A 56,637-nucleotide genomic window follows, 5' to 3' on the forward strand; every position below is an offset into this window, starting at 1 on the left:
ACGATGTCGGCGATCTCCTGCGCCGAGGAGACCCGGCCCAACGGCATCCGGGCCCGCAGTCCCGCCTTCTGTTCGGCGGTGAGCCGGTCGTGCATCGGGGTGGCCACCGGGCCGGGCGCGACGGCGTTGACCCGTACCCGCTGCGGTCCGAAGTCGACAGCCAGGTGCCGCATCAGGCCGAGCACCCCGGCCTTCGCCGCCGCGTACGCCGTACCCGACAGCCGGGTGCCGCCGTCGCGGGCGTTGAGGCTGCTCATCAGCACCAGCGACCCGCCGCCGGCCGCCGCCATCCGGGGCACCACGGCCTGGCTGACGACGAACGCGGCGGTGAGGTTGTTGCGCAGCGTGCGGTCCCACTCGGCGAGGCTGGTCTGCGCGATGCCACCGGCGCTGACCACCCCGGCCAGGTGGGCCACCCGGCGCGGGGTGCCGATCGCGTCGACGAACTCGCCCACCGCGACCGGGTCGGCGGCGTCCACGCCGGTGGAGACGTCCAGCACGTGCACCGTCTCGCCCCGGGCCCGGGCGGCGGCGACCACCGCCGCGCCGATGCCACTGGCCCCGCCGGTCACCAACAGGCTCACGGCGTACCGCCGAGGATCTCCTCGCGGGCCCGGCGGTAGGCGTCGGAGAGCAGCATCTCCGGCTGGGAGTAGACGACGAAGCGCACCCCCCGGTCGATCCACCGACGGGCCTCCTCGGCGGAGTAGGCCAGCATGCCGGCGACCCGTCCGGCCGCGACGACCTGCTCGACGAACGCGACGGCGTGCTTCTCCACCTCGGGGTGGGTGGGCTGGTAGCCCAGGCCCAGCTTGACCGACAGGTCGGCCCGGCCGAGCATCAGCACGTCGAGGTCGGCGGCGAGGATGTCGTCCAGATTGGCCAGTCCGGTGGGGGTCTCGACCAGGGCGACGACTGTGGTGTTCTGCCCGGCCCAGGTCAGGTAGCGGTCGAAGTCGCCCCGGGCGGTGCCGTGCCCGGCGGCCCGCGCCGCCGAGCACAGCGTCCGGTCGCCGACCGGCGGGTAGTGGGTCAGCCGGGCCGCCTCGGCGGCCTGTGCGCCGGTCTCCACCAGCGGCAGCACGACTCCGCCGGCGCCGCTGTCCAGGGACCAGAGCAGGTCCTTCTCCTCGATGCGGCGCAGCCGGACCAGCGGGGTGGTCCCCGCCGCGCCGGCCGCCCGGACCATCGCCAGCACGCTCTGCTCGTCGGCTGCGGCGTGCTCGGTGTCCACGACCACGAAGTCGTAGCCGAGGGCGCCGAGGATCTCGCCGATCGCCGGTTCCTGGAGCAGGGTCAGGCTGCCCAGGGCGACGCCACCGTCGCGCAGCACCTCGGCCAGCCGGCTCGGACGGGGATACATCAGGACTCCAGCTTCTGCACGCCGCCGCAGTCGCGGTTCACCGGCACCTCGCCGACGATCTTGAGCGCGGCGTCGACGACCGAACCGTCGTGCCAGTCACCGACCTCCGGCAGCTTTTCGATGATCTTGTTGTCGAGCAGCCACTTGCCGTCCTCGGCGGCCACCGTGGCGGTGTCCACCCGACCGTTCGGGTCCATGTACGGCCACTGGTCGGTGCCGTACAGCTTGCTGATCGTCGCCGCCGGGACCTTGGTCCGCTCCGCCACGATCTTGATCACGTCGTCCTTGTTGGCCGGGTCCTGGTAGTAGCGCACGCCCTCCAGCCAGCCGGCCATCCACCGGGCCGCCACGTCGGACCGCTTGCTGATGAAGTCCTGCGACATGGTGATCAGGCCCTGCTCCTGGTTGGGCGCGACCTCGTTCATCGCCAGCACCCGCTTGGCCTGCCCGTCCGTGATGAGCTGGTACGCCAGCGGCTGCACCACGAAGCCGGCGTCCACCGCACCGCTCTTGAGCGCGTTGGCGGTGTCCGGGTAGCTCAGGGTGACGATCTGCGCCAGGTCGGACTGCTTCAGCCCGACCTCACCCAGCGCCCGGTCCAGCCAGTACTCGGTGGTCGAACCCTTGGCCAGGATCGCGACCTTCTTGCCCTTGAGGTCGGCCACGCTCTTCAGCCCGCCGTCGAAGGACTGGGTCCGGGCCAGCAGGAGGTTGTCCGACGCGCACCGGTACTGCTGCCGGTCGGCGACCGCCCGCACCCGCAGGCCCTGGTTGACCGCGTTGAACAGCGCCCCACCGGTGCCCGGGATGTTCACGTCCAGCTTGCCCTGGCCCTGCACCGCCAGCCGGGAGTAGATGTCGGCGTTGCTGAACTCCACCTCGACCTGGTGCTTGCCGAAGAAGCCCTTCGCGTCGGCCACCATCATCGGGGCCAGCGAGAGGATCTCCAGCGAGTTGACAGTCACCTTGTCGGTGCCGCCGGCACCCTTCGACTCCGCGTCGTCACCGCACGCCGCGGTGCCGAGCAGCAGGCTCGCCCCCAACAACGCGGCGATGACGCCCTTTTTCTTGATTGTCATGATTGGCCCTCCGTCCAGCTGAAGAAGCGCCGCTGCACCCGCAGCGTCACCGTGGTGAGGAAAAAGCCCATCGCCGCGATCACCGCGAGCGTGGCGTACATGTTGTCGATCTGATAGATCTGCCAGTACCGCCAGGTCATCGACCCGACGCCGTCACTGGCGGCGAGGAACTCACCGGCGATGGTGCCCAGCAGGGCCAGTCCGGCGGCCAGCCGGATACCGGCGAAGATGGACGGCAGCGCGCCCGGCAGCACGATCTTCCACAGGATCTGCTGCCGACCGGCGCCCAGGTTGCGGGCCATCTGGATCAGCCGCTCGTCGACCTGGAGCACCCCGGACATCGCGTTCACCACGGCCGGGAAGAACGAGATGATGCCGGCGAGCACCACGATCGGCCGTCCGCCGGTGCCGAAGATGACCAGCAACAGCGGCAGGATCGCCACCACCGGGATCGGGTACGTGATGGCGATCAACGGGTCGATCAGCACCCGGACCCAGCGGGACCGCCCCATCGCGATGCCCAGCAGCGTCGCCGGGATCACGCCGAGCAGGAAGCCGAGCAGAATCCGCTGCGCGGTGATCCCGACGTTCGGCAGCAGTTCCCCGGAGGAGAAGAGGTCGACCAGGGCCTGCACGCACTCCGACGGGGCCGGGAAGAAGGTCTTGTCGATCAGTCCGGCCATGCTGCCGGCCTGCCACAGCGCCAGCACCACGACCACCGGGACCATGCTGCCCAGCCCGCTGCTGAGCAGCTTGAAGCCGCGGCCGGGCGGGCGTTCCGCGCGGGGGTCCACCGCGTAGCGGACCACGGGTTCGTCGGCCGCCCGCTCCTGGGTCGGCACGCTCTGCTCGCTCATCGGTCCCCCTTCGCTTCCGCCCACTCGGCCGCCAGGGTGGCGTCCCGCAACTGCCCCCACAGGTGGCGCTTCAGCTCGGTGAAGCGCGGGTCCAACTCGACGTCGCGGGTACGCGGCCGGGGGAACGGCACCCGGATCTCCTCGACCACCCGGGTCGGCCGGGGGCCGAGCACGATGATCCGGTCGGCCAGCAGCAGCGCCTCCTCGATGCTGTGCGTGATGAACAGGACCGTCTTGCGGTGCCGGGACCAGACCTGGAGCAGCTCGTCCTGCAACAGGGTCCGGGTCTGGGCGTCCACCGCCGCGAACGGCTCGTCCATCAGCAGGACCTCGGGGTCGCTGGCCAGCGCGCGGGCGATCCCGGCCCGCTGGCGCATCCCGCCGGACAGCTCGTGCGGCTTGTTGTCGGCGAACGCCTCGATGCCCATCATCGCCAGGTGTTCCCGGGCGACCTCCCGCCGCCGGCCGGCGGGCACCCCGCGCAGCTCCAGCCCGAAGCCGACGTTGTCCACGATGGACCGCCACGGGATCAGCGCGTAGTCCTGCCAGACGATCGAGGTGAGCGGCCCGGCGGCGCTGCGCTCGCCGACGAACCGGATCTCCCCGTCGTCCGGCCGGCGCAGCCCGCCGAGCAGGCCGAGCAGCGTCGACTTGCCGCATCCGCTCGGCCCGATCACGCAGACGAACTCCTGCGCCTCGATCGTGGTGCTGAGGCTGCCGACCACCGACAGTCGGCTCCCGTCGGCCCGGGGATAGCCCTTGGCCACGTTGTCGATCTCGATGCGCATGGTCACTGCCCTCCGTGGGCCGGCAGGTCGGAGTAGTGGTGGTGCCACCAGTCGGCGATGTCGCGCCGCCGGGCGAACCAGACGCCGGGCAGGTCCTGCGCCCAGGCGATCAGGTCGCGCAGCGCGGAGGCCCGACCGGCCTGACCGATCAGTCGGGCGTGCAGCCCGATCGAGATCATCTTGGGTGAGGTCTCGCCCTCCTCCCACAGGTACTCGATGCCCCGCCGGCAGTTCTCGAAGAAGTCGGTCGGGTTGCCGTAGCCGGGGCTGAAGGCGAACCGGCCGTCGTTGTAGGTGTGCGTGTACGGCAGCACCAGGTGCCGCTGCCCCGCCACCTGCACCCAGTACGGCAGGTCGTCGTTGTAGGCGTTCGAGTCGTAGCGGAAGCCGCCCTCCTCGACCAGCAGCCGACGCGTGCGGTCCGACGGGGCGTACCGGGAGTACCAGCCGACCGGGCGTTCCCCGCACAGCTCGGTGATCGTCGCCACCGCCTGACGGATCTCCGCGCGCTCCTCGTCCTCGGTCATCCCGGAGGGCTCCCGCCAGCGCAGGCCGTGCGAGCAGATCTCGTGCCCCGCCTCGACGAACGCCTTGGTCAGCGGCCGGTTGCGGGCCAGCGCCTCGGCGCAGCCGTACACGGTCACCGGGGTCTGCGTGCGGTCGAACAGCCGTAGCAGCCGCCACGCCCCGGCCCGGCTGCCGTACTCGTAGACCGACTCCTGGGACAGGTCCCGGTGTTCCGCGCTGGTCGGCGTGTAGGAGATCTCGCCGACCCACTCGTTGACGCTGTCGCCGTCGAGGAGGCTGTGCTCGGCCCCCTCCTCGTAGTTGAGGCACAGGCTCACCGCCACCCGGGCGCCACCGGGCCACTCGACGCGGGGCAGGTCCGCGCCGTAGCCGATGAAGTCCCGCGCGGTGCCGGGTTCGACTCTGATCACCATGACGTCATGTCCTTTCTGCCGGATGGGCCGGGCCCAGCGGGAACCGGCGGCGGGCCGCCGTTCGGATTCGGTGCCCCACCCCGGACCAGCGCGGTGAGGTCTCGCAGTCGGGTCGCCCCGGGTGCCCGGGTCAGCCCGTACAGCAGCTCTGCCGCCCCGGCCGGTGTCCCCGGGGTGCGCAGCAGCGCGGCGTCCACGGCCGCCAACTCGTCGGCCGTCATCGGGTCCTCCCGGTCGCCGTGGTGGAAGCGGGCCCGCCCGGCCAGCCGTGCCCCGCTGCGCGTGGTCACCTCCACCACCGCCGGTCGGCCCGCCGGATACCCCTGGTCCAGACCAGGGTCGTGGCGTACGGTCACCCGCTCGGCGAGCCGGGCGGCGCGGGCCCGCCGGTCGTCCGCCGGCGCGTCCGGGGCACCCGGGTCCGTGCCGAGCAGCCCGCAGGCCACCACCCACGGGATGCTGAACTGGCGGGCCAGCCGGCTGACCGGACGACGCTGCGCCAGCAGGGACGCGCCCGCGTAGGTGTCCACGGTCACCGTCGCCACCTCGTCGGCCGGCAGGTCCCGGGCCATCGCGCGGGCCACCGTCCACCCGGTCAGGGCGTGCGCGCAGACCCCCACCGGCTTGAAGTAGGCGTCCGGCAGCAGCGGTCGGGCCTGCAACGCGCCATCCGCCCCCGCCCCGTCAGGCGTGGTCTGGTGGGCGGTCCGGCCGAGGTGGGGCAGCGCCGGATCGGTGGCCGGGAACCCGGCGGCGGCGAGTCGGGCGACGGTCACGCCGTGGGCGGTGCCGAGGGCGGGCAGCAGGTAGTGGGCGGCCCGGCCCCGGCGGGTGTCGGCCTCCGGCCCGGCCAGCGCCACGGTCAGCGCCAGGTTCACCGTGTCTGTCACCCCGGCGGCGTCCTGACCGGCGACGATCCCGGCGGCGGCGGCCGCCGCGCCGGTGCCCCACCCACCGTGCGGGTGCACCCCGGGGCGGGGCGCTCCCAGCAGCAGACCGAGCCGGGCACCCACCTCCCAGCCGACCGCCAGCGCCCGCAGGAACACCCGCAGGCTCCGGTCGTCGGCCTCGGCGGTGGCCAGCGCGGCGGCGTACGCGTGCAGCCCCGGGTGGCCCCGGGACTCGCGCAGGCCCTCGTCGCACTGGCTGACGGTGATCGCCGCCGCCGTCGCCGCCGCCGCCCGCGCCGGCTGGTCGGTCCCGCCCGGGGCGGCCAGCAGGGTGCAACGGCCGTCCGGGTCACCGGCGGTGTCCAGCCCGGCGGGCAGGTGCCCGCGTGCCGCGACGGCGTTGGCGGTCAGCCGGGTCGCCACCTGCCGGACCAGCACCTGACCGGGGCCGGTGGCCAGCAGCGCGTCGGCGGCCTGCACCGCGCCGGCGACGAGCGCGGGCAGCACGTCGTCCCGGGCGTCGCTGCGCCGGTGACCGGTCACGGCGTGATCACCTGCTTGCCGAGGACCCGCCGGTCGGCGAGCGCCTGGTGGGCCCGTCCGGCGTCGGCCAGCGCGAGGACCGCGTCGACCCGGGGGGTGAGCTGTCCCGCCGCGACCAGGCCCAGCACCCGGGCGATCTCGTCGGGGCGCTGGCTGCGCGACCCGCGCAGCTCGTACTCGTTGCGGAAGGTCTCGATGAGGTCGAGGTGCGGGTGCTCCCCGGCGTGGCCGCCGCCGACGATCAGCCGACCGGTGGGGGCGAGGGTGCCCAGGGCGGCCTCGAAGACGTCGCCGCCGACGTGTTCGACGATCACGTCGAAGCCGGCGCCCCCGGTGATCTCCCGGGCCTCGGCGGCCCAGTCGGGATCGCGGGTGCTCAGCACCGCGTCCGCGCCGAGGGAGGCGACGAAGTCGGCCTTCGTGGGGTCGCCGATCAGGCCGACCACCCGGGCGCCGCCGAGCTTGGCGAGCTGGACCACCGCGTGCCCGAGTCCACCGGCGGCGCCCGGGGCGAGGACCCATTCGCCGGGCGCGAGCCGGCCGATGGAGTACAGGGTGCGCCAGGCGGTGCCGAAGGAGATCGGGGTGGAGGCGGCGACCACCGGGTCGAGGTCGCCGATGTCCAGCAGGCCGCGCGCCGGGGCCACCGCGTGCCGGGCGTAGCCGCCCCACCGGGTGATGCCGGGCATGTCGGCGTTCGGGCAGAGGTTGGCGCGCCCGCCCAGGCAGCGGGGACAGGCCCCGCAGGGCGTGTTGGGCAGCACCAGGACGCGGTCGCCCGCGGCCCGGTCGGTGACCCGGGAACCGAGCCGCTCCACCACCCCGACGACCTCACGGCCGAGCACGTGCGGCAGCCGCAGCGGCATCCGGGACACCCCGCTGCGCAGGTCGGCGTCGAGGTGGTTGACGGCGACGGCGAGCACCCGCAGCACTACCTCGTCCGGGCCGGGCTCGGGCAGGTCGACCTCGGTGAGGGTGAGCGTCTCGGGGCCGCCGTACCCGTTCATGGTCACTGCTTCGGTCTTCACGCGCGACGTCCTTCCACCATGGCGTGTAGGGCTTCCGGCACGGCGCCGGGTTCTTCGACGGCCAGGGCGAGGGCCAACGCCACCCGGGCCTGGGTGCCGGTGAGGTCACCGGCGAAGAGCGCGCCCGCGCGGGCGAGGGTGGCGCCGCCGCCGGCGTACACCGGGCGGACCCGGCCCGCCCCGGTCCGGCTGGTGATGACCACCGGTACGCCGCGCCGGCAGGCCTCCCCGACGGCCTCGGCGACCGAGGGCGGCGCGTTGCCGGCCCCGAACGCCTCGACCACGATCCCGGCGGCCCCGGCGTGCAGCGACGCGCGCAGGTGGGTGTCGTCCACCCCGGCGACGAGCTTGACCAGGTCCACCCGGGGAAGCGCGGTGGGGACCGGCCGGTCGGCGTAGTGGCCGCCCCGGGCGGCGGTGGAGACCCGCAGCACGCCGTCCGGGTCGACCAGGGCCAGCACCCCGGCGGTGCCGCCGGAGAACGCCGACACCGCCGAGGTGTGCACCTTGCGGCTCTCCACCGCGGCGTAGGCCACGCCGCCCATGACCGTCGCCGCGCCGACCGGCTGTGGCGCGGTGACCACCCTGATCGCGTCGGTGAGGTTGCGCCCGGCGTCGGAGTCGGGTTCGTCGGCGCTGCGTTGCGCGCCGGTCAGCACGACGCGGGCGTCGGGGCCGGTGAGCTGCCCGGTCAGGTAGGCGGCCTCCTCCAGCGTGTCGGTCCCGTGGGTGACGACCACGCCGGTGAACCCGTCGGCGAGCTTGGCTCGGACGGCCCGGACGGTGGCGAGCATGTCGTCTAGGGAGAGCGCGAAGCTCGGACGGCAGGACAGGTCGAAGCCGTGGAGTTCCACGTCGGCCGTGACGGTGACGTTCTTCAGCAGGTCCGTGACGGAGTCGGTCACGGCCAGGCCCTCGTCGGGGTCCCACCGCGACGCGATCGTCCCACCGGTTGCCAGAACCGCGATCCGCACCAGCCACACCCCCTTGCGCAAACGATTGCTCAATTGGGTGATGACAGTTGCACAAACGTTCGCCCTACACAAGAGCTGCGGGAACGCAAAACCGAGGAAGTTATGCGATGGCGACCCGCCAGATGACATCCCGGTATCCGGCCTGTGTCGGTGTCCTTCGTCGTCCGGTTCGGACCGGTGGCCGGTGTCGCGGCGCGGCCCCCGGCCGGCGACGTGACAGGCTGGGTCCGTGTACCGGGAACGGCCTGCCGAGGGGATCGCCGGCGCGGTGCTCTGGGCGAGCGAGAGCCGGCCGGACGCCCCGCCGACGCGGGTGCTGCCCGACGGTTGCCTGGATCTGCTCTGGTCGAGCCGGTCGGGGCTGCTGGTCGCCGGCCCGGACCGCACGGCGCAGCTCAGCGAGTCCGGTCCGGGGGAGCGCTGGCGCGGTGTCCGGCTACCGCCCGGGCTGGGCCCGGCCGTCTTCGGCGTCCCCGCCGACGAGTTACGCGACCGCCGGGTGCCCCTCGACGCCCTCTGGGGGCGGACCGCCCTCCGGCTCGCCGACCAACTCGGCGCGTCGCCCACCGCCACCGACCTGGCCACGGTGGCGGCTGACCGGCTCGCCCGGGTGGGCGGCGCGGACCCGCTGGGCCCCCGGGTGGCCGCCCTGCTCGCCGCCGGTGCCACGGTCACCGCGACCGCCGCCGAGGTCGGCCTCGGCCCGCGCGCCCTGCACCGACGCAGCCAGGCCCTCTTCGGGTACGGCCCGAAGACCCTCGCCCGCATCCTGCGGCTGCGCCGCGCCCTCGCCCTGGCCGGTCGCGGGGTCGGCCTGGCCGAGGTGGCTGCCCGTGCCGGCTACGCCGACCAGGCCCACTTCACCCGCGACGCCCGGGACCTGGCCGGAGTCCCGCCGACCACCCTGCTCGCCCGGTGACCCCCGTGCCTCCTGCGGCGCTGCCTGGCAGCGCCGGTGCCTGGCTTCCGGCATCTGGCGGTGCCGGGCATCTGGCGGTGCCCGCCCGGTGCCCGTCGCGGCTGTGGGTGGCTACGTCGACGTCGGCGGGACCGGGTGGTGGCCTGGAAGTGCGCTGGGGAAGAAGCCACCATCGGACGCATCGGACGCACATCGGGGCGCGGTGGGCATCGCTGGTCTGATCGAGACGATCCTGGTGCTCCAGCCCGCGCGCCGAGCGCCGGACCACCTCCCGGGACAGCGGGCAGCCGGGGCTGACCATGTGTTGTCCGGGTCCTTTCGAGCTGATGACCCAAACGACTCACCAGTTCGTTCTCCGTCCTGGTGGTCTGGAGCTCTTGCCGGTGGCCAGTTCGTTCTCCGTCCTGGTGGTCTGGAGCTCTTGCCGGTGGCCAGTTCGCTTTCCGTCGTGATGGTCCGGAGCCCTTACCCGTGGCCGGTCCGTAGTCCGTCGCGGTGGTCCGGAGCCCTTGCCGGTTTCACCAGGACCTTCCCCGTGTCGGTCGGTTGGCTCGGCGCGGGACGGGCGGGCTGACGACGTCACCGACCGGTGAGGTCGGCTCGGGGTGAGTGAGCGGGTGGCGCGCCAGCTGTCCTCCCCGTCCGTCACGAACCGCCCGGCGGCGAAGCCGGTGGGCCTGTCGGTCGAGTGAATCGTTGACGTCATCAGCTCGAAAGGACCCGAACAGCACCCATCTGGCCCTGCTCCCGGCGGGTTCCCGCACCCGGGTGGTAGCCAGGCCAGGGCAGTGAGGAGCGGGCAGTGGAGGAACGGGCCGTGAGGAACGGGCGGTGAGGAGTGGGGCCGTGAGGAACGGGCGGTGAGGAGTGGGGCGGTGAGGAGTGGGGCGGTGAGGAGTGGGGCGGTGAGGTGAGGGGGAAGTGAGGAGTGGGGCAGCGGCGAGCGGGTGAGCCGGGAGCTAGCCGGGTTGGTGCGGCTCAGGTGCCCCGCAGGCACTTCCGCCGGCAGCAGGTGGGACCCCGGCCGACCCGTGGCCGGGTCAGGTCGGGTCGAGCGGGGCGAAGAGGTCGATGCCGTTGCCGTCCGGGTCGTGCAGGATGGCGTACCGCTGGCCCCAGAAGGCGTCCCAGGGGGCGATCTCGCCGTGGAAGCCCGCCTCGGTCAGCGCGGCCCAGTACCGGTCGACCTCGGCGGGGTCGGCGCAGCGGAAGGCGAGGCTGGCGCGCGGGCTGCCGCTGGGTGGCGTCCAGTCGGGGTGGAAGCCACGCAGCATCGTCACGGTGTCCCAGGCCAGCCGCAGCCCACCCGGCAGGGCGACCTCGACGTGGTCCTCGTGGTCGGCGTCGGCGGGGATGTCCAGCCCGAGCCGGCGGTAGAAGTCCAGGGTGCGGGCCATGTCGCTGACCGCGCTGCCGATGAGGTCGAACTGAGGCGTCATGCGGTCAGCGTAGGGCGGCACCGACGCCGGGGTCTTGAACGGAACGGACCGGGCGGAGGGAACCATGTGCCCCTCGCGGGAGGACCGGACGACGTACGGTGTCCAGGGAGTAATCCGTCTTTCAGGTGCAAATGCCTCATCGTGGCGTACCTGTCGGCGGTCCATGACGGCGAGGGAAGGGAGCGGCCGATGATGCACCTGGCCTACCTGGACGCGGGGTCCGGCAGTCTGATCGTGCAGGCGGTGGTCGGCGGAACGGCGGGCGCAGCGGTCGCCGCCAAGCTCTATTGGCGGCGGGTGGCCGCCCGGTTCCGCCGCCAGCCCTCGGCACCCGGCGAGGTCTCCCCGTCCGGCCGACCCATCGCGCAGGCCGAGGCCACCGCGACCGGGCGGCAGGCCACCGCGACCGAGCGGCAGTCTGCCGTACCGGCCGAGGCGACCCGGACCGAGCGGCAGCCGCGCCAGCCCGCCGGCAGCTGACGGGTGGGCGTACCGATGACCGCCGCCGACCTCCGCATCCGGCCGGAACCCGGTTCCTTCCGCGATCCCGCCAACCGGGTCTTCCACCTGGGCGAACAGGTGCTGCGCGGGCTCGGCCCACAGGGCACCGCCGACTGGCAGGCCCTCGCGGCCAGCGGGTTCTTCGCCGCGCTGCTCGCCGAGGGCAAGGTCTGCGCCACCTCGGCGGTGGACCCGGCGACGCTGCCGGACACCGGGTGGACCACGGTGCTGCGGCACGAGCGCATCCCGTTCGTCTCGCACCCGTACGAGTGGTCGTTCGGCATGCTGCGGGACGCCGCCCTGCTGCACCTGGAGATCCTGGGCCGGGCCCTGGAGGCGGGGTTCACCGTCAAGGACGGCTCGGCCTACAACCTCCAGTGGCGGGGGGCGATGCCGGTCTTCATCGACATCGGCTCGTTCACGCCGTTGACCGAGGGCGAGCCGTGGGCCGGCTACCGGCAGTTCTGCCAGACCCTGCTCTATCCGTTGCTGCTCCAGGCCCACCTCGGGGTGGACTTCCAACCCTGGCTGCGGGCCCGGGTCGACGGCATCACCCCGGATCAGCTACGACCGCTGTTCCGGGGCGTCCGCCGGCTGCTGCCCGGTGTGCCGACGCACGTGCACCTGCACGGCGCGATGCAGGCCCGGCACGCCGAGGCCAGCAGCAGCGCGGTCGCCGCCCAGCTGCGCGACGCGGGCTACTCCCGCCAGCTGGCCCTGGCCACCGTACGACGGCTGGCGCGGTTGGTCCGGCGGCTGGACCGGCGGGGCGGCGGCAGTCACTGGGTCGACTATCCGCGCACCTGCGGCTACACCACGGCGGACCGGGCCGCCAAGGAGAGCTTCGTCGAGGCGGCGGTGGCGGCGGGCGGCAGCACCCGGCTCGCGCTGGACCTGGGCGCCAACGACGGCCGGTACGCCCGGATCGCCGCCCGGCACGCCGCCCAGGTGGTCGCCGTCGAGCAGGACCCGGCGGTGGTCGACGCCCTCTACCGGGCGCTGCGTGCCGAGGGCGACCGGCGGATCCTGCCGCTGGTGATGGACCTGGCCGACCCGTCGCCCGGCGGCGGCTGGCGGGGCGTGGAGCGGGCCGGGTTCGCCGCCCGGGCCCACGCCGACGTGGTCCTCGCCCTCGCCGTGGTGCACCACCTAGCGATCGGCCACAACGTGCCGCTGCCCGAGGTGGTCGACCAGTTGGTCGGGTACGCCCGCCCCGGTGGCCGGCTGGTGGTGGAGTTCGTCGACCCGCAGGACCCGATGGCGCGGCGGCTGCTGGCGAACAAGCCGGCCGGGATCTTCCCCGACTACCGGCGCGACGAGTTCACCCGGCTGCTGAGCGCCCACTGCCGGATCGAACGCCAGCAGGACCTGCCCTCCGGCACCCGGACGCTCTACCAGGCGGTGGTGGGTGGCTGAGCCGGCCCTCATCAGTGCGCCGGTCCGGCGTCCGGCCTCCGTCGCGCCCACCGCGCCGGACGGGGCGCCCACCGCGGCCGGCTGGCGGGTCGAGCTGCGCCGGGCGGCAGAGGTGGTCGCCCTGGTCGGCCTGGCGGTCACCCAACCGTTGCTCGACGTGCTCGGGCGCAGCCCCGACTTCTTCCTGTTCCACCGGGCCACCAGCGGGGACGTCCTCACCCTGGTGGCGATGGTCGCGGTGCTGCCCGGTGCCGCCGTGGTGCTGCTCGGGGCGGCGACCCGGCTGGCCGGCGTCCGGGTCCGGGCCGTTGCCCACACCGTCGTCGTCGGGCTGCTGCTGGCCGGGCTGGCCGTGCAGGTGGGGAGGCAGGTGACGCCGCTGCGGGGCGTACCGCTGGTGGTGGTGGCGGTGCTGGTCGGGGCGGGTGGGGCGGTGGCGCACCGGCGTTGGTCGCTGCCCGGCCGGGTGTTGCGGGTGGCGGCTCTCGGACCGCTCGTCTTCGTCGGGTTGTTCCTGTTCGCCTCGCCGGCCTCGGCGGTGGTGCTGCCCCGTGCGCACGAGGGGGCCGCCGGGGTGGCCGGTCCGGGCTCGCACCCGCCGGTCGTCATGATCGTCCTGGACGAGTTGCCGCTGGTCTCGCTGCTCGGCCCGGACGGGCGGATCGACGCGACCCGCTACCCGAACTTCGCCGCGCTGGCCGGCGGCTCGACCTGGTACCGCAACGCCACCGGCGTCAGTGGCTGGACGCCGTACGCGCTGCCGGCCGTGCTGACCGGCCGCTACCCGTCGACGCCGGCCGCCCCGCACTACTCGCAGTACCCGGACAACCTCTTCACCGCCCTCGGCGGCCTGTACGACATCCGGGCGCAGGAGAGCATCACCCGGCTCTGCCCGCCCAGCCGCTGTGAGCAGCCGGTCGCCCCCGAGCAGGGGCTCGGCGTGCTGGTGCGGGAGAGCGGCGCGCTACTGGGCCGGATCGCCGCCCCGGTGGACAGCCGGGTCGATCCGCAGGAGTCGTTCCGGGAGCAGACCGCCGCCGAGGTGGGCCTGGACGCCGCCGAACCGGTCCCGGCCGACCCGAAGTTCCGCTGGGACAGCCTCAACGACAACCAGCCGGCCCGGTTCACCAACTTCCTGGCCGGCCTGCGTCAGTCCGACCGGCCGACCCTGCACTTCCTGCACCTGCTGATGCCGCACCCGCCGTGGGCGTACCTGCCGTCCGGGGCGCGCTACGAGGCGCCGGACGACCTGCCCAACGACGGCGCGGGGTGGGTGGACCTGGCGCGGGCCCGGCACCTGGCCCAGCTGCGCTACACCGACCGGTTGCTCGGCGAGACCCTGCGGACACTGCATGCCACCGGCCTGTACGACAGGTCGCTGGTCGTGCTCACCGCCGACCACGGGGTGAGTTTCCACCGGGACTGGCAGGGCCGGGGGATGGGCGCGATCACGCATGCGCCCGGCGAGGTGGCCTGGGTGCCGATGTTCGTCAAGGAGCCCGGTCAGCGGGCCGGCCGGGTCGACGACCGCAACTGGGAGCACGTCGACCTGCTGCCCACCATCGCCGACGAGGTGCACGTCCGGGTCCCGTGGCGGCTCGACGGCCGGTCGGCGAAGCAGCCGCCCCGCGACCGTGCCGAGAAGTACTTCTACGACCGGCCCGGTGAGCGGGTGGTCCTCTCCGGCGGGGTGCCGGCCCGGCCCGCCCCGTCCACTGCGCATCCGCTGGTCGGCACGACGGTGGGCGCGAAGCCGTCCGGCGGCACCGCCACGGTGGCGCACCTGGGCGCGTTCGACCACGTCGATCCGGCGGCGGGGGAGCTGCCGGCCCTGGTGTGGGGCACCGTGCCGCGGCAGGTGCCCGACGGCACGCTGCTCGCGGTCGCCGTCAACGGCCGGATCGGTGCGGTGGTCCCGGTGGTGCCGAAGGATCAGGGCGGCCGCCGGTTCGCCGCGTTCCTCCCCGACGACCACCTGTTCCGGGCCGGAGCGAACCGGTTGGACCTCTACCGGGTGGGCCCCGGTGGCGCACTGCGCCAATTGACCCTCTCCTAGGCTATCGCCGGCTTTCACCGCTTTTCCGCGTGCCGTCCCCGGCGTCCGGCTCCGGCCGTACCCCCGGTTCGGATCGGGTTTCCGCGCCGCAGGGTCGGGAATCGGGTGACGCATACCTCACCGCAGAACCACGGCGGGCGGTATCCCCGCGACCGCGATTACGGTAAAAGCGAAGGCAATTCAACGAAGATTCGCCGGCGAAGCGAGGAACCACATGACGGAAGTCAAGCTCGACCACCCCGGTGGGCAGCTTTCGATGCCGGTGCAGGGCGCGGTCGAGGGCCCTGCGGGCATCGGGGTCAGTAAGTTGCTCAAGGAAACCGGGATGACAACATACGACCCCGGTTTCGTGAACACCGCGTCCTGTTCTTCCGCGATCACCTACATCGACGGTGACGCGGGCATCCTGCGGTACCGCGGCTACCCGATCGATCAGCTGGCGGAGAAGTCCTCCTTCCTGGAGGTCTCCTACCTGCTCATCTACGGAGAGCTGCCGACCCAGCAGCAACTGTCCGAGTTCAGCGAGCGGATCCGGCGGCACTCCCTGCTGCACGAGGAGATGCGCCGGTTCTTCGACGGCTTCCCCCGGGACGCCCACCCGATGGCCGTGCTGTCCTCGGCGGTCAGCGCCATCTCCACGTTCTACCAGGACAGCCTGGACCCGTTCGACTCCGAGCACGTGGAGATGTCCACGGTCCGGCTGATGGCGAAGGTCCCCACCATCGCCTCGTACGCCTACAAGAAGTCCATCGGTCAGCCGCTGCTGTACCCGGACAACTCGCTGGGCTACGTGGACAACTTCCTGCGGATGACCTTCGGCGTACCCGCCGAGCCGTACGAGGTCGACCCGGTGGTGGCCCGGGTGCTGGACATGCTGTTCGTCCTGCACGCCGACCACGAGCAGAACTGCTCGACCTCCACCGTCCGGCTGGTCGGCTCCAGCAACGCCAACCTGTTCGCCTCGGTCTCGGCCGGGGTGAACGCCCTGTTCGGTCCGCTGCACGGCGGGGCGAACCAGGCCGTGCTGGAGATGCTGGAGAAGATCGAGGCCGACGGCGGTGACGTCGCGTCCTTCGTCCGCAAGGTGAAGGACAAGCAGGACGGCGTGAAGCTGATGGGCTTCGGGCACCGGGTCTACAAGAACTACGACCCCCGGGCCGCCATCGTCAAGAAGGCCGCCCAGGACGTGCTCGGCCGGATGGCCAAGCCGGACCCGCTGCTGGACATCGCGATGCAGTTGGAGGAGATCGCGCTCGCCGACGACTTCTTCGTGTCCCGCCGGCTCTACCCGAACGTGGACTTCTACACCGGGTTGATCTACAAGGCGATGGGCTTCCCGACGAAGATGTTCACGGTGCTGTTCGCGCTGGGCCGGCTGCCCGGCTGGATCGCCCAGTGGCGCGAGATGATCAGCGACCCGGAGACGAAGATCGGCCGGCCCCGGCAGATCTACACCGGTGCGCCCGAGCGGGAGTTCACCGCGATCTCGCAGCGCTGACCCCGGTCCCGACGAAGGCCGCCGACCCCGCTGGGGGTCGGCGGCCTTCTCGCGTACGGGGGACCGGGCGTCGGGGTCCGGCGGTCAGCGCAGGCCGGCGGCGACGAGCAGGTTGCCGGCCGGGATCGGGGCGGTGACCCGGCCGGTCGCCATCCGCTGCTCGGCCCGCTGCGCGGTGAACGCGGCGTCCCCGACGATCGCCGAGGCGTACGCCGCCGCGGTGCGCTGGGCGATCGCCGACCAGCCGTACTGCTCGTGCACCATGGCGCGGGCCCGGCGGGCGAGCACCCGGGCGCGGTCCCGGTCCGACAGCAGCGCGTGGACGGCCTCGGTGAGGTCGGCTGGGTCCTCCGGGGCGAAGGTCATCCCGGTCACCCCCGGCTCGACGATCTCGGCCAGCCCACCGGTCTCGGACACCGCGAGCGGCGCGCCGGCCGCCGCCCCCTCCAGGGCGACCATCCCGAACGGCTCGTAGATGCTGGGCACCGCGAAGCAGTCCGAGGCGGCCATCACGGCCGGCAGGTCGGTGCCGCCGAGGAAACCGGGCATGGCGACCGTGTCGCCCAACCCGAGCCGGTGCACCTCGGCCTCCAACTCCGCCTTGTACGGCCCGTCGCCGACGATCACCGCGCGCAGGCCGGGATGCCGGTCGCGCAGCCGGGGCAGGCCGGCGAGCAGGTGCTGGACGCCCTTCTCATAGACGAGCCGGCCGGCGAAGGTGACCAGCGGCCCGTCCCCGGCGAACCGGGCGCGGGCCGCGGTGACCGCCGAGGTCGGCACCTTCCAACGGTGCGGCTCGACCCCGTTGGGGACCACGTCGACCCGGCCGGTCGGCACGTCGAACAGCGCGCCGACCTCGTCGCGCATGTACCGGGAGCAGACGATGACCCGGCCGGACTCGGCGGCCAGCCACTGCTCGACGCCGTGGATGGTGCGGTTCATCTCGCCCGGCAGCCAGCCCTGGTGCCGGCCGGCCTCGGTCGCGTGGATGGTGCTGACCAGCGGCACGTCCAGGTGGGCGCGCAGCGTCATGGCGGTGTGCGCGACCAGCCAGTCGTGGGCGTGGATCACGTCGTACGCGCCGGACTCGGCGGCCCGCAGGGCGGCCCGGGTCAGCGTGTGGTTGAACGCCATCGTCCAGGCCAGCAGGGAGTCCGTGGCCAGCGGGAAGGTGACCGGGTCCTCGGCGGCCCGGACGATCCGCACGCCGTCGGCGTACTCCTCCAGCGGCGCGCCCTCGGTGTGCCGGGTGACGACGGTGACCTCGTGCCCGGCGGCGGCCAGCGCCACCGACAGGGCGTGCACGTGCCGGCCGAGCCCGCCCACCAGCACCGGCGGGTACTCCCAGGAGAGCATCAGGATGCGTCGGGTGCGCGGGGGCACGCCGGAGCCGCCGCCCTGCTGGGGGACCTGGGGCCGGAAGGTGGGGGTGGGCCGGCAGGTCCGGTCCACAGCGGTCGCGAGCTGGTCGCTGACCCGCAGGGTGGTCACATCAATCTCCGTCCATGCGCACGCGATCACGCCGGCAGCGGTGACGGCGGGAGGGGGCGGTGGTGGGGGTGGCCGAGGGCCGAGGGGCGACGTGCCCGCGCGGGCGCGTCGCGTCTAGCAAAGGGCATCGGGCGGCCCGGCGCATCTCGAAAGGGCCTATCGTGACGGACGACACCTGAAGGTGCGTGACCCCTCGGACGGGTGGAAGTCGGGGGCCGTCCGAACGGGTGGATTGACCGGCCCGGCCGCAGGGCATTAGCGGCGTGCGCCCGGCGGTCCCCGACTCGGCCGGTGTGCTCATGATCATGGGCCTAAGGAGCGACATGCAGGTCTGGCCGGGTGAGCGTTACCCCCTGGGCGCCACCTATGACGGGATGGGCACCAACTTCGCGATCTTCTCGGAAGTCGCCGAGAAGATCGAGTTGTGCCTGTTCGACGAGTGGGACACTGGCGCCGAGCGGCGGGTCGAGCTGCGCGAGGTCGACGCGTACGTCTGGCACGCGTACATCCCGGGGATCGAGCCGGGCCAGCGGTACGGCTACCGGGTCTACGGCCCGTACGACCCGGCCAACGGGGTCCGGTGCAACCCGCACAAGCTGCTGCTCGACCCGTACGCCAAGGCGGTCGACGGGGAGGTGAGCTGGGACCCGGCGGTCTACGACTACGAGCTGGGCGGTGACCCGGACCGAATGTCGGAGACCGACTCGGCCCCGTTCATGCCCAAGTCGGTGGTGGTGAACCCCTACTTCGACTGGGGCAACGACCGGCCGCCGCGCACCCCGTACCACCACTCGGTGATCTACGAGGCGCACGTACGCGGGCTGACCATGCGCCACCCCGACATCCCGGAGGAGCTGCGCGGCACGTACGCGGCGATCGCCTCCCCGGTGATGATCGACTACTTCCGGCGGCTCGGGGTGACCGCGATCGAGCTGATGCCGGTGCACGAGTTCGTGCACGATCACCGGCTGGCCGACCTCGGCCTGCGCAACTACTGGGGTTACAACAGCATCGGCTTCTTCGCCCCGCACCACGGCTACTCCGCGCTGGGCCGCCTCGGCCAGCAGGTGCAGGAGTTCCGGGGCATGGTCAAGGCGCTGCACGCCGCCGGCATCGAGGTCATCCTCGACGTGGTCTACAACCACACCGCCGAGGGCAACCACCTGGGCCCGACGTTGAGCTTCAAGGGCGTCGACGCCCCCAGCTACTACCGGTTGTCCGAAGAGGACAAGCGCTACTTCGTCGACTACACCGGCACCGGCAACAGCCTCAACGTGCGCAGCCCGCACTCACTCCAGCTGATCATGGATTCGCTGCGTTACTGGGTGACCGAGATGCACGTCGACGGGTTCCGGTTCGACCTCGCCGCCACCCTGGCCCGCGAGTTCTACGAGGTGGACCGGCTCTCCACCTTCTTCGAGGTGGTGCAGCAGGACCCGGTGGTCAGCCAGGTGAAGCTGATCGCCGAGCCGTGGGACGTCGGCCCCGGCGGCTACCAGGTCGGCAACTTCCCGCCCCTGTGGACGGAGTGGAACGGCAAGTACCGCGACACGGTCCGCGACTTCTGGCGCGGTGAGCCGGCCACCCTGGCCGAGTTCGCCTCCCGCATCTCCGGCTCGGCCGACCTCTACCAGGACGACGGCCGCCGCCCCTTCCACAGCATCAACTTCGTCACCTGCCACGACGGGTTCACCCTCAACGACCTGGTGTCGTACAACGACAAGCACAACGAGGCCAACGGCGAGGAGAACCGCGACGGCGAGGGCCACAACCGGTCCTGGAACTGCGGCGTCGAGGGGGAGACCGACGACCCGGGCATCACCGCCCTGCGGGCCCGGCAGCGACGCAACTTCCTGGCCACCCTGATGCTCTCCCAGGGCGTGCCGATGCTCGGCCACGGCGACGAACTGGGCCGCACCCAGCACGGCAACAACAACGCCTACTGCCAGGACAGCGAGCTGGCCTGGGTGGACTGGGGACAGGCCGACGACGAACTGCTGGCCTTCGTCCAGCGGCTCACCGACTTCCGCAACCGGCACCAGGTGTTCCGTCGCCGCCGGTTCTTCACCGGCCTGCCCGTCGGTGGCCGTACCGCCGAGGCGGGGCTGCCGGACCTGGCCTGGTACACCCCCGACGGCCGGGAGATGACCGGCGAGGACTGGGGCAACGACTTCGGCCGTTCGGTGGCCCTGTTCGTCAACGGCGACGGCATCCCCGAACGCGGCCAGTACGGCCAGCGGCACCGGGACACCTCGTTCCTGCTCTGCTTCAACGCCCACGACGCGCCGCTGGACTTCACCCTGCCCGGTGCGGAGTTCGGCCAGCGGTGGGAGTTGGTGATCAGCACGGCGGAACCGGACCCGGAGAAGCCGACGGTGGTCGAGGCGGGCGGCGCGGTCTGCGTGCCGGACCGTTCCCTGGTGGTCCTGGAGAGGACGGTCTGACATGCCCGCACAGCCCCCACCCGACTCGACGGCGACGGTCGGGTCGACGTACCGCATCCAGGTCCGACCCGGCTTCGACCTGGACACCACCGCCGAACTGGCCGACTGGCTCGCCGACCTGGGCGTCAGCCACCTCTACAGCGCGCCGCTGCTCACCGCGACCCCCGGCTCCGCGCACGGCTACGACGTGGTCGACCACCGCGCGGTCAACCCGGAGCTGGGCGGGGAGGCCGGCCGGCAGCGGCTGGTCCGGGCGTTGCGGGCGGCCGGGCTGGGCCTGGTCGTCGACATCGTGCCCAACCACGCCGGGGTCGCCCAGCCGGCCGCCAACCCGGCCTGGTGGGACGTGCTGCGCCGGGGGCGGGCCTCGACGTACGCCGACTGGTTCGACGTCGACTGGGACCGGGGCCGGTTGCTGCTGCCGGTGCTCGCCGACAGCCCCGACGCGACCGACGATCTCAAGGTCGTCGACGGGGAGCTGCGCTACCACGAGCACCGGTTCCCGATCGCCGACGGCACCGCCGACGGCAGCCCGCGCGAGGTGCACGACCGGCAGCACTACGAGCTGGTCTCCTGGCGGCGCGGCGACGCCGAGCTGACGTACCGCCGGTTCTTCGCCGTGTCCGACCTGGCCGGGCTGCGGGTGGAGGACCCGGCGGTCTTCGACGCCACCCACGCCGAGGTGCTGCGCTGGGTGGCCGCCGGTGAGGTCGACGGCATCCGCGTCGACCACCCCGACGGCCTGCGCGACCCCGCCGGCTACCTGACCCGGTTGCGGGCCGCCGCCCCGCACGCCTGGCTGGTGGTGGAGAAGATCCTGGAGTACGGCGAGGAGCTGCCGGACTGGCCGGTGCAGGGCACCACCGGCTACGACGCGCTGGCTGCGGTCTGCGGCCTGTTCGTCGACGGTCGGGCGGAGGGTGACTTCACCGCCCTCGACGCCCGGCTCACCGGCCGGCACACCTCCTGGCAGGACCTCACCCACACCACCAAGCACGAGGCCGCCACCCGGCTGCTCGCCGCCGAGCTGAGCCGGCTCGCCGCGCTCGCCCCCGACCTCGACCGGGACGCCACCCGGGCGGCCCTGGCCGAGCTGGCCGCCTGCTTCCCGGTCTACCGGGGCTATCCGCCGCACGGGGCCCGGCACCTGGCCGCCGCCCGCGCCGAGGCCGGCCGCCGCCGGCCCGAGCTCACCGCCACCCTGGACGCGGTGACGGCGCTGCTGCGCCGCCCCGAGCATGAGCTGGCCGCCCGGTTCCCGCAGCTCACCGGCGCGGTGATGGCCAAGGGGGTGGAGGACACCGCCTACTACCGGTGGAGCCGGTTCGTCGCCCTGAACGAGGTCGGTGGCTCGCCCGCCCACTTCGGGGTGCCGCCGGCGGAGTTCCACCGGTTCGCCACCGCCCGACAGGTCCGCTGGCCGGCCAGCATGACCACGCTGTCCACCCACGACACCAAACGCGGCGAGGACGTCCGGGCCCGGCTCGCCGTGCTCGCCGAGCTGCCGGCCCGTTGGGCGGAGCAGGTCGGCGACTGGACGAAGCGGGCGCCGCTGGCCGATCCGGCCTTCGCCCACCTGCTGTGGCAGACCGCCGTGGGGGCCTGGCCGATCGACCGGGAGCGCCTGCACGCCTACGTCGAGAAGGCCGCCCGGGAGGCGTCGGCGTCGACGAGCTGGGCCGACCCCGACCCGGCCTTCGAGCACGACCTGCACGCCCTGGTCGACCGGATGTACGACGACCCGCAGTTGCATGCCGAGATCAGCGCGTTCGCCGCCGAGCTGACCCCGGCCGGCTGGTCCAACGCGCTCGGCCAGAAGCTGGTGCAGCTCGCCATGCCCGGGGTGCCGGACACCTACCAGGGCACCGAGTTGTGGGAGAACTCCCTGGTCGACCCGGACAACCGCCGCCCGGTCGACTTCGCCGTACGCCGGGAGCTGCTGGCCCGGCTCGACGCCGGCTGGCGGCCGGCGGTGGCCGCCGACGGCGCGGCCAAGCTGCTGGTGGTCTCCCGCACGCTGCGGCTGCGCCGGGACCACCCGGAGCTGTTCGACGGCTACCGTCCGGTCGCCGCGCACGGGCCGGCCGCCGGGCACGCGGTCGCCTTCGACCGGGGTGGCGCGATCGCGGTGGCGACCCGGCTGCCGGTGCGGCTGGCCCGCGACGGCGGCTGGCGCGGCACCGTGCTGTCGATGCCCGGCAACAGTGTTACCGACGTGTTCACCGGACGGGTCTACAGTGGTTCTGAGCTGCTCCTTCATGATCTGCTGAGCACCTACCCCGTCGCTCTCCTCGCGCCCACCCCCCTGGCTCCCACCGACCCCGTGGAGGCTGCCGCATGACCGAGTTCACCGTCTGGGCACCCGACGTCGCCCGGGTCCGGCTGCACCTGCCCGGCGTCGCCGACCACGACATGCGGGCCGGGCCGGACGACTGGTGGCGGGTCGAGGTGCCCGCCGCCGGCCCCGGCACCGACTACGCGTTCCTGCTCGACGACGATGACACCCCGCTGCCCGACCCGCGCTCGGCCTGGCAGCCGGCCGGGGTGCACGGACCGAGCCGCCGCTACGACCACGCCGCGTTCGCCTGGACCGACCAGGGCTGGCCCGGCCGCCAACTGCCCGGCAGCATCCTCTACGAGCTGCACGTCGGCACGTTCACCCCGGAGGGCACCTTCGACGCGGCGATCGACCGCCTCGACCACCTGGTCGACCTCGGTGTCGACCTGATCGAGCTGCTTCCGGTGAACGCCTTCAACGGCGCGCACAACTGGGGCTACGACGGGGTCTGCTGGTTCGCCCCGCACCAACCCTACGGCGGGCCGGACGGGCTGAAACGCCTGGTCGACGCCGCTCACGCCAAGGGGTTGGGGGTGATCCTCGACGTCGTCTACAACCATTTCGGGCCCTCCGGGGCCTACGCGCCGAGCTTCGCGCCGTACCTGACCGAGCAGGACAACTCCTGGGGTCGCACGGTCAACCTCGACGGCCCGCACTCCGACGGGGTACGCCGCTACATCATCGACTCGGTGCTGATGTGGCTGCGCGACTACCACGTCGACGGCCTGCGGCTGGACGCCGTGCACGCGATGCCCGACTCCCGGGCCGTGCACGTGCTGGAGCAGATGGCGGTCGAGGTGGAGGCGCTCGCCGCCCACCTGGGCCGGCCGCTGTCGCTGATTGCCGAGTCCGACCTCAACGACCCCCGGCTGATCACCGCCCGCGAGGCGGGCGGCTACGGCCTGCACGCCCAGTGGAACGACGACGCCCACCACGCCCTGCACACCCTGCTCACCGGGGAGCGGCAGGGCTACTACGGCGACTTCGGCTCGCTGGAGTGCCTGACCGACGTGCTGACCGGGGCGTTCTTCCACGCCGGCACCTGGTCCAGCTTCCGCAACCGCAGCCACGGCCGCCCGGTGGACCGGCACGCCACCCCCGGGCACCGGTTCGTGGCCTACCTGCAGAACCACGACCAGATCGGCAACCGGGCCACCGGCGACCGGATCTCCGCCGGGTTGTCGCCCGCGCTGCTGCGGGTCGGGGCGATGCTGCTGCTGACCGGGCCGTTCACCCCGATGCTGTTCATGGGGGAGGAGTGGGCGGCCAGCACGCCGTGGCAGTTCTTCACCAGCCATCCCGAGCCGGAGTTGGCGGCGGCGGTGGCCACCGGCCGGCGGCGCGAGTTCGCCGCGCACGGCTGGCCACCGGGCGACGTGCCGGACCCGCAGGACCCGCAGACCTTCCTGCGCTCCCGGCTCGACTGGGCCGAGCTGGACAAACCCGAACACCGCGAGATGTACGACTTCTACCGGCGGCTGATCGCGCTGCGCAAGGCCCGCCCCGACCTGTCCGACCCCCGCCTGCACCAGGTGGAGGTGCGCCACGGCGACCAGTTCCTGGTGGTGCGCCGGGGCGGCTGCCTGGTGGTGGCGAACCTCGCCGGTCGGCCGCAGCGGGTCACCCTGCCCGGGGTGGCGCGTCGGGTCCTGCTCACCACCGGGGAGGGCGTCACGGTGACGCGCGACCGGGTCGAGTTGCCGGCGGAGACGGCGGCGATCGTGGCCCTCTGAACGCCGCGGCGCGCCGCGTGCGCCGTTGGAGGGGTCCGTGCTGCTCGCCCGGTCCTCGGGTGGCTTTTCGCGGCGGTTCGCCCAGTCTTTAGGCGGCCGGCGCGGTGATTCGTCACCGTGGGTCACGGTCGTAGCGGAAGTAGCATGCGCTAAGAGCGTTATGACTGTCTGTCATATTTATGCCTGCGCGTCATACGCCTCGTGGGGCGATGACACTCTCGCCTGGACGCCCGCGTTCGATGACAGCCGACGAGCCTGGTGCGGAGGGTGGGGAAGCTCAGGAACCCTCGGCCGATCTCCCGGTCACGTAGGTGCCCTTGCCCTGCCGCCCCTGAAGCTCGCCGGTGATCTGGAGATGTTCGATTGCCCGTCGCACAGTGCCGATGGAGCAGTCGTACTGCTCGGCGAGTTCAGGCAGTGAGGGAAGCTTGTCGCCCGCTTTGAGCTGTCCCGAGGCGATCGACTTCCGGATGTCGTTGATGACAACCCGAAAAGTCGGAACGTAGCCGCTCATGAACGCCAGTAGATCAGCTGTCACAGCTAGCCATGTCTAGTATGTCTGTTGTTACATCAGTGCTATCACTGTCTACTCTGCTAGTAGAGTTAGCTTCCTCAGGTCGAAATCGAGGATGGAGCCGCATGCCTAGATGGAAGTGGTACCAACGTCCGGCCGGACCTGCTGAAGATGATCAGCATTTATCGCCGGATTCTGGCGAGCGGGTCGAGGCGGTCGAGCGGGAGGCGGCTCGGCGTCGCATTCTCGCGCAGGCCGAGGCGGAGCGGATACCCGTCGAGGACACGACGCGCGCGGTGCCGGATCGGCGGTGGCGGCGTGGGCGCTGACGACCTGCCGGTCGGGCGGCGGGTGGCGCGCTGGCGGGTGCGGCGGCGGATGACCCAACAGATGCTCGCGGACCGGCTCGGCAAGTCGAAGAGCTGGGTGGACAAGGTCGAACGCGGGGTCCGCGCGTTGGACCGGTACTCGGTGATCCAGGAGATCGCCGAGGTGTTGCGGATCGATCCTGCGGTACTGCTCGGGACCCGGCTGCCGTCGTCGGCGCAGGTCGGCGAGGGGGACGGGGTGGATGGGTTGCGGGCCGCCCTCGCCCGCTACCACGTCGCTGCCGGCGTGGTGTCATCGGCGGAACTGCAACGGCACGTCGAGCACGCCTGGTTGACCTACCAGCACGCGCACTACGCGCAGGTGGTGCGGGCGCTGCCGGGGTTGCTCGACGCCGCGCGGAGCCGGCACGCGACAGCGCCCGAGGCGGCGGACCTGTTGGTGCAGACGTACCGGGTCGCCTCGGCGGTGCTGGTGAAGCTCGGCGAGGCTGACCTCGGCTGGCTGGCCGCTGACCGGGCGATGACCGTGGCCGGCGATGATCCGGTACTGGCGGGGACGGCGGCCGTGGCGGTGGGGCAGGCGCTGCGCGCGCTGAGCCGTGGTCAGTTGGCGCTCGCGGTGACCGTGGCCGCCGCGCGTCGCGTCGCCCCGAGGCCGGTACGCGACGCCACGGTGGCGCGGCAGGCGCTCTGCGGGACGCTGCTGCTCCAGGCCGCCCTGGCTGCCGCCGAGCACGGCGACACCCACCGGGCCGACGAGCTGATCGACCTGACCGCCGGGATCGCCACCCGGGTCGGGGGCGGTGACGATCCCCACCGGATCTGCTTCGGGCCGGTCGCCGTCGAGCTGGCCCGGGTGGTGGCAGCGATCGAGGTGGGCGACGGTGGGGAGGCTGTCTACCGGCACGAACAGGTGATCCGTCGGGCGGGGTGGCGGCTTCTTCCCGCCGAGCACCGGGCCGCCTACCTGGTCGACGCCGCACGGGCGTACCTCCAGGTCGGTGACCTGTTCGGGGCCGGTCGGGTGCTGGTCGACGCGGACGGCATCGCGCCGGCCGAGGTACGGTGCCGACCGGCGGCGCGTACGGTGATCGCCGAGATCGCCCGGGGCCGGCCCACCGCGGCCGGCGTCGCGCGACTGGCCACGCTGGTCGGCCTCACCCGGTGATGGGGCCGCCCTCCGGGTGCCCGGTTCCGGCCCGCGCCTTGCACAGTCGCCCCCGGCGATGGCCGCCGCCGAACCGCCACCGGCGCGCCGCCGGCCGGGCCGTCGCGTCGACCGGGGCGGCCCGCAGTGGTGGCCCGGCCGGTCCGACCGGCCGGGCCACCACCCTGACCAGGGCGGTTACAGGGTGACCTGCCGGCCGCCGAGGGTCACCACCAGCCGTCCGTCGGAGGCGAAGGACCAACCGATGGCCCCGGTGTACGACGCGCAGCGGGAGCCGTTGCTGCCGTTCCAGAACTGGTTGGAGCTGTCGCTGTTGCCGACGATCTTGTCGTTCGCGCCGCTGCCGCTGCGGCACGAGGTGTTGCTCCGGAACACCGAGCTGCCGCCGTCGAACGAGAAGTTGCGCTCGGTGTTGTCGATGCTCAGGTTGTTGGAGATCGACATCGAGCCGAGGTTGCGGTTGTAGGTGAACCCGTGCTTGCCGTTGCGGTAGGCGATGGTCCGCCGCACGACGTGGTTGACGCCGATGTCCTCGCCGCCGAGCTTGAAGCCGTTGCGGTCACCGTTGCCGTTCTGGGTGCCGTTGCTGAGCGTGCCGTTGTTGTAGGCCAGGGAATCCTCGATGGTCACCACGCCGATCGGCCCGGTGTCGGTCTTGGTGTAGAGGTCCCACCCGTCGTCGATGTTGTGGTGGGACACCGCGTACCGGAAGACGTTGCCGCTGCCGACGGTGAGCTTGGCGGCGAAGCCGTCGGCGTCCTCCCCGTCGGAGTCGGCGTTGTCGTGCGACTCGGCGCTCAGCACCAGGTTGTTGGCCGGCCACTGGTCGCGCGGGGTGCTGGAGGCGATCCGGGAGAGCTGGAGCCCGCTGTCGCGGTTGAACCGGGTCACCGTCCGCTCGATGATGTTGTTGCTGCCCCCCACGAAGATCCCGTTGTCGCCGGCCCGCTCGACGACGATGCCCTGGAGGTGCCAGTACGACCCGTTCAGGGCGAGCCCCCGGTTGGCCGGGTCCTCGCTCATCGCCGCGAAGCTCAGCACCGGCTTCTCACCCGGGTAGGCGAACAGCTTCTTACGGGCGCTGGCGGTGCCGTTGTTGCCGGGAGCGATGGTCACCGTCTGCGCCAGGTTGTAGGTGCCGGCCCGGACGTAGATCGTCCCGCCGGCGGTGACCCGGGTGATGGCCGAGGCGAGGGTGGTCGGGTTCGCCTGGGTGCCGGCCGCACCGGCGCTGCCGTTCGGTGCCACGTACAGCGTGCTGCCCGACGGCGGGGGCGTCGTGGGTGGCGGGGTGGTCGGCGGGAATGTGGTCGGCGGCGGCGTCGTGGGCGGGGGTGTGGTGGGCGGTGCGGTCGTCGGGGGCGGCGTGGTGGGGGTGCCGGTGGTGGGGGTGACGCCGCCGGTGCAGGCCACCCCGTTGACCGCGAAGTTCGTCGGGACCGGGTTGCTGCCGGTCCAGGTGCCGTTGAAGCCGAACGAGACCGTGCCGTTGGTGGCGACCGCCCCGTTGTAGCCGGCGTCCCCGGCGCTGACCGCGCTGCCGCTCTGGCTGAACGTGGCGTTCCATCCCTGGTCGACGCGTTGCCCGGCACCGAACGTCCAGGTGGCCGTCCAGGCGCTGAGCGGGTCGCCCAGGTTGGTGAGGTTGACGCTCGCGGTGAAACCACCGGACCACTGGGTGGACACCGTGTAGTCGATCCGGCAACCGGCCGCAGCCTGGGCGGCGTTCGCGGTGATCACGACTCCGGCCGCGGTGAGCGCCGTCGCGGCCACTGCGGACATCCACAGTGCCGTCCGACGCTGTCGGTAGATCATGGTCTTCTCCTGGGGGTTGGTGTACGAAGCCCGCCTGTGCAGGCCCCGGCACCGGTGCCCGCCGGTGTCGGGGTAGGCGGCTGCTACCCGGACACCCATCGTGGAGATGGGCCTTCCCGCGTCGGACCGGCCCGGATCACCGGCGCGAGGTGGTGGCCCGGGTGCGACCTGGGCCGTCCCGGGGAGGTGCTGGGCGGTGGACGCCCAAGGTAAGCGCTTTCCGCCTCAAGGTACTGAGCGTTCTCGATGCCGTCAATCTACCCGCCGGTCCCCGGCCGCCCGGTGGATGTCGCGCCGTCCCCGCTGTCCGTCCGCCGGTCACCCCCCACCCGGAGGCCATTGGCGGCGTCGGCGACCGGACGGGCACGGCACTCCTCCACCCTGGGGAGGAGGTGGCCTCCGACCGGGGGCCGTGATCGGGGCCTCCGGTCGGGCGCGGTCGGGCCGGCGGCTGGCGAGAGTCTCCGTATGACTGATGTGATGTCCCGGGCGGCCGGCCGGCACCGCCCCCTGCTGGTGCTCAGCATGGCGGCGGCGGTGCTCGCCGTCGTCACCGCCGTCGGCGTGGTCGTCGACGGGCGGGTGCTCACCGGCGTGCCGATCTGGCTCAAGCCGTTCAAGTTCTCGGTGTCCTTCGTGCTGTACGGAGCTACCCTCGCCTGGATGCTGGCGCAACTGCCGCGCCGCAGCCGGGTCGCGGAGTGGTCGGCCGGCGTGGTGGTGGCGGTGGCCCTGGTCGAGATGCTGGTGATCGTCGGGCAGGTGTTGCGCGGCACGACCAGCCACTACAACGAGACCAGCGCGCTCAACGCCGCGCTCTGGCAGGTGATGGGAATGGCGATCATGGTGTTGTTCGTCGCGCACGTGGTCGTCGCGGTCGTGCTGCTGGTGCGGCGGGCCCGGGACCGGGCCACCACCTGGGCGGTGGGTCTGGGGCTCGGCTTGTCCGCGCTGGGGATGCTGGTGGCGTTCCCGATGGTGCGCCCGGATCGGGCCGGGGCGGAGGGGATCGCCGGGGCGCACAGTGTGGGCGTGCCCGACGGCGGGCCGGGGCTGCCGATCCTCGGGTGGAGCACCACCGGGGGTGACCTGCGGATCGGGCACTTCGTGGGGCTGCACGCCATGCAGGCGCTGCCGATCCTGGCGTTCCTGCTGCGCCGCTACCTGGACCGCTGGCTGGACGAGCGGAGCCGGGTCGGGCTGCTGGTCGTCGCGGGGGCCGGGTACGGCGTACTCACCGTGTTGTTGACCTGGCAGGCGCTGCGGGGCCAGCCGCTGCTGCGTCCGGACCTGACCACGCTCACCGCGCTGGCCGCCCTGGCGGCGGCGACCACGGTCGCCGTGGTGGCGGTGGTGGCCCGGCGGCGTCGTCCGGAACTGGTGCTGGCCGCGTGACCGCCACCTGGTTCTCGCTGACCTTCGCGCTGGCCGCGCCGTTCTGGGCGCTGATGATCCTGCTGCCGGGCTGGTCGTGGACCACCCGGATCATCCGGTCGCCGCTGATCGTGGCGCCGGTCCTGGTGGTCTACGCGGTGCTGGTGCTTCCGGCGCTCGGCGAGGTGCTCCCGGTGGTGATCTCGCCGACCCTGACCGGCGTACGTGACCTGTTCGGCACCGACGTCGGCGCGGCGGCGGCCTGGGCGCACCTGATCGGGTTCGACCTGTTCGTCGGCCGGTGGGTCTGGCTCGACAGCCGGGAGCGTGGGGTGCCGGCGCTGGTCATGGCCCCGGTGCTGGTGGTGACGATCCTGCTCGGGCCGCTCGGGCTGGCCGGCTACCTGGCGCTGCGGACCCGCTGGACCGGCCCGACCGGGGCTGCTGCTCCCGCCCCCCGATCCGTAGGCTGACTCCTGTGGGCTGGGTGGGACGACTGTTCGACGCACGGGACACCCTCGTACGGATGGTCCTGCTCGACCTCAGCGGCCTCGGCTACCTCCTGTTCACCGTGGAGGCTGGTCAGCCGCCGACGGGCGCGCAGTGGACGCTGGCCGTGACCGCGTTCACCGTCGCGCTGGTGTCGCACCGCCGGCCACTGATGAACCTGACGGCGCAGACCGTGCTGCTGGCGGTCGCGATCGTGGTCCTCGACGACACCACGATCAACCAGGTGGGGGCGAGCTGGGGGCTGCTCGAACTGACCATGCGGACCCCACGGCCGAGGACCGCCTGGTGGGGCGCCGGAGCGTTGGCCGTGATCGCGGGGTTCGGCCGCTCCGGCCACGCGTCCCAGGGCGTCACCGCAATGGTGTTCGGGCTGCTGGCGGACGTCGGCCTGCCGCTGTTGGTCGGCACGGTGGTGCGGACCAACCGGGAACTCGCCCGGCAGGCCGAGGAGCGGGCTCGGGCCGAGCAGCTCCGACGCGAGTCGGACAGTCGGGCGGCGCGCGCCGACGAACGCAGCGCCATCGCCCGTGAGCTGCACGACGTGGTCGCGCACCACGTGGCGTCGATGGTGCTGCGCGTCGGTGTCGCCCGGCACGTCCTCACCGACCTGGACCCCAGGGTGGGCGCGGTCTTCGACGACGTGCACGCGACCGGGACGGCGGCGTTGGCGGATCTGCGGGGACTGGTCGCGGTGCTGCGTGACCCCGACGTGGCGCACGGGGACGCGGCGTTGACCTCGATCGAGCCGTCGGCGCTGCCGACCGCGCTCGGCGCGGCGGTCGACCGGGCCCGGCAGGCCGGGGTGACGGTGGAGGCGGAGGTCGACCCGGCGGTGGGCGCGCTCGACGCGGTACGGGGCCTGGCGGTGCTCCGGTTGACCCAGGAGGCGCTGACGAACGTGGTGAAGCACGCCGGCACATCCGCGCGGGCGCGGTTGTCGGTGTCGGTCGTCGACGACGCCGTCCACTGGGAGGTGTCCGACGACGGGCGGGGCTGGGCCCCGGCGGCGGTGCCGCCCGGCGGTGGACACGGCATCACCGGCATGCGGGAACGCGTCGAGGTGCTCGGCGGGCGGCTGGACGCCGGCCCGGCCGGCACCGGCTGGCGGGCCCGCACCGTGCTGCCCGCCCGGGTGCCGACCGGCGTCGGCTCGCCCCCGGGCGGGCAGCCGTCCGCTCCCGGCTCGTTCCCGGCCGGGCCATCGCCCGTTGCCGCTGCGTCGCCGGCCGGACCGCCGTCCTTTCCCGGTGTGTCGCCGGCCGGTGCGGGCGCGCCTACGGCCGGGCGGGCCGGTGCGGCGTCCCCGCCACCCGGCTCCGGCGGGCCGTACGCGGCGGAGCCGGCGTGATCCGGGTGCTGCTGGTCGACGACCAGCACCTGATCCGCGCGGGCCTGCGGATGCTCTGCGAGGCTCAGCCCGACATCGAGGTCGTCGGGGAGGCCGACAACGGCCGCGACGCGGTCACCCTGGCCGCCCGGCTCGTCCCCGACGTGGTGGTGATGGACCTGCGGATGCCCGGTGTCGACGGGATCACCGCGACCGGTCGCATCCTCGCCGACCGGCCCGCAGCCCGGGTGCTGGTGCTGACCACGTTCGGCGACGACGACCACCTCTTTCCCGCGTTGACCGCCGGTGCCTGCGGTTTCCTACTCAAGGACGCCCCGCCGGCCGATCTGATCGACGGGGTCCGGCGGGCCGCCGCCGGGGCCAGTCCGTTCAGCGAGGAGGTGTTGCAGCGGTTGGTCCGACGGGCGGTGCAGGCCCGCGTGGAGCTACGGAGGCCGGTGTCGGGCCTGACCGCCCGCGAGCGGGACGTGCTGGATCTGGTGGCCGAGGGGCTGTCGAACACCGAGATCGCCGACCGGCTGCACATTGGGGTGACCACGGTCAAGACGCACATCACCAGCCTGATGACCAAGACGGACAGCCCGAACCGGGTACGCCTGGCCCTGTTCGCCCGGGGCGGCTGAACGGCCGACGGGCCGGCGGTCAGTGGGGCGGCGGTATGTGCGCGGGGCGGCGGTCCGCGCATGGGCCGGCAGCGGTGGTCAGGGCGCGGGCCAGTGGCGCAGCAGGGCGTCCAGGGCGTCGATGACCCGGGTCCAGGTCTGCTCGGTGTCCGGGGCGCTGTGGCTGAACCCACCACCCAGCTCCAGGCTGACGTAGCCGTGGAAGACGCTGCCCAGCAGCCGGACCGCGTGGGTCTGGTCCGGCTCGCTCAGGTGGTAGCCGCGCAGGATCGCCCGGGTCAGCTCGGCGTGCCGGCCACCGGCGCTGGCGGCGGCCGTGGCCGGGTCGAGCCTGAGCTGGGCGGCGGACCACCGCCCCGGATGCTCCCGGGCGTAGTCGCGGTAGACGCCGCCGAGGGCGGCCAGCGCGTCCCGGCCGGCCCGCCCGGCGAGGGCGTCGGCGGCCCGGACGGCGAGTTCGTCGAGGGCCAGCAGGGCGATCCGGGTACGCAGGTCCCGGGAGTTGCTCAGGTGTGAGTAGAGGCTCGCTACCGTGACGTCGAAGCGTCGGGCCAGGGCCGACAGGGTCACCTGGTCGAAGCCGACCTCGTCGGCCAACTCCGCCCCTGCCCGGGTGAGGCGTTCCGTGGTCAGTCCCGCGCGTGCCATAACCCATTATGCGTTTGCCTAAAGGTTTTAGGAAACCTACCGTGGCAGTCATGGAGCCCCTGACCGAGCAGCAGATCCGTGCCGCGTTCGTGAACTGCACCAAGGGCGAGTCCAAGCGGCTGCACGTGCCCCGCGACCTCGCCGAGCGCCCCTGGGCCGACCTGGACTTCCTCGGCTGGCGGGATCCCCGGTCACCCGAGCGGGCCTACCTGGTCACGGAGTTGGACGGCTCCCGGACCGCTCTGGCGCTGCGCTGCCCCACCCCCGGCACCCGGCAGCCGCCGCGGGGCATGTGCGCGATCTGCCTGACCTCCCCGGCCGGTGGCGTCAGCCTGATGGTCGCGCCGAGAGCGGGCAAGGCCGGGCAGCAGGGCAACTCGGTGGGCACCTACCTCTGCACCGACCTCGCCTGCTCGCTCTACGTGCGGGGGCGCAGGAACGCCGGCCCCGGTGCCCGCATGCAGGAGTCCCTGACCACCGCGGAGCAGATCCAGCGGACCGTGACGAACCTCGCCGCCTTCATCGCCCGGGTGACCGCCTGACCGGACCGTGCCGGCGGCGCGGGGCGGCTCACACCGCCCCGCCCACCCACGCGAACCCCAGGCGGACGAGCGCGGCCAGGGGCACCGCCACGGCCACTGCGAGCACCTGCCGTCGACGCGAACCGCCGACCAGCAGCACGACCAGGACACCCAGCGCGATGTCGATGGCGACATTCCATCCCACGCCCGATGGGTAGTTCGGATCACCGGTCCTGCCGGCGAACCGCGCTGCCTCCTCGAAGAACACGGCCGCCGGCAGCGCCGTCCCCACCACCTGCCGCCGGCCCGACCCGCGCGCCCAGACGCCGCTTATTCCGAAGACCACACCGGTCAGCACGCCGAGCGCCATCCAGAACAGCGACGTCGTCGCCCACAGCACGGCCAGGTCGTCGCCCTGCAGGAGCCACGCCGCCAGGTAGTAGCTGGGCACCGCGACGACGAGCAGAGCGGCGGCACCCAGGGCCGCCCGCAGCCAGGCCGACCGGACCCAGTAGCCGAACCCGAAGGCGGCAACCGCCCAGGTGGCCGTGGAATTGCCCAGTTCGGCCAGGGGGGAGGGCATCCACTTGATCCACACGAAATCGAGGAAACCCAGCAGGAAGCCGCCCGCCACGGTGACGAAAGCCAGCACACGAAGATCAGGTCGCATGGCGCGGAGCATACTCAGTATGTAAAGGCGAGGGAGCCTCGGGTGCCGCCCCGGCGCGTGTCGGGTCGGTCGTGATGGCGCTAGCGGGGGTGCCGGCCGATCCGCACGCCGAGTCCGACCGCGCCGATGACCAGCAGGCCGCCCAGTCCGACCCGCTCGGCGAACTCGCCGACGCTCATCTTGCGTTTGGCCAGTTCGACGTCGATGCGTACGACGACGGGCATCAGATCACCGCCGCCAAGCTATTGAAAGTCAATCGACTCCGGCGGGTGGGCGGTGACCCGGCACCGTCAGGGGATCGGCCACTCGTGGACCGGGCGGTTGCTGTGCATCAGCTCGACGTAGTGCCGGACCACCTCGCGCAGCGCCTCCGGCCGGTCGAGGTGGTCGGCGGATTCCAACCGGTGCAACGTCGCCACCTGCCAGCTCGCGCCGTTGCGCCCGGTCAGGCAGCGCTGCTCGATGATGCCGAGCAGCCGGTCGCGTTCGGCCGGGTCCACCCCCCACCCGTCCAGCCCCTGGTGCGCCAGCGGCAGCAGTCGGCGCAGCACCAGCTCGGTCGCCGGCAGGTAGCCCAGGCCCGGCCAGTAGACCTGCGCGTCGATGCCGTGCCGGGCGCCGCTGGTGAAGTTCTCCTCCGCCGCGCTGAACGACATCTGCGACCACAGTGGCCGGTCCGACTCGGCCAGCGCCCGGACCAGCCCGAAATAGAACGCGCCGTTGGCGATGGTGTCCACCACGGTCGGCCCGGCCGGCAGCACCCGGTTCTCCACCCGCAGGTGCGGGCGGCCCTTCCACACGTCGTACACCGGCCGGTTCCAGCGGTAGATGGTGCCGTTGTGCAACCGCAGCTCGGCCAGCCTCGGCACCCCACCGGCGGCCAGCGTCTGCGCCGGGTCCTCCGGGTCGCCGACCGGCAACAGCGCCGGGAAGTAGCGCACGTTCTCCTCGAACAGGTCGAAGACGCTGTTGATCCAGCGCTCACCGAACCAGACCCGCGGGCGTACCCCCTGGGCCTTGATCTCCTCCGAGCGGGTGTCGGTGGCCTGCTGGAACAGCGGCACCCGGGTCTCCCGCCACAGCTCGCGGCCGAAGAACAGCGGGGAGTTCGCGCCCAGCGCGAGCTGGATCCCGGCGACCGCCTGGGCGGCGTTCCAGTAGGCGGCGAAGTCGACCGGGCTGACCTGGAGGTGGAACTGGGTGCTGGTGCAGGCCGCCTCCGGGGTGATGGTGTCGGCCGTGGTGGCCAGCCGCTCCACCCCGCTGATCGCGATCCGCAGGTCCTCACCCCGGGCGGCGAAGATCTGCTCGTTGAGCAGGGCGTAGCGCGGGTTCGCCGACAACGCCCCGGCGGTCAGGTGCCCCGGCTCCAGGGTGGGCAGGATGCCGATCATCACCATGTGGGCGTCGACCGTGCGGGCCTTCTCCTCGGCGGCGTTCAGGCTGGCCCGGACGTGCTGCTCGAACTCGGCCGTGCCGGTGCCGACGAGCCGCCGGGGCGCCACGTTGATCTCCACGTTGAACTGGCCCAGCTCGGTCTGGAAACTGGGATCGGCGACAGCGGCCAGCACGTCGGCGTTGCGCATCGTCGGCCGGGAGTCGTCGTCGACCAGGTTCAGCTCGATCTCCAGACCGGTCATCGGCCGTTCGACGTCGAACCGGGACTCCCGCAGCATCTCGGCGAAGACGTCCAGACACCGCCGGACCTTCTCCCGGTACTGGGCCCGATCCTCCCGACTGAACGTGCGCGCTCCGACTTCCTCGCCCATGGTCACCCGCCCTGTCACCCGTTGGTTCTGTCAACCTCGCACGTCCCGGACGGACCGGGAAGACCCGAAGGACCCTCTACGTACCCACCGGCGACCCGGGTGATCCCCGTCGCCCGGCGGTCATCCCGCGACAGGTGACGACGAGGGCTGGCTACCATGACCCGATGCGCGAGAAGGTGACCCGGTTGTTCGTGGCGGCGGCGATCGCCGAGGCGTGCTCGTGGCTGGCACTGCTGGTCGGCATGGCGGTCAAGTACGGCCCGCCGGGCAACGAGATCGGCGTGCAGATCTTCGGGCCGATCCACGGCGCGCTCTTCGTGGCCTACGGGCTCCTGGTGCTCGCCGTGGCCCGGCTGCACCGGTGGTCCCTCGGCGTCACCCTCGTCGCCCTGCTCTGCGCGGTGCCGCCGTTCGCCACCCTGCTCTTCGAGCGCTGGGCCGCCCGCCGGGGGATGCTGCGGGCCGCCGGGGCGTCGCCCCGTCCGCTGACCCCGGTCGGCTGACCCGGGCCGGCGACCGACCCGGGCCGACGGCCCCGGGTGGTGCGCCGTCAGGTGAGGACCACGGCGGCGGCGACCAGCAACACCAGCACCGCCCCCAGCACCGCCTGGATCAGCAGCGGCGGACCGAGGTGGCTCCACACCGTGGCGGTACGCGGGGTGAGCAGCTGACCGGTGGTCAGGTTGACGATCCGTTCGATACGCGGGGGCAGGTCGACGTCCTGCGGACGGAGGGTCAGCTGCACCCAGTCGGACGGGTGCACCGCGCTCTGCGGCAGGTGCCCGTGCAGCTCCACCTCGTAGAGCAGGCCCTTGTCGTCGCGCACCCGCACCGGGGTGACCAGGAACTCCGGACCCTTCTTCAGGTCCTTCCACGTGCGGCGCGCGCCCCCGCCGGCCCGGGACAGGGCGGCGCGCACCAGCATCACCAGCAGGCCCGCCACGCTCGCCGCGGTCAGCACCGCCACCAGTACCGGCTGGCCGATCCTGACCTCGCGGGGGTAGCCGTCCATGAAGCGGACCACCCGCCCGGTGAGAATCCGCTGGGTCGGGCGTACCACCCGATTTCGGAGATCGCTGTCCATGTTCACCACCGAGAGTCCTTATCCGTGCACAGATGGTATCCGTCGCGCGGTCGGAACGACGTGAATGAACCGGAGAGTCACGGCCGTCGCGACAGCGGGTGAGACAGGCCGGCCGACCGGTGGCCGGGTCGAGGTGACATCCCGGGCGGCGCGGGTAAGCGGGCGGCCGAGCCGGAAAGGGGTCGAGCATGCAGCTGTCGTTCCTACGCCCGCTCTACGACCGTCCCGGGCCGTGGTGCTCGGTCTACCTGGACGCCTCCCGGGACACCCAGGACGCGCGTCCGGCGTTGGACCTGCGCTGGCGGGCCCTGGCCGACCAACTCGCCGCCGACGGCGCGGACGAGCCGACCATCGCGGCACTGGACCGGGTGGTCCGGGGCCACGACCCGCTGCCGGGCGACTACGGGTTGGCCGCGTTCGCCAGCGGGGGCCGGGTGGTGCTGTCCGAGTACCTCGCCGCGCCGCCACTGCGCGACCTGTCCGCGTACACCCCGCTGCCGCACGTCATGCCGCTGCTCGCGCAACGCGGTGAACAGGTGGCCTGGGTCCGGGTGCTCGCCGACCGCACCGGCGCGGACGCGGTCGCGGTCAGCGCCGGCGGGGTGCCCCGACGGGCCCACGTCACCGGCCGGCAGACCTACCCGCTGCGCCGGGTGCAACCCGGCGGCTGGTCCCAGTCCCGCTACCAGCGGGCCGCGATGGAAGCCTGGCACCACAACGCCGGGGACGCCGCCGCAGCCACCGCCGAGCTGGCCGACCGGGTCGGCGCGGACGTGGTGGTCGTGGCCGGGGACATCCGGGCCACCGGGATGATCGCCGCACAGCTGCCGGCCCGCTGGCAGGACGTGGTGGTCCGCACCGATGCCGGCTCCCGGGCCGGCGGCGCCGACCCGGCCGCGATGGACGACGTCACCGTGCAGACCATCGCCGAGGTCGCCGACCAGCACGTCACCGCCGCGCTGGACCGGTTCGGCACCCAGGAGGACGTCGGCGCGGGGCTGGACGCCGTGGTGGCCGCCCTGCAACGTAACCAGGTCGACACCATGCTGCTCGTCGACGACCCGTCGGCCATCGGTGAGCTGTGGATCGGACCCCGGCCCACCGACATCGCCACCGCACCCGGCCAGCTCGCCGCCGTGTCCGACCCGCAACGGGTCCGCGCCGACGCGGCACTGGTCCGGGCACTGGTCGGCACGGACGCGGACCTGACCGTCCTCGGGCCGGACGAGGCGCCCGAGCTGGCCGACGGCGTCGGTGCGGTGCTGCGGTACGTCGACCCGGCCACCCCGGGACGCGACGATGGCTGACCGTACGGTCGCACACCTGGTGGTGGAGCGGCTGCGGGCCTGGCGGGTGCCCCGCGTCTTCGGCTGCCCGGGGGACGCGATCGCCCCGGTGGTCGAGGCGCTGGACACCGCCGGCGGGGACCCGGAGTTCGTCCCCGCCCGGCACGAGGAGACCGCCGCCTTCATGGCGACCGGGCACGCCAAGTTCACCGGCGGCATCGGGGTCTGCCTGGCCACCCAGGGCCCGAGCGCGGTGCACCTGCTCAACGGCCTGTACGACGCGAAGCTGGACAGCAAGCCGGTGGTGGCGATCGTCGGGGAGGACGTCACCGGCCCGCTCGGTGAGGTGCACGAGGAGATCGGGCTGAGCCGCCTCTTCGGCGACGTCTGCCACCAGTTCGTCCGCTACGGCCGTACCCCGGCCCAGGTGCCGGCGCTGCTCGATCAGGCGTTCCGCACCGCCGCGGCGACCCGTAGCCCGACCTGCGTGGTGCTGCCCCGCGCGTTGCAGGTCGCCCTGGTGCCCGACCTGCAACCGGACGCGGCGGGCGTGCTCAACGCGACGCCGGGTGAACCGCTGGCCCGGGTGCTGCCACACCAGGCGGACCTGGACGCCGCCGCGGCGCTGCTCACCGTCGGACAGCGGGTGGCGATCCTGGTCGGGCAGGGCGCGCGGGGCGCCGCGGCGCAGATCACGGCGCTGGCCGACCGGCTGGGCGCCGGGGTGGCCACCTCCCTGCCGGGCAAGCCGGTGCTCGACGAGCGGTTGCCGTTCCACACCGGGGTGCTCGGTGAGGTCGGCACCACCGCCGCCGCGCAGCTGATGGGCGGCGCGGACACCCTGCTGCTGGTGGGCACCAACGACCCGTGGACCGACTACCTCCCGATGCCCGGCCAGACCCGGACCATCCAGATCGACATCGACGGGCGGCGGATCGGCAGCCGGTACCCGGTGGACGTGCCGCTGGTCGGCGACGCCACCGAGACCCTGCGCGCGCTGCTGGCCCAGGTCGCCGACCGGCCCAACCGGCAGTGGCGGGCCACCGTGGAGGGCTCCGTCGACCGGTGGCGCGTGGAGGCCGCGGCCCGCGCCGCCGAGCCGGCCGAGCCGGTCAACCCGCAGCTGGTGCTGCACGAGTTGTCCGCCCGGCTGCCCCGCGCCGGGTCGGTCGCCGTGGACGTCGGTTCGGTGCTCTACTGGTACGCCCGCCACCTGGAGCTGCCGCCCGGGGTCGACGCGCAGCTCTGCGGCGCACTCGGCTCGCTGGGGTGCGCCGTGCCGTACGCGCTCGCCGCGAAGCTGGACCGCCCGGACGAGCCGGTGGTCGCCCTGCTCGGCGACGGCGCGATGCAGCTCAACGGGCTCGCCGAGCTGATCACCGTGGCGCACCGCTGGCAGGAGTGGGCCGATCCCCGGCTGGTGGTGCTGGTGCTCAACAACCGCGACCACTCCGGGCTGGGCAACGGCCGGTGGGTGCCCGGTGTGCCCGGTCGACGGGCCGACGTGCCGTACGCCGGTTGGGCCCGGCTGCTCGGCCTGCACGGCGTCCGGGTGGACCGGCCGGAGCTGGTCGGCGCGGCCTGGGACGAGGCGCTCGCCGCCGACCGGCCGTGTGTGCTGGAGGCGGTGGTGGACCCGACGGTGTCGCTGCGGGTGCCCGAACCGGCCCTGGCCGACCTGCGGAGCCTCTTCGCCGACGGCGACGCCACCCGACGCATCCGGGACCGGATGATGTCGGCCGAGCGGTCGATCGTCGAGGCGGAGGATCTCGTTTAGCACCCCTCGGGCTGCGCACTCACCGTCCCGATCTGCCCCGGCCGGCGGAGCCCCGGCGGACCCCGTCCGGGCCGGGCCGGGCTGGGCGGTGGCGGCCCCCGCTGCACCGGTAGGGCCTACCGGTGGTGGTTCGAGGATTGCGCCCGGCGGGGCGGGATGCCCCGTTTAGACCCCAGAGGGAGGGGAAGCCGGGCCGCGTGGTGAGTGAGCGAGGCGGGGTGGAGCCGGCACCGGTGGTGCCGGCGGGGCTGACGGCCCAGGGTGCGGGACTGGCCGGCGACCGGGTCGTGGCGGTGGGCAGCACCGCGCGGGTGCTGGTGGCCGCCGCCGCCCGCGCGCTGCGCGGGGTGGACTGCGCCGACCTGGGACACCCGACCCCACCCTCCCGGTTGCTCGCCGCGCCGGAGCCGGTCCGGCGGGTGGCCGCCGCGCGGGCCGCCGGCCGGGTGGCGCTCACCGCCGCGCAGGCCGCCGAGGTGGACGGGGAACGGGTGGCCCGGTGGATCGTCGACCAGTACCCCCGGGAGCGGTACCCGGCGTTGGTGCTGGGCTCACCGCACGCCGCCGCCGTGCACCTGGCCGTGGCGCTCGGGGTGCCCTGGCTGCCCGCCGGGTTCGAGATGTCCGCGCACTGGACGCACGGCGCGGTGGACCGGCCCGGGGCCGCCCTGGACCAGGGTGCCGCGTTCGCCGCCCGGGTCCTCGCCGGCAACCCCGACCTGCACGTACGTCAGGTGCACTGCCCGGCGAGCCGGGGCGCGCTGGCCGGCGTCACCATCAGCCTGGTGGCCCGGTGGCGTGCACTGCCGGTGGCGTACGCCCGGTTCCTGGCCGACCGGTTGACGCCCCGGGCGGTGGTGCTGCTGGTCGGTGACGAGCGTCGGTGGCCGGTCTCGGACTCCGGGCAGGGGCACAGCTTCCAGCTCGGCTCCCCGGCCAGCGGGTTGGCGCCGGTCGACTTCCACCCGGACTCGCCCGCCCTGCGTCAGGTCCTGCGGGCGGCCGGCGGGACCGGGCAGGGCTGGGAGCCGCCGCCGGTCACCGCCGCCCGGGAATCCGCGGAGCACGGGCTGGAACCGGGCTTCACCCGGGCGCTGGGCCACTGGGCCCGCACCCGGGGGCACGAACTGCGTCAGGTACGGACGCCGCACCCCGGGGTGCTCAGCGCGGCGACCGCCGACCTGTACCGCCGGTGGCTGCGCCGGGCCGGCAAGAGCGGTGACCGGTTGGTGGTGGAGTGCGGCCGGCTGTTCGACCCGTGGCAGGTGGTGCGGGCGGGGCTGGTGCCGTACTGGTGCGAGAACGCGACCCGGCGCAGCGTCGAGGAGGTGGAGTGGTGGCTCGCCGGCAGCGAGCCGTTCAGCTCGGTGGACGTGCTGCCCGAATCGCCGGGGATGCGCTCACCGGCGCTGGCCGGGCTGCCGCAGTGGTTGGCGGTGGCGGCGTTCGGCCGTCGTCGCCGGGCCCTGGACCGGACCGCCGCCCGGGGCTACCCGGTCGCCTCGGTGGCCACCCGGCGGGCCACCGAGGTGCTGCGCGGTCAACCATACGACCTGCCGACGCCGCCGCCGCTGAGCGTCGACGACGCGCTGGCCGGGCTCCGGGACGCGGGCGCTGCGCTGGGGTTGGCCGTCTCCTGACCGGCCCACCCGTCCGGCGCGGACGCGACCGCCTCGGGCGGAGGATGGGCGGCCGGTAGCCCGGAAAGGGGACGCCGGGGGTGTCCGCGCCGTCCGGCCCGACCCGGCACACCGAAACATCCTCGCGAACCCGGGACCGCGTGGTTGAGTACCTGGGGAGCGGGAAGACCGCTCGCCGCGACGGTGCGATCACGCCGGGTGGCGACCGGTCATCGTCTCCGCGCGTCCGGTGATCCCGGCGCGGCACGTGACCCCACTTCCGACCCGGTGCGTGGTGCCACCACGCGCACGACCGGTTCGATCCGGGCGGGGACCTTCCTGAGGGAGGCGCGGATGTTCGGACAGACCACCACGACCACACCACCTCCGACCGAACGGGGTCTGGAGGACCTGGACTCCGCCGCGATGGCCTACGCCGCGCGGATCGCGGGCCTGCCACCGGAGCGCCGCGGAGAGGCGCGCGAGGACCTGGTCCGGTTCGCCCTGCCGTTCGCCGGCAGGCTGGCCCGCCGTTACCGGGGGCGGGGTGAGCCGCTGGAGGATCTGGAGCAGGTGGCCCGGCTCGGCCTGGTCAACGCCGTCGACCGGTACGACCCCGAGCGCGGCTCGTTCACCGCGTACGCGGCGATCACCATCGTCGGGGAGATCAAGCGGCACTTCCGGGACCGCACCTGGGGGGTGCACGTGCCCCGTCGGTTGCGCGACCTGATCCTGGAGGTCGGGCAGGCCACCTCGGCGCTGACCAGCGAGCTGTCCCGGGCGCCGAGCGTGGCCGAGTTGGCGGTCCGGCTGGAGACGCCGGAGGAGGAGATCCTCGCCGCCCTGGAGTCGGCCGCCGGGTACAGCCCAGCCTCGCTCAACGCGCCGGTCGGCGGGGAGAGTTCCGCCGAGTTCGGTGACCTGGTGGGCGAGTCGGACAACGCGCTGGAGTCGGTGGACGACCGGGTGACGGTCAGCGGGCTGCTGCACCGGCTGCCCTGGCGGGAGCGACGCATCCTGGCGATGCGCTTCTACGGCAACCAGACCCAGGCGGAGATCGCCGCCCGGTTCGGCATCTCCCAGATGCACGTGTCCCGGCTGCTGTCGCGGGCATTGACCTGGCTGCGTCAGGCGATGCTCGCCGATACCCCGCCGCCGTGGCAGAACGGCACCGCGGAGACGGAGACCGGCCGGAACCGGATCGCGGTCAAACGCACCGCGGAGCGGACGGTGGTGGAGGTCGGGGGCGAGATCGACCGCGACGGCGCGGACCAGTTGCGCCGGATGATGCTGGAGGCGGTCGCCGGGCAGCCCCGCGAGCTGGTGGTGGACCTGGACGGCGCGGGTGGCGTCGACGCCGGTGGCATCGCCGCGCTGGTGGCCGGCCGGGACGCCGCCGTCCGCACCGGAGTGCCGTTGCGGCTGACCCGGGTCCAGCCGGCGGTACGACGGTCGTTGGCCGCCGCCGGCCTGCCGGCCACCGTGGACGCCTGAGCCCCGGCCGCCCGGCCACCGGACCGTCCTGGTCCCCAGGTGGCCCCCCTGAGTGCGACGACGACCGCCGGGCCGGCACCCCCGCACGGGGTGCCGGCCCGGCGGTCGGTCGTCGGTCAGCGGTGCCCGGGTTCGTCGTCGGTGGCGTGCGGGTGACGCCACCGCTCGGGGGTGTCCGGGTTCGCGCCGCCGGGCTGGTCGCTCTCCGGGGCGTCGGAGTGCGCGAAGCCGGGCCGGCGGACGTCCTCCGGCTCGGGCACGTTCACCGGGCGGGCACCGGACTGCGGGGCGGGGTGGTACTCCACCGCCTCCCGGGCGCCGTGCGCGCCCTCGGCCGCCGGCGACTCGGGGACGTGCCGTTCGTGGTGCAGTTCGTCGTGCAGTTCCTGCGGTGGCCGGGTGGTGCGTTGCGGCAGGTCCCGGCCGAGGTCGGCGACGAGGGGACCGTACTTGGCGTCGAAGGCGGGCCGCTCGGAGCGGATCCGGGGCATCCGGTCGAAGTTGCGCAACGGCGGCGGGCAGGTGGTGGCCCATTCCAGCGAGTTGCCGAAGCCCCACGGGTCGTCCACCGTGACCAGTGCGCCGTACCGCCAGGACTTCCAGACGTTGTAGAGGAAGAACAGGGTGGACGCGCCGAGCACGAACGAGCCGACGGTGGAGATCATGTTGAGCGTGGTGAAGCCGTCGCTGGGCAGGTAGTCGGCGTACCGCCGGGGCATGCCCTCGTCGCCCAGCCAGTGCTGGACCAGGAAGGTGGCGTGGAAGCCGACGAACATGGTCCAGAAGTGCAGCTTGCCGAGCCGCTCGTCGAGCAGCCGGCCGGTCATCTTGGGGAACCAGAAGTAGACCCCGCCGAACGCGGCGAACACGATGGTGCCGAAGAGCACGTAGTGGAAGTGCGCCACCACGAAGTACGAGTCGGTGACGTGGAAGTCCACCGGCGGGCTGGCCAGCAGCACCCCGGTCAGACCGCCGAACAGGAACGTCACCAGGAAACCGATGGCGAACAGCATCGGCGTCTCGAAGGTGACCTGCCCCTTCCACATGGTGCCGATCCAGTTGAAGAACTTCACCCCGGTGGGCACCGCGATCAGATAGCTGAGGAAGCTGAAGAACGGCAGCAGCACCTGGCCGGTGGCGAACATATGGTGCGCCCAGACGGTCATCGACAGCACGGTGATCGCGACCGTGGCCAGCACCAGGCCGGTGTAGCCGAAGATCGGTTTGCGGCTGAAGACCGGGATGATCTCGGTGATGATGCCGAAGAACGGCAGCGCGACGATGTAGACCTCGGGATGGCCGAAGAACCAGAACAGGTGTTGCCACAGCATCGGCCCGCCGGTCGCCGGGTCGTAGACGTGGGCGTCGAGCAGCCGGTCCGCCCCCAGCGCCAGCAGCGCGGCGGCCAGCAGCGGGAAGACCAGGATCACCAGGACGGCGGTGAGCAGCATGTTCCAGGTGAAGATCGGCATCCGGAACATGGTCATGCCGGGCGCGCGCAGGGTCAGCGTGGTGGTGATCAGGTTGACCGCGCCGAGGATGGTGCCCAGGCCGGAGACGACCAGGCCGACCACCCACAGGTTCGCGCCGATCCCGGGCGAGTGCGTCGCGTCGCTGAGCGGGTTGTACGCCGTCCAGCCGAAGTCGGCCGCGCCACCGGGGGTGAGGTAGCCGCCGACGACCATGGTGCCGCCGAACAGGTACAACCAGTACGCGAACGCGTTGAGCCGGGGGAACGCCACGTCGGGCGCGCCGATCTGCAACGGGACGATGTAGTTGCCGAAGGCGAACACCAGCGGGGTGGCGAAGAGCAGCAGCATGATCGTGCCGTGCATGGTGAACGCCTGGTTGTACTGCTCGGGGGAGAGGAACTGCATCCGGGGCCGGGCCAGCTCGGCCCGGATGAGCAGGGCGAGCACCCCGCCGATCAGGAAGAACACGAACGACGTGGTCAGGTAGAGCAGGCCGATCTGCTTGGCGTCGGTGGTGCCGAGCAGCCGCAGCAGCTTGTTGCCGGGCAGCGCCGGGCGGACCGGGCCGGGGAAGCCACCGAACCGGGCCGGGGCGAGGATCGCCGGGCCGCGGTCTCGTGCGGGTTCCGTGGTTACCCGTCTGGGCATGGCTCTCTCACCCCGTCGTGACGACAGAAAGGACGGGCGCGACTACCCGTCCCTCCGCCCATGTAACCAGGCGAGAGAGGGAATTTCGGTCAATTCGCGGGCAGGAGTGCCCAAACCACCTTGCCGTCGGTCAGCGGGGAGCTGCCCCAGCGCTGCGCCATCTCCCGGATCAGCAGCAGCCCCCGGCCACCCTCGGCCGCCAGGCTCGGGCTGCCCGCGCGCGCCGCCGTTCGACTACCGTCGGCGACCGCGACCCGCAGGTACGGCTGTTGCAGGGTCAGCGTGATCCGCATCGGGGTGTGGGCGTGTCGCACCACGTTGCCGACCAGCTCACTGAGCACCAGCGACGCCGGCTCCACCAGGTGCGGCACGTTCCACCGGGAGCAGGCGTCACCGACCAGCTCCCGGGCCCGCCGGCAGGCCCCCGCCACCGGCTCCAACCGGACCCGCAACCGGGGTGCGGCGGCCGCCCCGGCCAACCGGGTCGCCTCGGCGCAGTCCTGCCGCACCGGCACCACCCGGCAGGTGGTGGAGAGGGCCAGCCAGGCCGCGACGTCCGGCGGGGGAGAGCAGAGCACCACCGGCACGGCCGGCCAGTCGGCGGCCTGCCGGGCGGTGGCGGCGAAGACCGACAGCGCCAGCCGGTCGGCGACGGTCACCCCGCCCAGGTCGACCACCAGCGCGTCCGGCTGGGTGGTCAGGCAGCGGTCCAGCACGGTGTGCACGGCGCGCATGGTACCCAGGTCGAGCGCGCCGGCGAGGCGTACGACGGTCACGGGTGACTCGTCGTGGACCTCGCAGGTTATCCGGCTGGCCATCGGCCCCTCGATTCGCTCGCGGTGCTGGGCAGAACCGCCAGGTACCCGCAGCCCGGCGGGACGAAACCGGGCCCGGACCGGGACGGTCCGGGCCCGGAGGGGGTCCGCTCGGCTCAGGCGGCCTGGAGCTGCGGCGTCCGGGCCGCGGCGCGGACCGTCTCGTAGAGGGTGACGTACCGCTGCGCCATCACCGCCGGGGTGAACCGCTCGGCGGCCTCCCGCCGGCACTCGTCCGGATCGAGCCGGCGTGCCGCCAGCAGCAGCTCACCCAGCTCCTCCTCGTCGTCGGTGAGCAGACCGGTGCGCCCGTGCGCGATCAGCTCGGGCAGGCAGCCCCGGCCGGTCGCCACCACCGGCGTGCCCAACGCCAGCGACTCCACCACGGCGGTCCCGCCGGGCTCCTCCCAGCGCAGCGGGAACAGCGACGCCCGCGCCCCGGCCAGCAGGTCGTCGCGCTCCCGGCCGGCCACCGTGCCCACCCAGCGGACCACGTCCCCGTCGATGTGCGGGGCGACCTGGTCGTAGAAGAACCGCACGTCCGGGTTCTGCCGGGCCTCCTCGCCCGCCGCGGCCAGGTCCGCCGGCCGGTGGTACGGCCCGACCGGGCCGGCCAGCACCAGCGGCACCCCGGTACGCCGGGCCAGCCGGGCGCCGACGTCCTGACCCTTGCCCGGGTTGATCCGGCCCAGAATGATCGTGTAGTCGCCCTTCTCCGGCCGGGGCGCCCGGTCGGCGTGCACGGCGAGCGGGGTGGACAGGTGCACGTGCCCGACCGAGTGCGCCCGCAGCGCCCGGGGCGCGCGGGCCAACTGGGCGGCGGAGACCCCGTTGACCCGGACCCGTGCCCCGGCGTCGAGGTTGCCGTACAGCTCGGGGTGCTTGGCCAGGTCCCAGTGCAGGGTGTGCAGCACCGGTGGGGCGGCCGGCCCCATCGCCGCGAGGGTGGCCAGCCCGACCGCCTCCACGTGGTCGTGCACCAGGTCGATGTCGGCCCGGCCGTGCACCTGCCGGACCACCCCGGCCAGATGCGCCTGGGACACCCCGCACACCTGGTTGTAGGGCCGTTGCAGCGCCGCGAACTGCCCGTCGTCGTAGACCGAGAACTTCTCGTCCACCGGCAGGGTGCTCGACCCCACCGAGGCCAGCACCACCTTCACCCCGAGCCGGCGCAGCTCGGGCACCAGGGTGGCGATGACGTTCTCGATGCCGCCGTAGCCGGGGGGTGGCACGGACAGCCACGGGCCGGCGTTCATCAGCACGGTGAGGCTCATGATCGGGAATTCCTCTCGGGACGGCCGGAGTCCCGGGCGGGCAGCCACCCACTCCTCGGGCGGCACTGTTGCGGGGGCCGCCGGGTCGGCGCGCTCCGCGGCGTCACGCGGCCACCCGCCGGCGCGGCAGCCGGGGCCGCAGCTCGGCCAGGGGTGGACGTTCCTGCACCGAGACGTCGTTGACGACGATCTCCCGGTCGAGATTCGGCAGCGCCTCCGAGCCACCCCGACGGAACTGGGTCAGGATGGTTCCCGGGCTGGTGCCCGGGGCGGCCCAGCCCCGTCGCTGCAACCGCGTCCAGGCGGTGTGCATGATCTGCGCGGACATCCGGCCGAGGGCCGCGGTGTCCTGGTGCCGGTGCTTGCGCTCACCCAGGTCGACCTGGGCCAACGCGTCCAGACCGACCAGTTCCAGCAGGTCGATCAGCATGGCCGTCTCGACCCCGTAGCCGGTGACGAACGGCACCCGCTCCAGCACCTCGCGGCGGCCGGCGTACTCGCCCGCCAGGGGTTGCACGAAGCCGGCCAGCTCCGGCCAGAACAGGTTCAGCAGTGGTCGGGCCATCAGCTCCGTCACCCGCCCGCCGCCGTCGGTCTCCACGCTGGTCGCTCCCACCAGCGGCCGGTGGTAGAAGCCCTTGACGAACTCGACCGACGGATCGACCAGCAGTGGGCCGATCAGACCGGTCACGAAGTGCGGCCGGAACTCCCGCAGGTCGGCGTCGATGAACGCGACGACGTCGCCCTCGGCGGCGGCCAGGCCGGCCCAGAGCGCGTCGCCCTTGCCGGTCAGCCGGGGCAGGCCCCGGGTCATCTCGTCCTGACCGACCACCTCCGCGCCGGCGGCCCGGGCCACCTGGGCGGTCCGGTCGGTCGACCGGGAGTCCACCACGATCAGCTCGTCGACCAGGGGAACCCGGTCCATCAGGTGTTCCCGGATCGTCGCGACGATCGCCCCGACGGTGGCCTCCTCGTTGCGGGCGGGCAGCACCACGCTGACCCGGTTCTCCCCCTTCGCGCTCATCAGCCGTCGCGTGGGCCAGTCCTGCGCCGACGTCGTCCGATAGGTGGCCCACGCCTCCACGAGAGGTGAGACGGTCGGTTCTGTATCCCGCACTGGCAAACCCCCCAGATCCATGGCGGAAAACCCGAACTTGGTTTTCCCACCCCCGTACAGCCGCTAACCGGATGATCCCTAACAGCTTGATCACATCGCTCCACCGGGCGGTTCCCGGCAGGTGAACGCTGTGTTGCGGGACTGCCCCGGGTTTCGCCCCACCCCGCCGGGGGGAGTGCTGACGGCGTTGGTCGTGACCGCGTCGAGGGGGCCGAAGGAATGCGTACGTGCCGGGTGGGGCTGGTCGGGGCCGGCGGGGTGGCGCAACGTCACGCCCGCGTGCTGGGGAGTTTCGCGGACGTGGAGTTGCTCGGTGTCACCGACGTGAACCGGGACGCCGCGGCGGAACTGGCCGCCGCGCACTCCGCGCGCGTCTGCGCCGACGTCGACGAGCTGCTGGCCGCCGGCCCGGACGCCGTCTACGTGTGCGTGCCCCCGTTCGCGCACGGGCCGGTGGAGGAGGCCGTGATCGCGGCCGGGGTGCCGATGTTCGTGGAGAAGCCGGTCGCGGTCGACCTGGACACCGCCGAGCGGATCGCCGCCCTGGTCCAGGAGAAGGGGCTGCTCACCGCCGTCGGCCACCACTGGCGTTACCTGCACGTGGTGGCGCAGGCCCGGCAGCTGCTCGCCGACCGTCCGGTCCGGATGGTCAACGGCGCCTGGCTGGACAAGGTGCCCCCGGTGGCCTGGTGGGCGGTGCGGGACCGCTCCGGCGGCCCGGTCGTCGAGCAGGCCGCCCACGTGCTGGACCTGATCCGCGCGCTGGTCGGTGAGGTCGTCGAGGTGACCGCGTACGGCGACGGCAGCCCGCCGCCGGTCGAGGGCGCCGACATCGACTCGGTGACCGCCGCCACGCTGCGCTTCGCCGACGGGGCGGTGGGCACCCTCGCCGCCGCCTGCGTGCTGGGCTGGAAGCACCGCGCCGGGCTGGAGATCCTCGCCGACGGGCTGGCCCTGTCGCTGGCCGAGGACGGCCTGACCATCCGCGACGCCGACGGGGAACGGCACCTGCCGGCCGACCCGGAGGACGCCCGGATCGCCGTCGACCGCGCCTTCGTCGACGCGGTCACCGGCGTCGGTGACGACATCCGGGTGCCGTACGCGGAGGCGTTGCGCACCCAGCGACTGGCGATCGCGGTCGCGCAGAGCGCCCGCACCGGCCGCCGCATCACCCTGCCCGCCGGCCCGGCCGCGCGGACGCCGGTGGTCGGCGGCGTCCGGCCCGTCGGCGTGCCGGCGGGGGTGGCCGCCGATGCGTGACACGGTGGTGGTGGTCACCGGCCCCGGGCGGGTCGAGCTGGCCGAGCAGGAGGCCGGTGAGCTGCGCGACGGCATGATCCGGGTGCGGACCCGCCACAGCGGGATCTCCGCCGGCACCGAGCTGAGCTTCGTCAAGGGCACCAACCCCTACCTCAACGTCACCTTCGATACCGGCCTCGGCCTGTTCCGGCCCGGGGCGGCCAGCACCCCGTACCCGGTGAACCGGCTCGGCTACATGCAGGTCGGTGAGGTGGTGCAGAGCCGTACCCCGGCGATCGCCGTCGGCACCGTCGGCGCGATGACGTACGGCCACCGCACCGGGTACGTCGTCGACCCGCTGGCCGAACGGTTCGTGCCGCTGCCCGACGATCTCGATCCCTTGCTCGGCGTCTACGTGGCCCACATGGGGCCGATCTGCGCCAACGGGCTGCTGCACGCCGCCGCCGACCTGTGCGGCACCGACGTCCGCTCGCTCGGCGACGGGGTGCGCGGCCGGCGGGTCGCGGTGGTCGGCAGTGGCGTGGTGGCCCTGCTCACCGCCCTGTTCGCCCGGCAGCACGGCGCGGCCTCGGTGGTGGTGGTCGACCCGACGCCGCAGCGCCGGCAGGTCGCCGAGGCACTCGGCCTGGAGACCCTGGACCCGGACGCCGACGATCCCGCCGTGGTGCTCAAGACCCGGTGGCACCACAGCGCCGGGGACCGGGGCGCCGACGTGGTGTTCCAGTGCCGGGGCCAGGACTGGGCGCTGCACCTGGCGCTGCGCCTGCTGCGACCCCAGGGCACCGTGATCGACCTGGCGTTCTACCAGGGCGGCGCGGACGCGGTCCGGCTCGGCGAGGAGTTCCACCACAACGGGCTGTCGCTGCGTTGCGCCCAGATCGGCCGGGTGCCCCGTGGCCTCGCCCCCACCTGGGACCGGGAACGGCTCTCCGCCGAGACGATCGACCTGCTGCGCCGGCACGGCAACCTGATCCGCAAACACCTGATCTCCGCCGTGGTCCCGTTCGCGGAGGCGCCCACCCTCCTCACCGACCTGGCCGCACGCCGCCGCCAGGAACTCCAGGTCATCCTCACCCCCTGACACCCCCTGCCCCCGCCCCGCCCCGCCCCGCCCTCGCCCCGCCCCGCCCCGCCCCGGTGATCAAGAGGTTTACGTCATGGTGGAACGGCTTTCTGACGTAAGTCTCTTGATCACCGCGGTGAAGAGGCGGCTGGTGGGGGCGGCCAGGCCAGGAAACGGCGGGTCAGGTCGGTGTGGCGGCCACTGTCGAGTGAGGTCAGGTGCTGTTCCGCCTCGTCCTTCATGGTCGTCAGGAGGTCGAGCAGTTCGGCCCGGTTGTTGGCGTACTCGCTGAGCAGGGCGAGTTTGGCCGGGCCGCAGGGCCAGGGGTGGGCGTCGATCCGGCAGAGCCAGGTCGGCCGCAATGGAGTGTGTCGGCCCGGCAGTTGGCTGGTCACGAAAACACCGCAGGTGGTCGGCACGGGGGTCGCGCCGCTCTCCCCGCGCCCTGCCGGCGCGGCCGAGGCGCTGCCGGTCCTGGCGGTCCTGGCGGTCCTGGCGGTCCTAGCGGTCCTAGCGGTCCTAGGGGTGCTGGCGGTGCTGCCGGTGCTGGCGGGCATCGGGTCGGTGCTGGCGGGCCTCGGGTCGGGGACGGGGGATCGGCGCGGCGCGTCGCCGGCATCGCGGTCAACCAGCGCAGGCCGTCGCGTCGGAGGTACCACTCGCGGTGTCGGACCGCCTCCCCGGCGGCGTTCAGCTGGTACGCGGTGATCCACACCCACCCGTCGTACGTGTGCCGGTCGACCAGCTCGCGGATGGCCCGTACGGTGATCGGCCTGGTGAACTGGGGTGAGGCGGCCCGGGTCAGGTGCAGTAGGTCGCCCGGCCTGATCGGGCGATGTCTCATCGCGCCGGCCCCCGGTTCCGACCGGTGATCCACTGTGCCGGCGGAGCGACGTTGATCATTCGGCCCGGTCCCCGGTACGGCGGGATGAACGGGCCGATCGGACCGGGCACGATCGGCGGCGCGGGCGGCGGGGGAGGCATCGGCGTCGGGCTGCTCGGGTTCGGCGCGGGCTTCGGACGGTCGTCCTTCGGCATGGTGGCGTCCTGTCCCTCGACGGTGTGGAGGGTGGGGCCGCCCGCCCTTCTCGAACGGCCCCACCCGACGGGCGCGACCGCTGGTGCGGGACCGGAGCGGCGGCGTCGTCCTGCCACCCACCTTGCCGAGGGTTGCTAGACAATCACACAGCGTTGTGTAATCTCTTTCGGGCGGTTGCTTTGTTCGGGGAGGGAATGGGCATGAATCACGCATTTATCAAGGCGATCACCGAGGCGGGCTACACGGCCGAGAGTCTCGCGGGCAAGCTCGGTCTGCACCCGAAGACCGTCGCCCGGTGGGCAAATCCTGGGCACATTCCGCAGAGCCGCCACCGGGCCACCGTCGCAGAACTGCTGGAGCGAGATGTCGATGCCCTCTGGCCGGACATCGTCAAGCGGCGCGAGCCGGTCTGGTTCCGGCCCTGGGTCGACATCGAGCGGGAGGCCACGACCCTACGGGCTTTTGAGCTGGCCTGGGTGCCCGGCCTGCTCCAGACCGAGGCGTACGCGCGGGCGACGCTGACCGGCGGAACGCTGACGGCCGAGATGATGGACGACCTGACCGACGCGCGGCTCAGTCGACAGGCGATCCTGCACCGTGAGCGCAGCCCTCTGCTGGTCGCCGTCCTGGATGAGGGCGTCCTGCGTCGACGGGTCGGTGGCAGCCGGGCGCTCATGGCAGCCCAGCTCGGGCACCTCCTCGCCTGCGCCGAGTTGCCGAACGTGCAGTTGCACATCGTCCCGGCCGACGCGCCGAGCTACCCGGGGCTCGACGGGCCGTTCGTGCTCGCCGACCTGGCGGAGGGGGCGAGAGTGGCGCATGTCGATGGTCCGGCGCAGGCACAGATTCTGGACAGGCCCTCTGACCTTGTTAACCTTGAGCGGCGGTGGGAGCGTATCCGTGGGGAGGCGCTCCCTCGTGGACGGACCCTGGATCTCCTGAGAGAAGCGGCTGCATCATGGACCTGACCGCTGCGCGGTGGCACAAGAGCACGAAGAGCGGCGGCAACGGCGGCAACTGTGTCGAGGTCGCGGGCAACCTTCCCGGTGTCGTCCTGGTGCGGGACACCAAGAACCGTGACGGCGGGGTGCTCACGTTCGCCCCGGCGGCGTGGCGTGGCTTCGTCGACTTCGCGAGTCGGGGGGCGTCGGCTCGCGCGGCAGAGTGAACCGCATCCGGGAAAATGATCTATAGCGCCCCGGCCCGGTGATTCGGCATCCCCACGCCCGAGGGGTGATTCTGCATCCCCGCGTACGCGGGGATGCTCCCGATGACCTCGGCCCGACCTGCGCCCCCGGCACTGTCCGACGGCGGCAGGGCAGCCGTCGGTGGGAGCGGTCCGGCGCTGCCCGACCGCTTCCGTGCCGCTGTCCCGGGATCGCGCTCCTCCCTCGCGCCGCCCCTGCCGGGGCCAGCCTCGCTGATCATCGACGACCGTCAGCCTGCGGCCTGGTCGGCCACCTGCCCGCCACCTTCCGGTGGGCCGCCGGCACCCCTCGCTGACCTGGTCGGATGGGCCGGGAACCGGACACCGGGATCGCAACGTGCGGACCGGGCAGCCTTTTCCGCCCGGGTTCGCGTACCGTTGCCGCTCATGGGTGTGTCGCAACGGTTGAAGAGCAGGTTCCGCCGGTTCCTCCAGCGCCCGGGGACGACGGTCGACCTGGCTCCGCTGGAGAAGCTGCTGCCGCGGATCGCCGCGCGTGAGGAAGAGCTGTCGGCGCTCGACGACGCCGCGCTGACCGAGGCCGCCGGTGCGGCCACGGAATACGCCGAGATCTGCGCGGTCGGCCGCGAGGCCGCCCAGCGTGGTCTCGACCAGCGACCGTACGACGTGCAGCTGCTCGGCGCGATGGCGCTGCTGTCCGGCAAGGTCGCCGAGATGGCCACCGGTGAGGGCAAGACGCTGACCGCCACCGTCGCCGCCTACGGACACGTCCGGCTGGGCAACGGCCCGGTGCACGTGCTCACCGTCAACGACTACCTGGCCCGCCGGGACGCCGAGTGGATGACGCCGGTATACCAGCTGCTCGGGCTGACCGTGGGCTGGGTCAACGAGGCGTCCACCCCGGCCGAGCGCCGGACGGCGTACGGCTGCGACGTCACCTACGTCTCGGTCAGCGAGGCCGGCTTCGACTTCCTCCGCGACCAGCTGGTCACGGACATCGCCGACCGGGTCCAGCCGCCGCTGGCCACCGCGATCGTCGACGAGGCCGACTCGATCCTGATCGACGAGGCCCGGGTGCCGATGGTGCTGGCCGGCTCCGTCACCGGCGAGCAGGACCCGGTGCACGCCAGCGCCGCGCTGGTGCGTGGCCTGCGCAAGGGCAAGCACTACACGGTCGCCGACGACGGCCGCAGCGTCGCCTTCACCACCGAGGGCCTAGCCGCCGTCGAGGCCAAGCTGGGCGACATCGACCTGTACGACACCGAGCACGTCGGGCAGCTCTCTGCGGTGAACGTGGCGCTGCACGCGCACTCCCTGCTGCACCGCGACGTCGACTACATCGTGCGCGACGGTTCGGTGGAGCTGATCGACGAGATGCGTGGCCGGGTCGCCCAGCGCCGCCGCTGGCCCGACGGCCTCCAGGCCGCGGTCGAGGCGAAGGAGGGCCTGGACGCCACCGCCGAGGGTGAGGTGCTGGGCACCATCGCCGTGCAGGCGTACATCGGCCTCTATCCCAAGCTGTGCGGCATGACGGCGACCGCGGTGCTGGTCGGTGACCAGCTCCGGGAGTTCTTCGGCCTCGAGGTGGCGGTGATCCCGCCGAACACCCCCTGCGTCCGTGAGGACGAGACGGACCGGATCTATGCGACCCGGGCCGAGAAGGAGGAGGCGCTGATCGACGAGATCCGGCGCTGCCACGAGGCGGGCCGTCCGGTGCTGGTCGGCACGCTCGACGTGAAGGAGTCCGAGGGGCTCGCCGCCGGCCTGCGCTCCGCCGGGGTGCCGTGCGTGGTGCTCAACGCCAAGAACGACGACGAGGAAGCGGCGATCATCGCCGAGGCCGGCGCGTACGGCGCGGTGACCGTCTCCACCCAGATGGCCGGCCGGGGCGTGGACATCCGGCTCGGCGGCAGCGAGCAGGTCGACCAGGAACGGGTGGCCGAGCTGGGCGGGCTTTACGTCATCGGCAGCGGCCGGCACGACAGCCGCCGGGTCGACGACCAGCTGCGTGGTCGGGCCGGCCGGCAGGGCGACCCGGGCGGCTCGGTCTTCTTCACCAGCCTGGAGGACGACCTGGTCGTCCGGCACGCCGGCGACACCATCCCGGCCTCGCCCCGGATGAACGCCGACGGCCTGGTCACCGACGAGCAGGTCGACTACGCGGTGGAGCACGCCCAGCGGGTCGCCGAGGGCGTCAACCACGAGATCCACCGCAACACCTGGCGCTACAGCGTGGTCATCGAGCAGCAGCGGATCGCCCTGGCCGAGCGCCGGGAGCGGCTGCTGACCTCCGACGTGGCCGCGCTGATGCTGCTCGACCGGATGCCGGACAAGGCCGGCGAGATGGACGAGGATCTGCTGGCCCGGGTGGCCCGGTCGATCGCCCTCTATCACACCGACCGGCTCTGGGCGGAGCACCTGGCCGAGCTGTCCGAGGTGCGCGAGGGCGTGCACCTGCGGGCGCTGGGCCGGCTCGACCCGCTGGACGAGTTCCACCGGGCGGCGGTGCCGGCGTTCACCAACCTCATCCCGGAGATCGAGACGCGGACCCTCGCCACCTTCGAGGAGACCGAGTTCGACGAGGACTGGGAGCCGGACGCCGCCAAGCTGGTCCGGCCGAGCGCCACCTGGACGTACCTGGTGCACGACAACCCGTTCGGCTCGGAGCTGGACCGGCTGATCGCCTCGGTCGGTCGCCGGCTGGCCGCAGCCCGCTGAGCGGGACAGGAACCTCTCCGGCCCGATCATGCGCCGGAGGGGTTCCTTTACGCGGTTTCGATCCGGTTTTGCGCGGGTAGTAGCCCGGGGCTCACGACGCGGGGGAGAGATCACGACGATGACACAGGCAACGACGCCGGTGGCGGGCAGGTGCAACACGGGGCCTGCGGCCCGGTGAACGTGGACATGCGGGAGCCGACGATCGACACGCTCGGGGTACTGGAGACGGCCGCCCTGCTGCGGGAATTGACCGCCGGGCTGATCGCGGTCGACGACTTCGACGAGGCGCTGACCGAACTGGTCCGGATCGCCGGGGACGCCGTACCGGGGGTGCTCTGGTGCGGGTTCACCGCCCTGCGGGCCGGGGAACCCGCCGGAATGGCCGCCTCCGACCCCCGACTGGCGGAGCTGGACGACCTGGGCCACGGGGTGGAGTCCCCGGCCCTGAGCGCGATCCGCCGCCGCGAGATGATCATCGCGGGGGACCTGACCGCCGAGGACCGGTGGTCGGCCTGGACCGACCGCGCCCGACGGCTCGGCGTCGGCGGGGTGATCTCCGCCCCGGTGGACGTCGACGAGCAGGCGGTCGGCTCGATCAACCTGTACGCCGGCCGGGCCGGCGCGCTGGGCACCCGGCACCAACTCACCGCGATGCTGCTCGCCGAGCACGCCGGGCTGCTGCTGGCCGCCGTCCGGGACCGGGCCAGGCGGGCCGCGCGGGCCAGCGAACGCGACGGCGCGCTGCTGAGCGAGAACGTGGTCGGGCAGGCCGTCGGGGTGATCATGACGCAACGGGGCTGCCCGGCACCGGAGGCCCTGGCCGTGCTGCGCAGCGCGGCGTCCTCGCTGGACATCCCGCTGCGGGAGGTGGCGGAGCGGCTGGTCACCACCGTCTCCCGCCCCCGCGAGTCCTGACCCGACCGCCCCTCGCCGCTCGCCCCTCGCCGCTCGCCCCTCGCTGCCTGCTGTCGCTGCCTCACGGCGTGTCGGCCGGTGTCGTTTCTCCCCGGCCCCGCGAATCCTGACCCGACCGTTTCGCCGAACCGGCCCCCGGGTAGCACCCTGGGCTGGTGAGCTGAGCCGATCCTGGGGAGGAACCGATGGAGAGCCGCCTGAGGGTGCAGGGGCATCCCATCCAACCGATGCTGGTGACGTTCCCGTTCGGGCTCTTCGTCAGTGCCACCGTCTTCGATCTCGCCCATGTGGCGGGCGGTCC

General features: G+C 73.1%; 49 protein-coding genes (2 of these 49 cut by a window edge). 26 read left to right on the forward strand and 23 right to left on the reverse strand.

The genetic code is table 11. The annotated features are described in order from the left end of the window. The 9 genes in view from GA0070216_RS04200 to GA0070216_RS04240 are tightly spaced (at most 2 nt apart) and all read right to left on the reverse strand, a layout consistent with a single transcriptional unit that may run on beyond the window. Window positions 1-584, reverse strand: the 5' portion of a protein-coding gene (locus tag GA0070216_RS04200; protein WP_176738826.1) for an SDR family NAD(P)-dependent oxidoreductase. It extends 79 nt beyond the left edge of the window; only the first 584 of its 663 coding nucleotides appear in the window; it begins with the start codon at window positions 582-584; its stop codon lies off the left edge, out of view. Beyond that, window positions 581-1,363: an HpcH/HpaI aldolase family protein gene (locus GA0070216_RS04205; RefSeq protein ID WP_091239264.1), complete on the reverse strand. Its 783-nt coding sequence runs from the start codon at window positions 1,361-1,363 to the stop codon at window positions 581-583. The genes GA0070216_RS04200 and GA0070216_RS04205 overlap by 4 nt, the downstream gene beginning before the upstream one ends. Continuing rightward, entirely contained in the window at window positions 1,363-2,442 is a 1,080-nt protein-coding gene (locus GA0070216_RS04210; RefSeq protein WP_091239266.1) for an ABC transporter substrate-binding protein, read from the reverse strand. Before GA0070216_RS04210 ends, GA0070216_RS04205 begins: the two co-directional genes overlap by 1 nt. Beyond that, window positions 2,439-3,299, reverse strand: coding sequence for an ABC transporter permease (locus GA0070216_RS04215; RefSeq protein WP_091239271.1), 861 nt, complete (start codon window positions 3,297-3,299; stop codon window positions 2,439-2,441). Before GA0070216_RS04215 ends, GA0070216_RS04210 begins: the two co-directional genes overlap by 4 nt. Further along, the gene (locus tag GA0070216_RS04220; RefSeq protein WP_091239274.1) at window positions 3,296-4,087 is read right to left on the reverse strand and encodes an ABC transporter ATP-binding protein; all 792 of its coding nucleotides are present in this window, start codon (window positions 4,085-4,087) and stop codon (window positions 3,296-3,298) included. Before GA0070216_RS04220 ends, GA0070216_RS04215 begins: the two co-directional genes overlap by 4 nt. Before the next feature lie 2 nt (window positions 4,088-4,089). Then, on the reverse strand, window positions 4,090-5,028 hold the full coding sequence (locus tag GA0070216_RS04225) for a polysaccharide deacetylase family protein (protein ID WP_091239276.1): 939 nt from the start codon (window positions 5,026-5,028) through the stop codon (window positions 4,090-4,092). Next, on the reverse strand, window positions 5,022-6,461 hold the full coding sequence (locus GA0070216_RS04230; protein ID WP_091239279.1) for an MmgE/PrpD family protein: 1,440 nt from the start codon (window positions 6,459-6,461) through the stop codon (window positions 5,022-5,024). The genes GA0070216_RS04225 and GA0070216_RS04230 overlap by 7 nt, the downstream gene beginning before the upstream one ends. Next, a complete protein-coding gene (locus GA0070216_RS04235; RefSeq protein WP_091239282.1) occupies window positions 6,458-7,489 on the reverse strand; it encodes a zinc-binding dehydrogenase in 1,032 nt (343 codons plus the stop codon). The genes GA0070216_RS04230 and GA0070216_RS04235 overlap by 4 nt, the downstream gene beginning before the upstream one ends. Further along, the gene (locus GA0070216_RS04240; RefSeq protein ID WP_176738827.1) at window positions 7,486-8,463 is read right to left on the reverse strand and encodes an asparaginase; all 978 of its coding nucleotides are present in this window, start codon (window positions 8,461-8,463) and stop codon (window positions 7,486-7,488) included. The genes GA0070216_RS04235 and GA0070216_RS04240 overlap by 4 nt, the downstream gene beginning before the upstream one ends. Before the next feature lie 229 nt (window positions 8,464-8,692). Here GA0070216_RS04240 and GA0070216_RS04245 point away from each other — a divergent pair, with 229 nt between their 5' ends. Further along, a complete protein-coding gene (locus GA0070216_RS04245; protein WP_091239286.1) occupies window positions 8,693-9,382 on the forward strand; it encodes a helix-turn-helix domain-containing protein in 690 nt (229 codons plus the stop codon). Between the two features lie 1,040 nt (window positions 9,383-10,422). Here the strand turns inward: GA0070216_RS04245 and GA0070216_RS04250 are convergent. Next, entirely contained in the window at window positions 10,423-10,821 is a 399-nt protein-coding gene (locus GA0070216_RS04250) for a VOC family protein (RefSeq protein WP_091240770.1), read from the reverse strand. A 189-nt stretch (window positions 10,822-11,010) separates the two neighbouring features. Here GA0070216_RS04250 and GA0070216_RS04255 point away from each other — a divergent pair, with 189 nt between their 5' ends. From GA0070216_RS04255 to GA0070216_RS04270, 4 genes are all read left to right on the forward strand, one after another. Then, on the forward strand, window positions 11,011-11,301 hold the full coding sequence (locus GA0070216_RS04255; protein WP_091239289.1) for a hypothetical protein: 291 nt from the start codon (window positions 11,011-11,013) through the stop codon (window positions 11,299-11,301). Window positions 11,302-11,316: 15 nt separating this feature from the next. Next, entirely contained in the window at window positions 11,317-12,738 is a 1,422-nt protein-coding gene (locus GA0070216_RS04260) for a class I SAM-dependent methyltransferase (protein WP_091240773.1), read from the forward strand. Next, on the forward strand, window positions 12,731-14,794 hold the full coding sequence (locus GA0070216_RS04265) for a sulfatase-like hydrolase/transferase (protein ID WP_176738828.1): 2,064 nt from the start codon (window positions 12,731-12,733) through the stop codon (window positions 14,792-14,794). Before GA0070216_RS04260 ends, GA0070216_RS04265 begins: the two co-directional genes overlap by 8 nt. Before the next feature lie 214 nt (window positions 14,795-15,008). Beyond that, on the forward strand, window positions 15,009-16,292 hold the full coding sequence (locus tag GA0070216_RS04270) for a citrate synthase (protein WP_091239291.1): 1,284 nt from the start codon (window positions 15,009-15,011) through the stop codon (window positions 16,290-16,292). A gap of 84 nt (window positions 16,293-16,376) precedes the next feature. Here GA0070216_RS04270 and GA0070216_RS04275 read toward each other — a convergent pair whose 3' ends face one another. Next, on the reverse strand, window positions 16,377-17,783 hold the full coding sequence (locus tag GA0070216_RS04275; protein WP_091239293.1) for a glycosyltransferase family 4 protein: 1,407 nt from the start codon (window positions 17,781-17,783) through the stop codon (window positions 16,377-16,379). A 323-nt stretch (window positions 17,784-18,106) separates the two neighbouring features. On the opposite strand from GA0070216_RS04275, the gene glgX reads away from it, so the two are divergent. From glgX to treZ, 3 genes are read left to right on the forward strand one after another with little or no spacing between them, the layout of a single operon-like run. Beyond that, complete coding sequence (gene glgX / locus GA0070216_RS04280; protein WP_091239295.1) at window positions 18,107-20,227, forward strand: glycogen debranching protein GlgX; 2,121 nt, start codon at window positions 18,107-18,109, stop codon at window positions 20,225-20,227. Window position 20,228: 1 nt separating this feature from the next. Next, window positions 20,229-22,568, forward strand: a complete 2,340-nt coding sequence (gene treY / locus GA0070216_RS04285) for a malto-oligosyltrehalose synthase (RefSeq protein ID WP_091239298.1) — start codon at window positions 20,229-20,231, stop codon at window positions 22,566-22,568. After that, entirely contained in the window at window positions 22,565-24,298 is a 1,734-nt protein-coding gene (gene treZ, locus GA0070216_RS04290) for a malto-oligosyltrehalose trehalohydrolase (protein WP_091239300.1), read from the forward strand. Before treY ends, treZ begins: the two co-directional genes overlap by 4 nt. A gap of 277 nt (window positions 24,299-24,575) precedes the next feature. Here treZ and GA0070216_RS04295 read toward each other — a convergent pair whose 3' ends face one another. After that, window positions 24,576-24,812 (reverse strand): GntR family transcriptional regulator, encoded by a 237-nt coding sequence (locus GA0070216_RS04295; protein ID WP_091240780.1) that lies wholly within the window; start codon window positions 24,810-24,812, stop codon window positions 24,576-24,578. Window positions 24,813-25,130: 318 nt separating this feature from the next. Here GA0070216_RS04295 and GA0070216_RS04300 point away from each other — a divergent pair, with 318 nt between their 5' ends. Next, entirely contained in the window at window positions 25,131-26,309 is a 1,179-nt protein-coding gene (locus GA0070216_RS04300; RefSeq protein ID WP_245722296.1) for a helix-turn-helix domain-containing protein, read from the forward strand. Between the two features lie 177 nt (window positions 26,310-26,486). Here the strand turns inward: GA0070216_RS04300 and GA0070216_RS04305 are convergent, their stop codons facing one another. Beyond that, window positions 26,487-28,124, reverse strand: coding sequence for a cellulose-binding domain-containing protein (locus GA0070216_RS04305; RefSeq protein ID WP_091239305.1), 1,638 nt, complete (start codon window positions 28,122-28,124; stop codon window positions 26,487-26,489). A 468-nt stretch (window positions 28,125-28,592) separates the two neighbouring features. On the opposite strand from GA0070216_RS04305, the gene GA0070216_RS04310 reads away from it, so the two are divergent. The 4 genes from GA0070216_RS04310 to GA0070216_RS04325 are packed head-to-tail and all read left to right on the forward strand — an operon-like array spanning window position 28,593 to window position 31,979. Next, a complete protein-coding gene (locus tag GA0070216_RS04310) occupies window positions 28,593-29,519 on the forward strand; it encodes a hypothetical protein (protein WP_091239307.1) in 927 nt (308 codons plus the stop codon). After that, a complete protein-coding gene (locus tag GA0070216_RS04315; protein WP_091239310.1) occupies window positions 29,516-29,971 on the forward strand; it encodes an ABA4-like family protein in 456 nt (151 codons plus the stop codon). The genes GA0070216_RS04310 and GA0070216_RS04315 overlap by 4 nt, the downstream gene beginning before the upstream one ends. Before the next feature lie 14 nt (window positions 29,972-29,985). Next, window positions 29,986-31,356 carry a sensor histidine kinase gene (locus GA0070216_RS04320; RefSeq protein ID WP_245722297.1) on the forward strand — a complete coding sequence of 457 codons (1,371 nt, stop codon included), beginning with the start codon at window positions 29,986-29,988 and terminating at the stop codon, window positions 31,354-31,356. Further along, entirely contained in the window at window positions 31,353-31,979 is a 627-nt protein-coding gene (locus tag GA0070216_RS04325) for a response regulator transcription factor (RefSeq protein WP_091239315.1), read from the forward strand. Before GA0070216_RS04320 ends, GA0070216_RS04325 begins: the two co-directional genes overlap by 4 nt. Before the next feature lie 78 nt (window positions 31,980-32,057). Here GA0070216_RS04325 and GA0070216_RS04330 read toward each other — a convergent pair whose 3' ends face one another. Further along, window positions 32,058-32,627: a TetR/AcrR family transcriptional regulator gene (locus GA0070216_RS04330; RefSeq protein ID WP_091239317.1), complete on the reverse strand. Its 570-nt coding sequence runs from the start codon at window positions 32,625-32,627 to the stop codon at window positions 32,058-32,060. Between the two features lie 50 nt (window positions 32,628-32,677). On the opposite strand from GA0070216_RS04330, the gene GA0070216_RS04335 reads away from it, so the two are divergent. Next, window positions 32,678-33,169: an FBP domain-containing protein gene (locus GA0070216_RS04335; protein ID WP_091239320.1), complete on the forward strand. Its 492-nt coding sequence runs from the start codon at window positions 32,678-32,680 to the stop codon at window positions 33,167-33,169. A gap of 28 nt (window positions 33,170-33,197) precedes the next feature. Here the strand turns inward: GA0070216_RS04335 and GA0070216_RS04340 are convergent, their stop codons facing one another. The 3 genes from GA0070216_RS04340 to GA0070216_RS04350 form a co-directional block, all read right to left on the reverse strand. Continuing rightward, window positions 33,198-33,830 (reverse strand): DUF6518 family protein, encoded by a 633-nt coding sequence (locus GA0070216_RS04340; protein ID WP_091239323.1) that lies wholly within the window; start codon window positions 33,828-33,830, stop codon window positions 33,198-33,200. 68 nt (window positions 33,831-33,898) lie between these two features. After that, on the reverse strand, window positions 33,899-34,042 hold the full coding sequence (locus GA0070216_RS35255) for a hypothetical protein (protein ID WP_245722298.1): 144 nt from the start codon (window positions 34,040-34,042) through the stop codon (window positions 33,899-33,901). A 66-nt stretch (window positions 34,043-34,108) separates the two neighbouring features. Further along, window positions 34,109-35,587, reverse strand: coding sequence for a glutamate-cysteine ligase family protein (locus GA0070216_RS04350; RefSeq protein ID WP_091239325.1), 1,479 nt, complete (start codon window positions 35,585-35,587; stop codon window positions 34,109-34,111). A gap of 164 nt (window positions 35,588-35,751) precedes the next feature. Here GA0070216_RS04350 and GA0070216_RS04355 point away from each other — a divergent pair, with 164 nt between their 5' ends. After that, window positions 35,752-36,090: a DUF3817 domain-containing protein gene (locus GA0070216_RS04355; RefSeq protein ID WP_091239328.1), complete on the forward strand. Its 339-nt coding sequence runs from the start codon at window positions 35,752-35,754 to the stop codon at window positions 36,088-36,090. 47 nt (window positions 36,091-36,137) lie between these two features. Here the strand turns inward: GA0070216_RS04355 and GA0070216_RS04360 are convergent, their stop codons facing one another. Continuing rightward, window positions 36,138-36,680 (reverse strand): hypothetical protein, encoded by a 543-nt coding sequence (locus GA0070216_RS04360; protein WP_176738829.1) that lies wholly within the window; start codon window positions 36,678-36,680, stop codon window positions 36,138-36,140. A 179-nt stretch (window positions 36,681-36,859) separates the two neighbouring features. On the opposite strand from GA0070216_RS04360, the gene GA0070216_RS04365 reads away from it, so the two are divergent. The 4 genes from GA0070216_RS04365 to GA0070216_RS04380 all read left to right on the forward strand — a co-directional run bounded on the left by GA0070216_RS04365 (window position 36,860) and on the right by GA0070216_RS04380 (window position 42,847). Continuing rightward, a complete protein-coding gene (locus GA0070216_RS04365) occupies window positions 36,860-37,978 on the forward strand; it encodes a baeRF2 domain-containing protein (RefSeq protein ID WP_091239330.1) in 1,119 nt (372 codons plus the stop codon). Beyond that, window positions 37,971-39,734, forward strand: coding sequence for a thiamine pyrophosphate-binding protein (locus tag GA0070216_RS04370; protein ID WP_091240785.1), 1,764 nt, complete (start codon window positions 37,971-37,973; stop codon window positions 39,732-39,734). Before GA0070216_RS04365 ends, GA0070216_RS04370 begins: the two co-directional genes overlap by 8 nt. A 248-nt stretch (window positions 39,735-39,982) precedes the next feature. Then, entirely contained in the window at window positions 39,983-41,374 is a 1,392-nt protein-coding gene (locus GA0070216_RS04375) for a hypothetical protein (RefSeq protein ID WP_091240789.1), read from the forward strand. A 333-nt stretch (window positions 41,375-41,707) separates the two neighbouring features. After that, window positions 41,708-42,847, forward strand: a complete 1,140-nt coding sequence (locus GA0070216_RS04380; protein ID WP_091240793.1) for a SigB/SigF/SigG family RNA polymerase sigma factor — start codon at window positions 41,708-41,710, stop codon at window positions 42,845-42,847. Window positions 42,848-42,963: 116 nt separating this feature from the next. On the opposite strand, the gene ctaD is transcribed toward GA0070216_RS04380, so the two are convergent. The 4 genes from ctaD to GA0070216_RS04400 all read right to left on the reverse strand — a co-directional run bounded on the left by ctaD (window position 42,964) and on the right by GA0070216_RS04400 (window position 48,080). Further along, window positions 42,964-44,967 carry an aa3-type cytochrome oxidase subunit I gene (gene ctaD / locus GA0070216_RS04385; RefSeq protein ID WP_091239332.1) on the reverse strand — a complete coding sequence of 668 codons (2,004 nt, stop codon included), beginning with the start codon at window positions 44,965-44,967 and terminating at the stop codon, window positions 42,964-42,966. Between the two features lie 89 nt (window positions 44,968-45,056). Further along, window positions 45,057-45,785 (reverse strand): ATP-binding protein, encoded by a 729-nt coding sequence (locus GA0070216_RS04390; RefSeq protein WP_091239334.1) that lies wholly within the window; start codon window positions 45,783-45,785, stop codon window positions 45,057-45,059. Between the two features lie 113 nt (window positions 45,786-45,898). Continuing rightward, entirely contained in the window at window positions 45,899-47,056 is a 1,158-nt protein-coding gene (locus GA0070216_RS04395) for a glycosyltransferase (protein WP_091239336.1), read from the reverse strand. A gap of 103 nt (window positions 47,057-47,159) precedes the next feature. Continuing rightward, window positions 47,160-48,080, reverse strand: a complete 921-nt coding sequence (locus GA0070216_RS04400; protein WP_245722299.1) for a glucosyl-3-phosphoglycerate synthase — start codon at window positions 48,078-48,080, stop codon at window positions 47,160-47,162. 312 nt (window positions 48,081-48,392) lie between these two features. On the opposite strand from GA0070216_RS04400, the gene GA0070216_RS04405 reads away from it, so the two are divergent. Next, window positions 48,393-49,433 carry a Gfo/Idh/MocA family protein gene (locus GA0070216_RS04405; RefSeq protein WP_091239339.1) on the forward strand — a complete coding sequence of 347 codons (1,041 nt, stop codon included), beginning with the start codon at window positions 48,393-48,395 and terminating at the stop codon, window positions 49,431-49,433. Continuing rightward, window positions 49,426-50,514, forward strand: a complete 1,089-nt coding sequence (locus GA0070216_RS04410) for a zinc-dependent alcohol dehydrogenase (protein ID WP_091239341.1) — start codon at window positions 49,426-49,428, stop codon at window positions 50,512-50,514. The genes GA0070216_RS04405 and GA0070216_RS04410 overlap by 8 nt, the downstream gene beginning before the upstream one ends. Window positions 50,515-50,624: 110 nt before the next feature. Here GA0070216_RS04410 and GA0070216_RS04415 read toward each other — a convergent pair whose 3' ends face one another. Continuing rightward, window positions 50,625-50,891 (reverse strand): hypothetical protein, encoded by a 267-nt coding sequence (locus GA0070216_RS04415; RefSeq protein ID WP_245722300.1) that lies wholly within the window; start codon window positions 50,889-50,891, stop codon window positions 50,625-50,627. Window positions 50,892-51,735: 844 nt separating this feature from the next. Here GA0070216_RS04415 and GA0070216_RS04430 point away from each other — a divergent pair. The 5 genes from GA0070216_RS04430 to GA0070216_RS04450 all read left to right on the forward strand — a co-directional run. Beyond that, a complete protein-coding gene (locus tag GA0070216_RS04430; RefSeq protein WP_091240801.1) occupies window positions 51,736-52,503 on the forward strand; it encodes a DUF5753 domain-containing protein in 768 nt (255 codons plus the stop codon). Beyond that, window positions 52,494-52,703, forward strand: coding sequence for a DUF397 domain-containing protein (locus GA0070216_RS04435; RefSeq protein WP_091239344.1), 210 nt, complete (start codon window positions 52,494-52,496; stop codon window positions 52,701-52,703). The genes GA0070216_RS04430 and GA0070216_RS04435 overlap by 10 nt, the downstream gene beginning before the upstream one ends. A gap of 426 nt (window positions 52,704-53,129) precedes the next feature. Beyond that, a complete protein-coding gene (secA2, locus tag GA0070216_RS04440) occupies window positions 53,130-55,421 on the forward strand; it encodes an accessory Sec system translocase SecA2 (protein WP_091239346.1) in 2,292 nt (763 codons plus the stop codon). 186 nt (window positions 55,422-55,607) lie between these two features. Further along, window positions 55,608-56,336, forward strand: a complete 729-nt coding sequence (locus GA0070216_RS04445) for a GAF and ANTAR domain-containing protein (RefSeq protein WP_176738831.1) — start codon at window positions 55,608-55,610, stop codon at window positions 56,334-56,336. A gap of 185 nt (window positions 56,337-56,521) precedes the next feature. Next, window positions 56,522-56,637, forward strand: the 5' end (the start) of a protein-coding gene (locus tag GA0070216_RS04450) for a DUF2231 domain-containing protein (protein ID WP_091239349.1). The gene runs 388 nt beyond the window's last position; the window shows 116 of its 504 coding nt (coding positions 1-116); the start codon lies at window positions 56,522-56,524; its stop codon lies beyond the right edge, outside the window.

Source organism: Micromonospora matsumotoense (genome assembly GCF_900091525.1).
Lineage (GTDB): Bacteria > Actinomycetota > Actinomycetes > Mycobacteriales > Micromonosporaceae > Micromonospora > Micromonospora matsumotoensis.

Excerpts from the sequence above, each read along its gene's own strand:
- GA0070216_RS04205 (WP_091239264.1), bottom strand. The coding sequence starts at position 1,363 with ATGTATCCCCGTCCGAGCCGGCTGGCCGAGGTGCTGCGCGACGGTGGC.
- GA0070216_RS04210 (WP_091239266.1), bottom strand. The coding sequence starts at position 2,442 with ATGACAATCAAGAAAAAGGGCGTCATCGCCGCGTTGTTGGGGGCGAGC.
- GA0070216_RS04215 (WP_091239271.1), bottom strand. The coding sequence starts at position 3,299 with ATGAGCGAGCAGAGCGTGCCGACCCAGGAGCGGGCGGCCGACGAACCC.
- GA0070216_RS04220 (WP_091239274.1), bottom strand. The coding sequence starts at position 4,087 with ATGCGCATCGAGATCGACAACGTGGCCAAGGGCTATCCCCGGGCCGAC.
- GA0070216_RS04225 (WP_091239276.1), bottom strand. The coding sequence starts at position 5,028 with ATGGTGATCAGAGTCGAACCCGGCACCGCGCGGGACTTCATCGGCTAC.
- GA0070216_RS04250 (WP_091240770.1), bottom strand. The coding sequence starts at position 10,821 with ATGACGCCTCAGTTCGACCTCATCGGCAGCGCGGTCAGCGACATGGCC.
- GA0070216_RS04255 (WP_091239289.1), top strand. The coding sequence starts at position 11,011 with ATGATGCACCTGGCCTACCTGGACGCGGGGTCCGGCAGTCTGATCGTG.
- GA0070216_RS04260 (WP_091240773.1), top strand. The coding sequence starts at position 11,317 with ATGACCGCCGCCGACCTCCGCATCCGGCCGGAACCCGGTTCCTTCCGC.
- GA0070216_RS04270 (WP_091239291.1), top strand. The coding sequence starts at position 15,009 with ATGACGGAAGTCAAGCTCGACCACCCCGGTGGGCAGCTTTCGATGCCG.
- glgX (WP_091239295.1), top strand. The coding sequence starts at position 18,107 with ATGCAGGTCTGGCCGGGTGAGCGTTACCCCCTGGGCGCCACCTATGAC.
- treY (WP_091239298.1), top strand. The coding sequence starts at position 20,229 with ATGCCCGCACAGCCCCCACCCGACTCGACGGCGACGGTCGGGTCGACG.
- treZ (WP_091239300.1), top strand. The coding sequence starts at position 22,565 with ATGACCGAGTTCACCGTCTGGGCACCCGACGTCGCCCGGGTCCGGCTG.
- GA0070216_RS04295 (WP_091240780.1), bottom strand. The coding sequence starts at position 24,812 with ATGAGCGGCTACGTTCCGACTTTTCGGGTTGTCATCAACGACATCCGG.
- GA0070216_RS04305 (WP_091239305.1), bottom strand. The coding sequence starts at position 28,124 with ATGATCTACCGACAGCGTCGGACGGCACTGTGGATGTCCGCAGTGGCC.
- GA0070216_RS04310 (WP_091239307.1), top strand. The coding sequence starts at position 28,593 with ATGACTGATGTGATGTCCCGGGCGGCCGGCCGGCACCGCCCCCTGCTG.
- GA0070216_RS04330 (WP_091239317.1), bottom strand. The coding sequence starts at position 32,627 with ATGGCACGCGCGGGACTGACCACGGAACGCCTCACCCGGGCAGGGGCG.
- GA0070216_RS04335 (WP_091239320.1), top strand. The coding sequence starts at position 32,678 with ATGGAGCCCCTGACCGAGCAGCAGATCCGTGCCGCGTTCGTGAACTGC.
- GA0070216_RS04340 (WP_091239323.1), bottom strand. The coding sequence starts at position 33,830 with ATGCTCCGCGCCATGCGACCTGATCTTCGTGTGCTGGCTTTCGTCACC.
- GA0070216_RS35255 (WP_245722298.1), bottom strand. The coding sequence starts at position 34,042 with ATGCCCGTCGTCGTACGCATCGACGTCGAACTGGCCAAACGCAAGATG.
- GA0070216_RS04350 (WP_091239325.1), bottom strand. The coding sequence starts at position 35,587 with ATGGGCGAGGAAGTCGGAGCGCGCACGTTCAGTCGGGAGGATCGGGCC.
- GA0070216_RS04355 (WP_091239328.1), top strand. The coding sequence starts at position 35,752 with ATGCGCGAGAAGGTGACCCGGTTGTTCGTGGCGGCGGCGATCGCCGAG.
- GA0070216_RS04365 (WP_091239330.1), top strand. The coding sequence starts at position 36,860 with ATGCAGCTGTCGTTCCTACGCCCGCTCTACGACCGTCCCGGGCCGTGG.
- GA0070216_RS04370 (WP_091240785.1), top strand. The coding sequence starts at position 37,971 with ATGGCTGACCGTACGGTCGCACACCTGGTGGTGGAGCGGCTGCGGGCC.
- GA0070216_RS04380 (WP_091240793.1), top strand. The coding sequence starts at position 41,708 with ATGTTCGGACAGACCACCACGACCACACCACCTCCGACCGAACGGGGT.
- ctaD (WP_091239332.1), bottom strand. The coding sequence starts at position 44,967 with ATGCCCAGACGGGTAACCACGGAACCCGCACGAGACCGCGGCCCGGCG.
- GA0070216_RS04390 (WP_091239334.1), bottom strand. The coding sequence starts at position 45,785 with ATGGCCAGCCGGATAACCTGCGAGGTCCACGACGAGTCACCCGTGACC.
- GA0070216_RS04395 (WP_091239336.1), bottom strand. The coding sequence starts at position 47,056 with ATGAGCCTCACCGTGCTGATGAACGCCGGCCCGTGGCTGTCCGTGCCA.
- GA0070216_RS04400 (WP_245722299.1), bottom strand. The coding sequence starts at position 48,080 with ATGAGCGCGAAGGGGGAGAACCGGGTCAGCGTGGTGCTGCCCGCCCGC.
- GA0070216_RS04405 (WP_091239339.1), top strand. The coding sequence starts at position 48,393 with ATGCGTACGTGCCGGGTGGGGCTGGTCGGGGCCGGCGGGGTGGCGCAA.
- GA0070216_RS04410 (WP_091239341.1), top strand. The coding sequence starts at position 49,426 with ATGCGTGACACGGTGGTGGTGGTCACCGGCCCCGGGCGGGTCGAGCTG.
- GA0070216_RS04430 (WP_091240801.1), top strand. The coding sequence starts at position 51,736 with ATGAATCACGCATTTATCAAGGCGATCACCGAGGCGGGCTACACGGCC.
- GA0070216_RS04435 (WP_091239344.1), top strand. The coding sequence starts at position 52,494 with ATGGACCTGACCGCTGCGCGGTGGCACAAGAGCACGAAGAGCGGCGGC.
- secA2 (WP_091239346.1), top strand. The coding sequence starts at position 53,130 with ATGGGTGTGTCGCAACGGTTGAAGAGCAGGTTCCGCCGGTTCCTCCAG.
- GA0070216_RS04445 (WP_176738831.1), top strand. The coding sequence starts at position 55,608 with ATGCGGGAGCCGACGATCGACACGCTCGGGGTACTGGAGACGGCCGCC.